The organism is Shinella sedimenti, from assembly GCF_022601905.1.
GTDB classification, from domain to species: domain Bacteria; phylum Pseudomonadota; class Alphaproteobacteria; order Rhizobiales; family Rhizobiaceae; genus Shinella; species Shinella sedimenti.
This window is the reverse complement of the sequence record NZ_JAKVIN010000005.1, coordinates 1-57,671: the sequence shown is the minus strand read 5'-3', so window position 1 is coordinate 57,671 and position 57,671 is coordinate 1. Positions and strand designations below refer to the sequence as shown.

General features: G+C 62.0%; 47 protein-coding genes and 1 pseudogene (1 of these 48 running past the window's edge). 25 read left to right on the top strand and 23 right to left on the bottom strand.

Annotated features, from left to right (window positions below; translation table 11 throughout):
- From minE to MKI86_RS12590, 6 genes are all read right to left on the bottom strand, one after another.
- Nucleotides 1–31, bottom strand: partial view of a cell division topological specificity factor MinE gene (minE, locus tag MKI86_RS12615; RefSeq protein ID WP_241601261.1) — the 5' end (the start) only. Its footprint begins 233 nt before the window's first position; 31 of the gene's 264 nt are visible here — the first part of the coding sequence; its start codon is at nt 29–31; the stop codon falls past the left edge of the window.
- Nucleotides 28–843 (bottom strand): septum site-determining protein MinD, encoded by an 816-nt coding sequence (gene minD, locus MKI86_RS12610; RefSeq protein WP_241601260.1) that lies wholly within the window; start codon nt 841–843, stop codon nt 28–30. Before minD ends, minE begins: the two co-directional genes overlap by 4 nt.
- Before the next feature lie 29 nt (nt 844–872).
- Nucleotides 873–1,622: a septum site-determining protein MinC gene (gene minC, locus MKI86_RS12605; RefSeq protein ID WP_241601259.1), complete on the bottom strand. Its 750-nt coding sequence runs from the start codon at nt 1,620–1,622 to the stop codon at nt 873–875.
- Nucleotides 1,623–2,036: 414 nt separating this feature from the next.
- The gene (locus MKI86_RS12600) at nt 2,037–3,038 is read right to left on the bottom strand and encodes an ABC transporter substrate-binding protein (protein WP_241601258.1); all 1,002 of its coding nucleotides are present in this window, start codon (nt 3,036–3,038) and stop codon (nt 2,037–2,039) included.
- A gap of 64 nt (nt 3,039–3,102) precedes the next feature.
- A complete protein-coding gene (locus MKI86_RS12595; protein WP_241601257.1) occupies nt 3,103–3,930 on the bottom strand; it encodes a pyrroline-5-carboxylate reductase family protein in 828 nt (275 codons plus the stop codon).
- Nucleotides 3,911–4,540 (bottom strand): TetR/AcrR family transcriptional regulator, encoded by a 630-nt coding sequence (locus tag MKI86_RS12590; protein WP_241601256.1) that lies wholly within the window; start codon nt 4,538–4,540, stop codon nt 3,911–3,913. Before MKI86_RS12590 ends, MKI86_RS12595 begins: the two co-directional genes overlap by 20 nt.
- Nucleotides 4,541–4,689: 149 nt before the next feature.
- On the opposite strand from MKI86_RS12590, the gene MKI86_RS12585 reads away from it, so the two are divergent.
- The gene (locus tag MKI86_RS12585; protein ID WP_241601255.1) at nt 4,690–6,726 is read left to right on the top strand and encodes an NADH:flavin oxidoreductase; all 2,037 of its coding nucleotides are present in this window, start codon (nt 4,690–4,692) and stop codon (nt 6,724–6,726) included.
- On the top strand, nt 6,726–7,319 hold the full coding sequence (locus MKI86_RS12580; RefSeq protein WP_241601574.1) for a dimethylsulfonioproprionate lyase family protein: 594 nt from the start codon (nt 6,726–6,728) through the stop codon (nt 7,317–7,319). Before MKI86_RS12585 ends, MKI86_RS12580 begins: the two co-directional genes overlap by 1 nt.
- A 17-nt stretch (nt 7,320–7,336) precedes the next feature.
- Here MKI86_RS12580 and MKI86_RS12575 read toward each other — a convergent pair whose 3' ends face one another.
- Together MKI86_RS12575 and MKI86_RS12570 are read right to left on the bottom strand one after the other, a co-directional pair.
- Nucleotides 7,337–8,422, bottom strand: coding sequence for an FAD-binding oxidoreductase (locus tag MKI86_RS12575; protein ID WP_241601254.1), 1,086 nt, complete (start codon nt 8,420–8,422; stop codon nt 7,337–7,339).
- Entirely contained in the window at nt 8,412–9,665 is a 1,254-nt protein-coding gene (locus MKI86_RS12570; protein ID WP_241601253.1) for an aromatic ring-hydroxylating oxygenase subunit alpha, read from the bottom strand. Before MKI86_RS12570 ends, MKI86_RS12575 begins: the two co-directional genes overlap by 11 nt.
- A gap of 136 nt (nt 9,666–9,801) precedes the next feature.
- Here MKI86_RS12570 and gcvA point away from each other — a divergent pair, with 136 nt between their 5' ends.
- Nucleotides 9,802–10,731, top strand: a complete 930-nt coding sequence (gene gcvA, locus MKI86_RS12565; RefSeq protein ID WP_241601252.1) for a transcriptional regulator GcvA — start codon at nt 9,802–9,804, stop codon at nt 10,729–10,731.
- Nucleotides 10,732–10,742: 11 nt separating this feature from the next.
- On the opposite strand, the gene MKI86_RS12560 is transcribed toward gcvA, so the two are convergent.
- Entirely contained in the window at nt 10,743–11,531 is a 789-nt protein-coding gene (locus tag MKI86_RS12560) for an IclR family transcriptional regulator (protein WP_241601251.1), read from the bottom strand.
- 347 nt (nt 11,532–11,878) lie between these two features.
- On the opposite strand from MKI86_RS12560, the gene MKI86_RS12555 reads away from it, so the two are divergent.
- The 7 genes from MKI86_RS12555 (at nt 11,879) to MKI86_RS12525 (ending at nt 22,157) form a co-directional block, all read left to right on the top strand.
- Nucleotides 11,879–12,613 carry an SDR family oxidoreductase gene (locus MKI86_RS12555; RefSeq protein WP_241601250.1) on the top strand — a complete coding sequence of 245 codons (735 nt, stop codon included), beginning with the start codon at nt 11,879–11,881 and terminating at the stop codon, nt 12,611–12,613.
- 62 nt (nt 12,614–12,675) lie between these two features.
- On the top strand, nt 12,676–13,953 hold the full coding sequence (locus MKI86_RS12550; protein ID WP_241601249.1) for an L-fuconate dehydratase: 1,278 nt from the start codon (nt 12,676–12,678) through the stop codon (nt 13,951–13,953).
- 66 nt (nt 13,954–14,019) lie between these two features.
- On the top strand, nt 14,020–15,195 hold the full coding sequence (locus MKI86_RS12545) for a fumarylacetoacetate hydrolase family protein (protein WP_241601248.1): 1,176 nt from the start codon (nt 14,020–14,022) through the stop codon (nt 15,193–15,195).
- Nucleotides 15,196–15,283: 88 nt separating this feature from the next.
- Entirely contained in the window at nt 15,284–16,804 is a 1,521-nt protein-coding gene (locus MKI86_RS12540; protein ID WP_241601247.1) for an MFS transporter, read from the top strand.
- A gap of 281 nt (nt 16,805–17,085) precedes the next feature.
- A complete protein-coding gene (locus MKI86_RS12535) occupies nt 17,086–20,052 on the top strand; it encodes an autotransporter family protein (RefSeq protein WP_241601246.1) in 2,967 nt (988 codons plus the stop codon).
- 120 nt (nt 20,053–20,172) lie between these two features.
- A complete protein-coding gene (locus MKI86_RS12530) occupies nt 20,173–20,526 on the top strand; it encodes a hypothetical protein (protein WP_241601245.1) in 354 nt (117 codons plus the stop codon).
- 218 nt (nt 20,527–20,744) lie between these two features.
- Nucleotides 20,745–22,157 carry a PepSY-associated TM helix domain-containing protein gene (locus MKI86_RS12525; protein ID WP_241601244.1) on the top strand — a complete coding sequence of 471 codons (1,413 nt, stop codon included), beginning with the start codon at nt 20,745–20,747 and terminating at the stop codon, nt 22,155–22,157.
- Between the two features lie 58 nt (nt 22,158–22,215).
- Here MKI86_RS12525 and MKI86_RS12520 read toward each other — a convergent pair whose 3' ends face one another.
- The 3 genes from MKI86_RS12520 to MKI86_RS12510 all read right to left on the bottom strand — a co-directional run bounded on the left by MKI86_RS12520 (nt 22,216) and on the right by MKI86_RS12510 (nt 25,608).
- A complete protein-coding gene (locus MKI86_RS12520) occupies nt 22,216–23,715 on the bottom strand; it encodes a DegQ family serine endoprotease (RefSeq protein WP_241601243.1) in 1,500 nt (499 codons plus the stop codon).
- 219 nt (nt 23,716–23,934) lie between these two features.
- Nucleotides 23,935–24,390 (bottom strand): hypothetical protein, encoded by a 456-nt coding sequence (locus MKI86_RS12515; RefSeq protein WP_241601242.1) that lies wholly within the window; start codon nt 24,388–24,390, stop codon nt 23,935–23,937.
- A 318-nt stretch (nt 24,391–24,708) separates the two neighbouring features.
- Complete coding sequence (locus MKI86_RS12510; RefSeq protein WP_241601241.1) at nt 24,709–25,608, bottom strand: DMT family transporter; 900 nt, start codon at nt 25,606–25,608, stop codon at nt 24,709–24,711.
- A gap of 378 nt (nt 25,609–25,986) precedes the next feature.
- Between MKI86_RS12510 and MKI86_RS12505 the strand changes: the two genes are divergently transcribed.
- Complete coding sequence (locus tag MKI86_RS12505; protein WP_241601240.1) at nt 25,987–26,187, top strand: cold-shock protein; 201 nt, start codon at nt 25,987–25,989, stop codon at nt 26,185–26,187.
- A gap of 283 nt (nt 26,188–26,470) precedes the next feature.
- On the opposite strand, the gene MKI86_RS12500 is transcribed toward MKI86_RS12505, so the two are convergent.
- The 8 genes from MKI86_RS12500 to MKI86_RS12465 all read right to left on the bottom strand — a co-directional run bounded on the left by MKI86_RS12500 (nt 26,471) and on the right by MKI86_RS12465 (nt 37,230).
- Nucleotides 26,471–27,571 carry a hypothetical protein gene (locus MKI86_RS12500; protein ID WP_241601239.1) on the bottom strand — a complete coding sequence of 367 codons (1,101 nt, stop codon included), beginning with the start codon at nt 27,569–27,571 and terminating at the stop codon, nt 26,471–26,473.
- A gap of 112 nt (nt 27,572–27,683) precedes the next feature.
- Entirely contained in the window at nt 27,684–28,994 is a 1,311-nt protein-coding gene (locus tag MKI86_RS12495) for an HlyD family type I secretion periplasmic adaptor subunit (protein WP_241601238.1), read from the bottom strand.
- The gene (locus tag MKI86_RS12490) at nt 28,981–30,798 is read right to left on the bottom strand and encodes a type I secretion system permease/ATPase (protein ID WP_370879962.1); all 1,818 of its coding nucleotides are present in this window, start codon (nt 30,796–30,798) and stop codon (nt 28,981–28,983) included. Before MKI86_RS12490 ends, MKI86_RS12495 begins: the two co-directional genes overlap by 14 nt.
- A gap of 13 nt (nt 30,799–30,811) precedes the next feature.
- Nucleotides 30,812–31,594 (bottom strand): heme acquisition protein HasA, encoded by a 783-nt coding sequence (locus MKI86_RS12485; protein WP_241601236.1) that lies wholly within the window; start codon nt 31,592–31,594, stop codon nt 30,812–30,814.
- Between the two features lie 90 nt (nt 31,595–31,684).
- Complete coding sequence (locus tag MKI86_RS12480; protein ID WP_241601235.1) at nt 31,685–34,120, bottom strand: TonB-dependent receptor; 2,436 nt, start codon at nt 34,118–34,120, stop codon at nt 31,685–31,687.
- 332 nt (nt 34,121–34,452) lie between these two features.
- Nucleotides 34,453–35,448, bottom strand: a complete 996-nt coding sequence (locus MKI86_RS12475) for a FecR family protein (RefSeq protein ID WP_241601234.1) — start codon at nt 35,446–35,448, stop codon at nt 34,453–34,455.
- A 115-nt stretch (nt 35,449–35,563) separates the two neighbouring features.
- Entirely contained in the window at nt 35,564–36,064 is a 501-nt protein-coding gene (locus tag MKI86_RS12470; RefSeq protein WP_241601233.1) for an RNA polymerase sigma factor, read from the bottom strand.
- Nucleotides 36,065–36,285: 221 nt separating this feature from the next.
- Nucleotides 36,286–37,230 (bottom strand): sugar-binding transcriptional regulator, encoded by a 945-nt coding sequence (locus MKI86_RS12465; protein ID WP_241601232.1) that lies wholly within the window; start codon nt 37,228–37,230, stop codon nt 36,286–36,288.
- A gap of 223 nt (nt 37,231–37,453) precedes the next feature.
- Between MKI86_RS12465 and MKI86_RS12460 the strand changes: the two genes are divergently transcribed.
- From MKI86_RS12460 to MKI86_RS12420, 9 genes are all read left to right on the top strand, one after another.
- Complete coding sequence (locus MKI86_RS12460) at nt 37,454–38,800, top strand: sn-glycerol-1-phosphate dehydrogenase (protein WP_241601231.1); 1,347 nt, start codon at nt 37,454–37,456, stop codon at nt 38,798–38,800.
- Nucleotides 38,800–39,624 carry an HAD-IIB family hydrolase gene (locus MKI86_RS12455; RefSeq protein ID WP_241601230.1) on the top strand — a complete coding sequence of 275 codons (825 nt, stop codon included), beginning with the start codon at nt 38,800–38,802 and terminating at the stop codon, nt 39,622–39,624. The genes MKI86_RS12460 and MKI86_RS12455 overlap by 1 nt, the downstream gene beginning before the upstream one ends.
- Complete coding sequence (gene glpD, locus MKI86_RS12450) at nt 39,617–41,140, top strand: glycerol-3-phosphate dehydrogenase (protein ID WP_241601229.1); 1,524 nt, start codon at nt 39,617–39,619, stop codon at nt 41,138–41,140. Before MKI86_RS12455 ends, glpD begins: the two co-directional genes overlap by 8 nt.
- A gap of 83 nt (nt 41,141–41,223) precedes the next feature.
- Nucleotides 41,224–42,702 carry a xylulokinase gene (gene xylB / locus MKI86_RS12445; protein WP_241601228.1) on the top strand — a complete coding sequence of 493 codons (1,479 nt, stop codon included), beginning with the start codon at nt 41,224–41,226 and terminating at the stop codon, nt 42,700–42,702.
- 82 nt (nt 42,703–42,784) lie between these two features.
- Complete coding sequence (locus tag MKI86_RS12440; RefSeq protein ID WP_241601227.1) at nt 42,785–43,816, top strand: sugar ABC transporter substrate-binding protein; 1,032 nt, start codon at nt 42,785–42,787, stop codon at nt 43,814–43,816.
- A 67-nt stretch (nt 43,817–43,883) separates the two neighbouring features.
- Nucleotides 43,884–45,404: a sugar ABC transporter ATP-binding protein gene (locus MKI86_RS12435; protein WP_241601226.1), complete on the top strand. Its 1,521-nt coding sequence runs from the start codon at nt 43,884–43,886 to the stop codon at nt 45,402–45,404.
- A complete protein-coding gene (locus MKI86_RS12430) occupies nt 45,397–46,401 on the top strand; it encodes an ABC transporter permease (protein WP_241601225.1) in 1,005 nt (334 codons plus the stop codon). Before MKI86_RS12435 ends, MKI86_RS12430 begins: the two co-directional genes overlap by 8 nt.
- Complete coding sequence (locus MKI86_RS12425) at nt 46,398–47,405, top strand: ABC transporter permease (protein WP_241601224.1); 1,008 nt, start codon at nt 46,398–46,400, stop codon at nt 47,403–47,405. The genes MKI86_RS12430 and MKI86_RS12425 overlap by 4 nt, the downstream gene beginning before the upstream one ends.
- The gene (locus MKI86_RS12420) at nt 47,402–49,015 is read left to right on the top strand and encodes an FGGY-family carbohydrate kinase (protein WP_241601223.1); all 1,614 of its coding nucleotides are present in this window, start codon (nt 47,402–47,404) and stop codon (nt 49,013–49,015) included. Before MKI86_RS12425 ends, MKI86_RS12420 begins: the two co-directional genes overlap by 4 nt.
- A gap of 38 nt (nt 49,016–49,053) precedes the next feature.
- Here the strand turns inward: MKI86_RS12420 and lipA are convergent, their stop codons facing one another.
- Genes lipA through MKI86_RS12405 form a run of 3 tightly spaced genes read right to left on the bottom strand, consistent with a single transcriptional unit; the run spans nt 49,054 to nt 52,538 of the window.
- A complete protein-coding gene (gene lipA / locus MKI86_RS12415; protein WP_241601222.1) occupies nt 49,054–50,022 on the bottom strand; it encodes a lipoyl synthase in 969 nt (322 codons plus the stop codon).
- Between the two features lies 1 nt (nt 50,023).
- The gene (gene tpiA, locus MKI86_RS12410) at nt 50,024–50,794 is read right to left on the bottom strand and encodes a triose-phosphate isomerase (RefSeq protein WP_241601221.1); all 771 of its coding nucleotides are present in this window, start codon (nt 50,792–50,794) and stop codon (nt 50,024–50,026) included.
- Between the two features lie 10 nt (nt 50,795–50,804).
- Complete coding sequence (locus MKI86_RS12405; RefSeq protein ID WP_241601220.1) at nt 50,805–52,538, bottom strand: glycerol-3-phosphate dehydrogenase/oxidase; 1,734 nt, start codon at nt 52,536–52,538, stop codon at nt 50,805–50,807.
- Between the two features lie 266 nt (nt 52,539–52,804).
- Here MKI86_RS12405 and MKI86_RS12400 point away from each other — a divergent pair, with 266 nt between their 5' ends.
- The 5 genes and pseudogenes from MKI86_RS12400 to MKI86_RS12380 all read left to right on the top strand — a co-directional run.
- Nucleotides 52,805–54,346, top strand: a complete 1,542-nt coding sequence (locus MKI86_RS12400) for an FGGY-family carbohydrate kinase (RefSeq protein ID WP_241601219.1) — start codon at nt 52,805–52,807, stop codon at nt 54,344–54,346.
- Nucleotides 54,347–54,381: 35 nt separating this feature from the next.
- Nucleotides 54,382–55,464, top strand: a complete 1,083-nt coding sequence (locus MKI86_RS12395; protein WP_241601218.1) for an ABC transporter ATP-binding protein — start codon at nt 54,382–54,384, stop codon at nt 55,462–55,464.
- Nucleotides 55,465–55,475: 11 nt separating this feature from the next.
- Nucleotides 55,476–56,546 carry an ABC transporter ATP-binding protein gene (locus MKI86_RS12390; protein ID WP_241601217.1) on the top strand — a complete coding sequence of 357 codons (1,071 nt, stop codon included), beginning with the start codon at nt 55,476–55,478 and terminating at the stop codon, nt 56,544–56,546.
- 3 nt (nt 56,547–56,549) lie between these two features.
- A complete protein-coding gene (locus tag MKI86_RS12385; RefSeq protein ID WP_134653061.1) occupies nt 56,550–57,413 on the top strand; it encodes a carbohydrate ABC transporter permease in 864 nt (287 codons plus the stop codon).
- 70 nt (nt 57,414–57,483) lie between these two features.
- Nucleotides 57,484–57,671 (top strand): annotated as a pseudogene (locus MKI86_RS12380) (carbohydrate ABC transporter permease); the annotation flags it as partial.

Sequence of the window (57,671 nt, the reverse complement as noted above, 5' to 3'; positions counted from 1 at the left end):
GGCCGCGGGAGAAGAAACCGAAAAGCTTCATGCCGCTTTCCTTCCGAAGATCTTGCCCAGGAAGCTGCGCTTCTCGCCAGGAATGGTGACCGGTAAATCCTCGCCCTTCAGGCGGCGCGTGGCTTCAAAATAGGCAAGCGCAGGCGCGCTGCGGCCGTCGGCCAGCGTCACGGGAGCGCCAACGTTCGACGCGCGCAGCACGTCCATGCTTTCCGGGATGATGCCGAGCAGCGGGATGGAGAGGATCTCCAGCACGTCGTCCACCTTCAGCATGTCGCCGCGCTCGGCGCGATTGGCGTCGTAACGGGTCAAAAGCAGGTGCTTTTCGATGCGCTCGCCGTTCTCCGCCTTCAGCGTCTTCGAATCGAGAAGGCCAATAATGCGGTCCGAGTCGCGGACCGAAGAGACTTCCGGGTTGGTCACGACGATAGCAATGTCCGCATGGCGCATGGCGAGCGTTGCACCGCGCTCGATGCCGGCGGGGCTATCGCAGATCACCCAGTCGAACGCGCTTTTCAGCGCGGCGATGACCTTCTCGACGCCCTCAGGCGTCAGGTTGTCCTTGTCGCGGGTCTGCGAGGCCGGCAGCAGATAGAGCGTCTCGACGCGCTTGTCGCGGATGAGCGCCTGCGTGAGCTTGGCTTCGCCCTGGATGACGTTGACGAGGTCGTATACGACGCGGCGTTCCGCCCCCATGACGAGATCGAGATTGCGCAGGCCGACGTCGAAATCGACGACCACGACCTTCTCGCCGTTCTGCGCCAGTGCGGCACCCAATGCGGCCGACGACGTCGTCTTGCCGACGCCGCCCTTACCCGATGTGACAACGATTACCTTGCCCATATACCTCTCCAGTCCATAGGAATTCGTGTTCAGCCGAGTATCGCGGCCTTGATTGTTTCGCCTTCGAGCCAGATCTGCCCGGCCTTGCCGCGCAATTCGGGTTCCATGTCTTCGGCGGTCTTGTAGAAGCCGTCGATTGCGATGAGTTCCGCTTCCAGCTTGCGGCAGAAGATGCGTGCCTCGGCATTGCCTGTGGAGCCCGCCATCGCCCGGCCGCGCAGTGCGCCGTAGACGTGGATCGAGCCGCCCGCCACGACTTCGGCGCCGGAACCGACCGAACCGACGATGGTCACGTCGCCCTCGGGAAAGAAGATCGACTGGCCGGATCGGACCGTGCGGGACACGATCAGGGATGGCGCCGCAGTAACCGGCTGTTGAGGAGCGGGGACCGGTGCCGCGCTCTCGACCGAATCGATCGCGTCCTTGTCCGCCGTCTCCGATTCGGCAGGCGCTTCGAAATCGGCAGCCGGGCGGCCGTCGGTCATCGCCGGCGGCATGTCGGGGCCAAGCTGGGAGGTACGCGCGCCTTCGATGCCCATCACCCGCACATTGCGGGACGACAATTGCTCGACGAGTTCGCGCAGTTCCTGACGGTCGATATCGAGGCCATCGATATCCAGAACGACCGGACGACGAAGGAAGAAGCCGGCCGAACGGGCCGCCAGATCGTCAAGGCGCACCAGCCAGTCCGCAACGGGCAGCTCCGGGGTCAGCGCAAGCGCAAGAAAGGACCGCCCCTTGAGGCGGATCGGCCGGGGTTGAGTTAACACGTCAGTCATCTTGGTTAATTTTCGGTAGCTTTGTGTAGCGGTGAAATGGTTAACAAATGGTTAATTTCAGGTCTGGCTGGCGCGAAGCATGACGCGCCACAATTCACCGGCGCGCGCAGCGCTAATGCCGCGCGAAAACGTCTGTAGCGGGTAGTTTGGCAGGGCGAGCCAGGGGATGAGTAAGCCATCGCCGCCAGGGCCTGACGCCACATTCAGCCGCCAGCCACCCACTTCTGCGTAATGAAAATAATCTGTCTGCCTTCAGGCTGGCAACGAGTCTGCTGCCTTTGGCGGTAAACGCACCGACTCATATGTCAGGGTATGTTCGGCGGTAACGTCGACGCAGCGGTAAACGCCATCTCGTGGGTTCCGGAAAACGTGCGATGCGCAGTGCGCATCGCACGTTTCATTGACGAGGTGCCGTCAGAGCGACGCTTCGATCTTTTCGGCGGCTTCCGGCGTGACCCAGGCTTTCCAGGTATCCTTGTTTTCGGAGAGGAAGTGCTTGGCGCCGTCCTCGCCGCTCGCCTGATTGTCGGTCATCCAGGCCATCAGCTTGTTGATGGTGTCGTTGCTCCAGGAGCGCTTGTTGAGATAGTCCATGACCTCAGGGCCGACACGCTCGGAGAACGGCTTGGCGACCAGCGTGACGATCGTGTCCACCGGCCAGCCATTCGGCTTCGGGTCCGGGCAGGCTTCGACGGTGTTACAGCGCTTCCACTCGGTCGCGTCGTTGTCGACGCCTTCCGCGAGGCGGACCATCTGGTATTTGCCGAGAAGCGCAGTCGGCGCCCAATAGTAGGCGACGAAATTCTCCTTGCGCTCGTAGGCCTTGGCCATCGAGCCGTCGAGACCGGCTGCCGAGCCCGTGTCGACAAGCTTCCAGCCGAGCTTTTCGCCGTCGAAAGCCTTGAAGAGCTGCGAAGTGACGACCGTGCCGCCCCAGCCCTGCGGACCGTTGAGGATGGCGCCCTTGCTCTTGTCTTCGTTGTCCGGGAACAGATCGGGATGCTTCAGGAGATCCGGGATCGTCTTGATGTCAGGGTGGGCTTCCGCGACATATTGCGGGATCCACCAGCCTTGTACGCCGCCATCCGGTAGCGGCGAGCCGACCTGCACGATGCGGCCCTCATCCGTGCCCTTCTTGACGACGTCGGGCAAAAGATCGATCCAGGCTTCGGGGGCGATGTCCGGCTGGCCCTTTTCGGCCATCGACGTGATCGTCGGTACGGTGTCGCCGATCGTGATATCGGCATTGCAGCCATAGCCGGCGTTCAAAATAATCTTGTCGAGGTTGGAAATCACCTCGGCACTTTGCCAGTTCATGCTGGCGATGGTGACATCGCCGCATTCCGCGGCACTGGCGCCGGAGGCCCCGGCGAAAACACCGAGTGTCAAACAAGTTGATGCGAGCAGTTTCTTCATTGTGGTTCCCTTTGTTTGCGGCATCTTCTATGCAGGCCGCCGCTTTGGCCCGTATCCTGCGTTGCTAGGAGGCATCTCCCAGATGCAGTGATTTCTCATAGGCCGCAGCCAGGCCCTGCGCGACGGCGGCTCGAAACCCCGCGCTTGTCATCGTCTCGATGGCGGCAGCGGTGGTGCCGCGATAACCGAGAAAGGTCTTTACTGTTTCGGTTGGACAGTCGTCGCGCTGCTCCAGCATCCGGCCGGCACCGACCAGAAGCATGTTGACCGCGCGGCGTGCGACGCGCGGGTCGAGACCCCTTGAAATGGCGTCGGCCATCATGGCGTCGGCGAGAAGCGCGGGAAACGCCGGGCCGGAGCCTGTGAGGCCTGTGAGATAGTCGATCTCCGCTTCGCTGCGCACCTCGTCCTGCACACCGCAGGCGTCGAAGATTGCTCTGACGATAGCGCGATCGGCATCATCAATCCCGTCGGCCGCGAGCCATGGCGTATAGGATTTGCGGGCTTCTGCGGCGGCATTCGGCAAGGCGCGGACGGCTCTGTGTGTGCGGTGGCGGTTGCCAAGTGCTGCGAGGCGGATGCCGGCCATCACGGAAATCACGAGTTTGCCCTCTGCCGTCATGGTCAGGTCCTGCCAGTCGGCCGGGCGGATGGAGAGGATGATGATGTCGGAGTGGTCGGCGAGGGCCTGGTTGTCTTTTGTCCAGAAGGCGCGGGAGAAACGGTCCGGCCGCATGGTGCGGTAGGAGAGGGTAAGGTTCTCCGGGGCGACGACACCCGCGTCCAGCATAGCGGCGGCCATAGCGCCGCCCAGCCAGCCGGCCCCGCCGATAATACCGATTCTCAGGTCCTTGCCCTGTTCCACCCTGCTTTCACTCCGGTTTGTATCCATGGCGCGCGAAGAAGCGGTCGAGTTCCCGCTGTTGCGGAACCTCGCCGGTATAGATCGCGATATATTCGGGGATGCGCTTCATGCGCAGCGCGATATCCTCACGTGATTGCATTGAGATGTAGCCGATCTGGACCAGATAGGTGGTGCGCGCGCGAACGTCGGCGGGGCCTTCCTCGTGGCCGAAGCGCACGAACATTCGGCGGAGCGCTTCCATTCGTGTCTGGTCGGCGGCGTGCACCTCCGCAAGGATATCGGGCGATTGCAAAGCCCAGCTGCGAACGGCGAATTCGAACTGGGAATCGAACAGATCCTTGCTCAGCCAGCAATCGAAGACATTGAGCATCGCTTCGGCGAGCGTCTCCGCATAAGCCTCGGACTGTTTTACAAGATTGCCGGTGTTCTTGTCCCTCCAGCGCGCGATCAGCGCGTCGAGCAATTCTTCCCGGTCCTTGAAGAACCAGTAGAAGCTGGTGCGGGAGAGGCTGAGTCGCTTGGCAAGTGGCAGGATCTTGACCGATTCAACGCCGGACTCGAGCAGCGCTTCATAGGCGGCCTCCAGCCATCCCTCCTGGGAGCCACGCCAGCCGCTGTCAGTGGTCGCCTGTTCCATGAAATTCCCCTAGCAAATTCGCGTCTTCGGAGCAAGAAAAATGTACATCTATGTCAATTACCCGAACCTGACTGTCTGATAATATTGACGCTTGTGTACATTTCTGTTTAGCTTCCAGCGTAATCCCCCACCAGACCGGAGCCCGGCGCATGTCGAACGATCCTCTGCTCCAGCCGTATCAGCTGAAGCATCTGACTCTCCGCAATCGCATAATCGTCACCTCGCACGAGCCAGCCTATCCCGAGGATGGCATGCCGAAGGGCCGCTACCGTGCCTATACGGTCGAACGCGCGAAGGGCGGCGTCGCGATGACGATGACGGCCGGTTCCGCCGCGGTGTCGAAGGATAGTCCGCCGGTCTTCAACAACCTGCTGGCGTACAAGGACGAGATCGTTCCGTGGATCCGCGAGATGACTGATGCCGTGCATGAAGAGGGTGCGGCGATCATGATCCAGCTTACCCATCTTGGCCGCCGCACGCGCTGGGACAAGGGCGACTGGCTGCCTGTCGTGGCGCCGTCGCATCATCGTGAAGCAGCGCACCGTGCGTTTCCGAAGAAGCTGGAAGACTGGGACATCGCCCGCATCATCAAAGACTTCGCCGATGCGGCCGAGCGCATGAAGGCCGGCGGCATGGACGGGGTGGAACTGGAGGCCTACGGCCACCTGATCGACCAGTTCAATTCGCCGCTGACCAATGAGCTGGACGGCCCCTATGGCGGGTCGCTCGACAACCGTCTGCGTTTCTGTCTCGACGTGTTCAAGGCGATGCGCGAGCGGGTCGGCGACGATTTCATTCTCGGCGTGCGCTACACCGCCGACGAATGTCTTCCCGGCGGGACCGGAAAGGCCGAGGGCCTCGAAATCTCCCGCCGCCTCAAGGAAAGCGGCCTGATCGACTACCTCAACGTCATCCGCGGTCATATCGATACCGATCCGGGCCTGACGGACGTTATCCCGATCCAGGGCATGGCAAGTGCGCCGCATCTGGATTTCGCCGGCGATGTGCGCGCCGCTACGAAGTTCCCGACCTTCCATGCGGCCAAGATCCAGGATGTGGCCACCGCACGCCATGCCATCGCGACAGGCAAGGTCGACATGATCGGCATGACGCGTGCGCACATGACCGACCCGCATATCCTGCGCAAGATCATCGAGAAGCGCGAGGACGACATCCGCCCCTGCGTCGGCGCAAACTACTGTCTCGACCGCATCTACCAGGGCGGCCTCGCCTTCTGCATCCACAATGCTGCGACCGGCCGCGAAGAGACGATGCCGCATGTCATTCCGAAGGCGGAGGTGCGCAGGAAGGTCGTCATCGTCGGCGCCGGCCCGGCCGGGCTGGAGGCGGCGCGTGTCTCGGCCGAACGCGGCCATGACGTCGTTATCTTCGAAGCTGCGAACAATGCCGGCGGCCAGATCCGGCTGACGGCGCAGAGCGAGCGTCGCCGCGAGATGATCGGCATCATCGACTGGCGCATGAGCCAGTGCGAGAAGCTGGGTGTCACCTTCCACTTCAACACCTGGGCGGATGCCGAGACCATCACGGCGGAGAAGCCGGATGTCGTGATCATCGCTACGGGTGGCCTGCCGCATACGGATGTGCTGTCGAAAGGCAACGAACTGGTCGTTTCCTCCTGGGATATCATTTCCGGCGATGTTAAGCCGGGCACCAATGTGCTCGTCTATGACGATGCCGGCGACCATGCGGGTTTGCAGGCCGCCGAGTTCATCGCCAAGGCCGGTGGCAAGGTCGAGATCATGACGCCCGACCGCTCCTTCGCGCCCGAAGTGATGGCCATGAACCTCGTGCCCTATATGCGCTCGTTGCAGACGCTCGATACGACCTTCACCGTCACGTATAGGCTCGAGGCGGCCGAAAAGAGCGGCAACCAGATCATCGCCCATGTCGGCAGCGATTACGGCGGCGTCTCGCGGCAGCGCACGGTGGACCAGATCGTCGTCAACCACGGCACCATTCCGCTTGATGACCTCTATTTCGAGCTGAAGCCCGGTTCGAGCAATCTCGGCGAAGTTTCCTATAACGACCTCGTCGCAGGAGCGCCTCAGACCGTACAGCGCAACCCTGACGGCACCTACCAGCTCTTCCGGATCGGCGATGCGGTTGCTGCACGCAACACCCATGCCGCGATCTACGACGCCCTGCGTCTGGCAAAGGATCTCTGATCATGGCGCGCAGCGATGTCCTGCAAGGCTTCCTCGATGCCATCTTCGAAGCCTTCGATGACCGGGTGACGGACGCGCTGGGGCGCGCGTCGATCAAGCGGATCGTCGCGGCATCGAAGGTGCCTCATCCAGAGCGGCAGGACATCGGCCGGCGGCTGCCGGTCTGCGAGCCTTATCTGGAGGATGCCCTTTCGGCAGGATGCGATCGACCGCCGTTTGCTCGTTTGCTGGAACGGTTCAGAGCGCTGGAGCCGTTGCTGGAATGGAAGAGCCGCCCGCAATTTGATGAAACTGCGAGCGATAATTTCCCATCGGGGCATGCCAATACGATGATAGTCGGCCCCGGTGGGCTTGAGGACCGGGCGGATATCTGGCTGGGCGTAAGCCTGCTGGCGCCGCATGTGCGCTATCCCGATCACGATCACGCGCCGGAAGAAACCTATCTCGTCATGTCGGACGGTGAATTCCGGCATGGCGATTCCGGCTGGTTTTCGCCGGGTGTGGGCGGGACCTTCTACAATCCGCCCGGCATTCGCCACGCCATGCGCTCGGGCGAAAAGCCACTCTTCGCCTTCTGGGCATTGTTGCCCTAACCGTCCGACCGCTGTCCCTATCTGTCGATGACGAGATCGCTGAGGGGTTTCGAGCAGCAGGGCAGGAAGAGGCCGGCATCGATCTCTCGCTGTCGGATGCCGCCATTGTGGTTCATGTCCACGCTACCGGAGATCAGCTTGGACTTGCAGGTTCCGCACACGCCGTTGGAGCAGGACGACGGCAGTTTCACGCCCGCCTTCTTGGCGCAGGAGAGTATTGTCTGGTCGCCTGATACCGCAATCTCCCGCGACTGCTTGGCGAAGGAGACCTGAAAGCTGCGCGTCGCCGCTTCGGTCACGACCGGAAGGTCGATGTCATCGATGACCGCAGCGTCGAAACTCTCCTCGAGATAGTTGGCCGAGGGAACTCCAAGCTCCGCTGCGATCGCGCGCGCAGCCGCCATGAACGGTGCAGGGCCACAGCACAGCACGATGCGTTCGGCAAGGTCGGGAACGGCAAGCTTCATGTAGTCCGGGGAGATGCGCCCTGTCAGGCCGGGCCAATGTGCCTCGCCCATCAACGTTTCCGGCAGGAAGTGGAGGCGCAAACCCTTCACGCGTTCCGCCAGCCATGTCAGCTCTTCGCGGAAGATCAGATCCTTCGGGCTGCGCGAGGCATGCAGGAAGACAATATCGGCGGGCTCGCAAGTATCGGCGATGTCGCGCAGCATCGACATGACGGGAGTGATGCCCGAACCGCCGGAGAGGAAGAGATATTTGCGCGCATTGGGCCGGATGAAATGACCGAGCGGCCCATTCGCCTTCACCTTCGAGTGGACCATGAGGTTGTCGTGCAGCCAATTGGATATCCTCCCGCCGGCAACGCGTTTCACCGTAATCGAGAACGCATGGCTCCGCGCTGGGGAGGAGGAAATGCTGTAGCATCGGCTTTCCATTTCGCCCGCCACGTCAAGGTCGAACAGGAAATACTGTCCGGCCTCGAAGGCGAAGCGTTTTCCCTCTGGCGACGCAAAGGTGAAGGTCTTCACGTCGTGCGTTTCCTGATGGATGTCGATGCAGACGAGTTCCTCGTCCGTTTCCCGCCTCCAGAGGGGGGCGTGGTGCGCGCGCTCGGCCGGCAGAATATCGCTCCTAGTATCCATGGGCACGCATCCGTTCGATGTACCAAGTTGCGAACTTGTCGAGGTTCGTCTCGGAGAAGGGCGAGTAGGGCCCCGGGATGTAGGCGGGATCTTCGACGCCGGCCTGCGAGCGGGCGACGAGCTCGGCATCCTGGTCCGTCGTGGCGATCCAGACGTTGGTCAGCTTGTCGAGATCGTAATCGACGCCTTCGGTTGCATCCTTGTGGACGAGCCACTTGGTGCGCACCAATGTCGTGTCCGGTGAAAGCGGAATGACGATAGAAACCACGGCGTGATCGCCCATGAAATGGTTCCAGCTGTTGTGGCCCCACAGATGGACATCGCCGAGGTCTTTACGGGTCATCGTGCCGAGCAGCTTGGCGGATGCAGCGGTCGCATCCGGCGTCTGGGATTCACCCGCGCCGGAGATGATCAAGCGCTGCGTGCGGAAATTCGTGGCGCAATCGACCAGTTGCTCCACGGCGGCGGAGGGAAAGCCGTCCGCCTCCCACTGGCTGGTTCGTGCCTCATACAAGGCAAAATGCTCTTCCGCCTGCGCCTTGTCCTCGGGGCTGAGCGCGTCCGGATCGAAGCCGAAATCGAGATCGACGAAGGAAACGCACAGTTCCGGATGGTTGGCGGAACAGTGGTAGCATTCCCGGTTGTTTTCGATCGTCAGCTTCCAGTTGCCTTTTTCGATCACATCGGTCTCATGGGCGACCTTGGCATTGCGGATATCGTAGGGTGCAAGACGCGTCGTCATCACCTCTTCGAGACGGTCGATGTCCTCGGGCGGATTGTCTGAAAGACAGGCATAGACAAGACCGCCGATCGACTTGAAGGCGACTTGCTTGAGGCTGCGGCATTCCTTGTCGAAACCCTTGCCCATATGCGGGGCGTAGCTGAGTTCGCCCGTCAGTTCGTAGGTCCATGTGTGATAGGGACAGACGAGCTTGGAAACGATGGATTTGCCGGTATCCAGCAGGCGGGACCCGCGATGACGACAGACATTGTGCAGTACCCGGATCTGGTTGTCGTCGTCACGCAGCAGGATGAGGCTGGTCTTGCCGATGTCGACCACCGTCGCGTCGCCGGCTTCCGGCACGTCGCAATCGAGACCGATGCAGACCCAGTGGTTGCGGAAGAAGACCTCCAGATCGGCCTCGAAGACATCCTGTCGGGTATAAAGGCCAGCCGGCAAGGAGTGCCCTTCGGCTCTCTCATCAAGCAGGGAAGAGATCGGTGTCGCGAACGTCTGAAGCATAATGCCACCTTATGTCGAGGCTGGAGTTCCCGTGACAGGATCGCCCAAGTTTATCGGTTGCTCAACGGCAAAAATGTGCGACAGTGGCATTACTGGATGTAATGCGTAATGCGTTGTTTTGGGAAGGCGGGCCGCTTTGGCAAATCTGCGGAAGAAACTCCCGCCGCTGACCGCGCTCACGGCGTTTGAAGCGGCCGCGCGGCATGCGAGCTTCACGCGTGCTGCCACAGAATTGGGGGTGACGCAGGCCGCTGTCAGTCGCCAGATCCATCTTCTCGAGGAGGATTTCGGGTTTCCGCTGTTTCACCGGCTTCATCGCAGGATCGAGCTGACGGAGAAGGGGCGGCTGCTTTTCTCCGCGGCAGGAGATGCTTTCAGCCTGATCGCCGATGCGGTGGCGGACCTGCGCGCAGATGGGCCGGATGACGAGCTGGCGATATCCGCAACCATATCCTTCGCTCATTTCTGGCTGATGCCGCGCATCGCCGCTTTCTCGCGCGCGCATCCCGAAATCAAATTGCGCATCATAACCCAGGATGCACGCATCGGAACGGAAGGCGGCGATATAGACCTCTCGCTGCGCTATGGCATGGGAACATGGCCGGATGGACAGGCAGTGTTCCTGTTCGAAGACGAGGTGTTTCCTATCTGCAGTCCCGACTACATGCAGACGAGAGGCCCAATCCTTTCGCCGGCGGATCTCGTTGACCAACCGCTGATATCCAGCGACGCCGACGATCCGACCTGGACCGGATGGGAGGAATGGCTGGCGGCATTTTCCGTGAAGGCACCGAAGAAAAGCCGAGGGCTGCGATGCAGCTTTTATACAGAGGTTATCTACGCTGCGATGAATGGCCAAGGCATCGCGCTTGGCTGGAGCCGTCTCGTATCCGATCTCATCCAGCAGGGCCGTCTGGTGCGCCTGACCGATGCGTCGATCCGCACCCGCGCCGCTTACTTTGTCGTCATACCGGCGCGAAGGCCTGTCAAGGAAAGCGCGCGGCTGTTCATCGAGTGGCTGGGCTCGGAGCACGCCTCCGGTGAGCCGTTTGTGCGCAATGCGTGAAGGGCAGTTGCTCAGCTTTCAGCCGAGAATCCGGCGCCCGCCATATCCGAAAGCGTCCTCGTCGCATCCATCAGGAGCTGGATCGTGGTGGAGATGTCGGGTGCGGCCGGCGCATTGATGAGTGTAATGTAAGGCACGGTCAGCGCGGCGATCGCCGTGCCGTCGGCACCAAGCACAGGAGCCGACAGGTTGATGACCCCGGCCGTCTGGGCGCTCGGCATCATCTCGTGTCCACGGGCGCGGATGAGATCGAGGCGCGCCAGGAATTCGGGCGTCACGCGCGCATCGCCTCCGCCACCGCCGACATGCTCGGCGATCATGCGCGCGCGCTCTTCCGGTGAGCGGAAGGCGAGCAGAGCATGACCCGAACCCGTATCGAACAAGCTGATGCGCGAGCCGACGCGGATGGAGATGCCCCAATATCCCGGCGCCTCCTGTTGCGCTATGACGATAGGATTGCCCCGATCGAAAACGACGAGCTGGTTGGCCTGCCGCGATGTCTCCGCAAGCTCGCGCATCAGCGGAACCGCAAAGGAGACCAGCCGTCTGACGGGAGCGTGGAGCTGGGCGAGGCCGAAGAGCTTGAGGGTCAGGGAAAAGCGGTCGCCGTCGATGCGCGTGACATAGCCTCGCTTCACGAGTCGGTCGAGCATGCGGTAGAACTCGTTGGGGCTGCGATCGAGCCGCTTGGCGATCTCTGCTTGCGTCAATCCTCCATCTACCGCGGCGAGCAGTTCAAGGATGTCGAGGCCCTTGTCCAGGGCCGGCGCCCGGTAACGGTCGTTTTCGTCGTCAGTCACCGGTCATCTCCTGTAAATGCAAAAATTTATATACGCATGAAGCAAGGCAGGCAATGATTGCACGCCACATATTGCTTGACTGTAAATGAATAAATGATTTGTATTTGAATTATTGCGAGCCGATGGAGACTGGTAAGCCGCGAGGGAGGAGCTTATGTCAAGATTTTTCGCCCTGGATCGAGGGCTGCTTGCCACGATACCATAATCGCGAGCGGGCCAGATCTTGCCGGGAAGTCGGGCGTGTCCGAATGCAGCTAAAGCCTCCGTTCAGGCGAAACCGTTCTCGTCGCACATCATATCTATATCGTCGAGCGCAGTCCGGCGCCTGATGCAGTCAAGGAGCAGCCATGAGCCTTTCACTCCAAAACAAGCGTGTCCTCCTGACCGCCGCCGGCCAGGGTATCGGCCGGGCGAGCGCGCTCGCGTTTGCGCGTGCCGGTGCGACGGTCGTCGCGACCGATATCAACGCCGAGGCGCTGAAGAGCCTTGCCGGCGAAGCCCAAATCGAAACGTGTCTTCTCGACGTGTTGAGCGAGGAGGCGGTCAACCGCGTCGTTTCGACCAATGGTCCGTTCGATGTTCTCTTCAACTGCGCCGGCTTCGTGCATGCCGGCACGATCCTGGAAATGCCCGATAAAGACCTGGACTTCGCCTTCGACCTGAATGTTCGCGCCATGGTGCGAACCATCCGTGCGGTGCTGCCGGCGATGCTGGAAAGGAAGGACGGGGCAATAATCAACATGGCGTCGGTTGCCTCCAGCGTGAAGGGCGTGCCGAACCGGGCCGCCTACACCATCACCAAGGCGGCCGTCGTCGGTCTCACCAAATCGGTCGCGGCCGACTACGTCGGCCAGGGTATTCGCTGCAACTGCATCTGCCCCGGCACGGTGGAGAGCCCCTCTCTGCAGGATCGCCTGCGCGCACAGGGCGATTTCGAAGCCGCACGCGCTGCCTTCATCGCGCGCCAGCCGATCGGGCGCATCGGCACGCCTGAAGAAATCGCCGATCTCGCCGTCTATCTTGCCGGCGCGACCTATACGACGGGCCAGGCCTACGCCATCGACGGCGGCTGGACCATCTGATGCATTGACGGCCATCGGGGTTGCTCCGATAGCCACCCGACCATTTCCAAGGGCCGCTTCCAATGACAAAGATCACCAGCCTGCAATCGATCGACCTTCGCTTCCCCACCTCGTTGAGCCTTGACGGCTCGGATGCGATGAACCCCGATCCGGATTATTCCGCCGCCTATGTCGTTCTCGGCACGGATGCGGCGGGGCTGGAAGGCCACGGCCTGACCTTTACCATCGGCCGGGGCAACGAGATTTGCTGCGCGGCAATCGATGCAATGAAGCATCTTGTCGTGGGCCTCGATCTCGACTGGGTGCGGGAAAATCCCGGCCGCTTCTGGCGGCATGTCACTGGTGACAGCCAGTTGCGCTGGATCGGCCCGGACAAGGGCGCGATGCATCTGGCGACGGGTGCTGTGGTCAATGCCGTCTGGGACCTGCTTGCCAAACGGGCCGGCAAGCCTGTCTGGCGCCTGATCGCCGAGATGAGCGCGGAGGAAATTCTCGATATCATCGACTTTCGCTACCTGACGGACGCGCTGACGCCGCAGGAGGCACTGGCCATTCTGAAGAAGGCGGAAGCCGGCAGGGCGGAGCGTGTCGCAACGCTCGAGGACGAAGGCTACGCCTGCTACACGACCTCTGCCGGCTGGCTTGGTTATGACGACGAAAAACTGCGACGCCTCTGCCAGGAGGCTGTCGATCACGGGTTCACCCATATCAAGATGAAGGTCGGTCGCGACCTCGAAGATGACAAGCGGCGTCTGCGCATCGCCCGCGACGTGATCGGCGAAGAGCGTACCATGATGATCGACGCCAACCAGATCTGGGAGGTGGGGCAGGCGATCGACTGGGTGAAGGAATTGCAGCCCTATAAGCCGTTCTTCATCGAGGAGCCGACGAGCCCCGACGACGTGGCCGGTCACAAGGCGATCCGCAATGCGGTTCACCCGGTAAAGGTGGCGACCGGAGAAATGTGCCAGAACCGCATCATCTTCAAGCAGATGATCGCCGGCGGCGCGATCGACATCGTGCAGATCGACGCGTGCCGTATGGGCGGGCTGAACGAGGTGCTCGCCGTTCTCCTGATGGCTGCCAAGTATGACCTGCCGGTGTGGCCGCATGCCGGCGGCGTCGGCCTCTGCGAATATGTGCAGCATCTCTCGATGATCGACTATATCGCCATATCCGGCACCAAGCAGGGCCGGGTGATCGAATATGTCGACCACCTGCACGAGCACTTCCTCGATCCCTGCCGCATCGAAAACGCCGCCTATATGCCCCCGTCGCTGCCGGGCTTTTCCATCCAGATGAAACCGGAATCGATTGCGACCTACACATTCAGGCCGTGAATTCGTTCGAGGTCAACAAATTCAAGCCTTTGCGCCCAGGCGGAATTCGGCGAAGGTCGTGCTGGCATGAGAATACAGGGAGTATCGACCACCGTGACCCATATCCCGTCGACCTTCGCCACCGGATGCTTCGTCGGCCGGGCCTGGCTCCCCGAAGTTGCAGGGCCATCCCTTGTGACGGTCCGTGACGGCCGCGTCTTCGACATCACGGCGAGGGATTGCGCCACGATGCGCGACCTGCTGGAGCACGAGACGCCCGCAGATGTCGTGCGCAATGCGCCGGGCCGGGACATCGCGCCGCTGGAAAACCTGCTTTCCCTCGGTGAGCCCGATCCATCGCGGCTCCACCTGCTCGCCCCCGTGGATTTTCAGGCGGTGAAGGCTTGCGGCGTCACCTTTGCCCGCTCGATGATCGAACGCGTCATCGAGGAACGTGCGGCCGGCAATCCCGCACGGGCGGCGAGCATTCGCGAGAAGGTGTCGCAGATCATCGGCGCCAGCCTGCGCGACCTGAAGGCCGGATCGGACGATGCTCAGAGGGTCAAGGCGGCCCTGATCGAGGAAGGCCTGTGGTCGCAGTATCTGGAGGTCGGCATCGGGCCCGATGCGGAAGTCTTCACGAAGGCGCAGGCCATGTCCTCCGTCGGCACCGGATCGGCCGTCGGCCTGCATCCCATTTCGAAGTGGAACAACCCCGAACCGGAAATCGTGCTTGCCGTTGATAGCCGGGGCCGTGTGAAGGGCGCCACGCTCGGCAACGACGTCAACCTGCGCGACGTCGAGGGGCGCTCGGCATTGCTGCTGGGCAAGGCCAAGGACAACAACGCATCCTGCGCCATAGGACCGTTCATCCGCCTGTTCGATGACACCTACACTATCGACGACGTGCGCAATGCCGAGCTGGACCTGCGCGTCGAAGGCAAGGATGGTTTCGTGCTGCGCGGCAAAAGCTCCATGCGGGAGATCAGCCGGGATCCGCTGGATCTCGTCGCCCAGACCTGTGGGGCGCATCATCAATATCCCGACGGCTTCGTGCTGTTCCTCGGCACGCTTTTCGCACCCGTCGAGGACCGCGATGCACCGGGCGAGGGGTTCACGCACAAGATCGGCGATGTCGTGACGATCTCCAACGACCGGCTCGGTGCGCTTGTCAATACGGTGAGGTTGTCGACGGACTGCCCGCCCTGGACCTTCGGCGCGTCCCATCTCATGCGCAATCTTGCGGCGCGCGGGCTGCTGTAGGGCGGGCCGGTTGTCCGACGGCCGACATTCAAATTGAAATCGGCATTCATCCCTTATACCCCTGGGCGTACTACATTACGGGTGAATGATGTCCTCTGCTCCTCCCCATGCCGGACGCTGGCTGGTCCTTGTCGCCGTCATGCTCGCCTTCCTGCCCGTCGTGCTCGACATGACCATCCTGCACGTCGCCGTTCCGACATTGACGCAGGCGCTCGGTGCCTCCAGCACGCAGGTTCTCTGGATCATCGACATCTATCCTCTGCTGATGGCCGGCCTGCTGGTGCCGATGGGCACGCTGGCCGACCGCGTCGGCAACCGGCGTATCCTTCTTGTCGGCCTCACCCTGTTCGGCATCGCCTCGGCGCTCGCGGCATTCGCGCCGAACGCGCCCCTGCTGATCGGTGCCCGCATGCTGCTCGCGCTCGGCGGATCGATGATCATGCCCTGCGTGCTCGGCATCATCCGCCGCACCTTCGAGGATGACGCCGAACGCGCGATGGCGCTTGGCCTCTGGGGCACGGTCGGGGCGGCTGGCGCCGCCATTGGCCCCTTGATCGGCGGCGCGCTGCTGGAGCATTTCTGGTGGGGCTCGGTCTTCCTCATCAATGTGCCGGTGATGCTGATCGTCGCACCGGCCTGCTATCTGCTCCTGCCGCGCGCCGAAGTGACCAGCCCCGGAAAGTGGGCGATCGGGCAGGCGCTCCTGCTCATCGCCGGCATGATTTCGCTCGTCTATGCCATCAAGGCCGGCTTCGGCGGCAAGCACACGCTGCCGGTCGTCCTCGTGGTGCTGCTGTTCGGCATGGCGATGCTCGGCCTGTTTGCCCGTAAGCAGCTGAATTCCAGCGAACCGATGCTGGATCTCTCCCTTTTCTCCCGTCCGGCGATCGTGGCCGGCATGATCATGGCGGTCGTCGCGACGGGCGCGCTGGCCGGTGTCGAACTGACGCTTGCGCAGGAACTGCAATACGTTCTGGGCAAGTCGCCGCTGCAAGCCGGCATCTTCATGATACCCATCATGGCGGCGGCCGCTGTCGGCGGCCCGGTCGCGGGCTATCTCTCCAATCTTCTCGGCCTTCGCATCGTGGCAAGCGCGTCCATGTTCGCCTCCTCGCTTGCGCTCGCCTATCTCGCCCTGAGCGACTTTCACCATCCAGGCATCATGGTGCCTTTGATGCTCGCCGTACTGGGCCTGATGCTGAGCATCGGACTGACCGCGTCATCCATTGCGATCATGGGGGCGGTCGAGGCCGAAAGGGGCGGGGCCGCGGGCTCGCTCGAAGCGACCGGCTATGAACTCGGCACGGGAATCGGCATCACGGTGTTCGGCGTCTTCATGTCCGCCGTCTTCGGCCGCACGGTCGTGGTTCCCGCCGGATTGTCACCCGAACAGGCTGCGCAGGCGGCCGAATCGATCGGCGATACCTATCTCGTTGCCCAGCAGCTTTCCCCCGAACAGGCGGAGGCTTTGATTTCGGCCGGAAAGGCGGCGTTCACGGCAACGCATTCCGTGCTTCTATCGACCTCCGCCGGCCTGATCGGTGCGCTTGCGTTTCTAGTCCTGATCATGCTCGCGGGTTACCGCGAAAAGGACGGTGCGCATCATTAGGCGCCGGGCGTCGTTTTGGAATGGGCTAAATTGCTTCGATGCGAGAGCGGCAATTTAGAAGAAATTAACGATATAATGCTCTGATTAATTTGGATTTTTCTTATCATTTTTGATTCTCTTTCTTAGAGAGGGCGATGCCCGTGGGCCGATTTTGCGTGAAGAAGCCAGATGGAATTTCCTCCGCATCGCTCTCTGAGGATGTCTGTCCTTCCCTACCGGTCCTGACGCTTTGGGGACGTCGTGCTGCGGCGGGGCGTAGAGGTCTTGGGCGGGGATTGGAATTGGCGGAGCCGCGCCTGTCGCGCGCCACCGTGCTAGGCATCCTGATCGCCGGAGTTGCCTTTCCGGCATTCGCGCAGAACTGGACCGGTGGCTCAGGAAACTGGTCAGTAGACGGCAACTGGGACAGCAACACGCAGCCGAATTCTGCCAGCAATGTCGTGGTCGGCACAGGTAACGCCACCATTTCGGGTGCCGCCGCGGCAGACAACGTCGAAATACAGTCCGGCGGCGTGGTTACAGTCGATGGATCCGGGGCGTCGTTGACCGCAACGGAAACGCGCATATCCGGCGGCGCAATCACCATCCGCGACGGCGGTTCGGTTACCAACGACAGCGGGATCGTTGCCGGCATGACCACTGTTTCCGGCACTGACGGGAGCGGCAACGCGTCAACGTGGACCAACAACAATTATTTCACGGTCGGCGAAGGTGGAGCAGGCACACTCAATATCCTCAATGGTGGCAAGCTTATCGTCGGTAGTGATACCTCGCTCGGTTATGATTATTTTGGCGAGGCACGTGTTTCCGGAACGGGGTCATCGTGGGAAAACACGGGGCGCGTGACAATCGACAATGGGATTCTGCGCGTTGACGATGGCGGTCATGTCTCCAACGGCCTCGGTACAGTTGGAGCGAGCGGACATGGCGATGTTGAGGTGAGCGGCGCGGGTTCGACATGGGTCAACTCGGACCAGCTTACAGTGGGCAGCTACGGCAGCGGCACCATGCTAATCGAGGCCGCCGCCGCCGTCACCAGCAAACAGGGTTACGTGGGCGCCGGCCCCGGCGTGGTAGGCGAAGTCACCGTTACGGGGCCCGGCTCGCGCTGGGATATTACGGACTCAAGCCTCACCCTTGGGAACTACGGATCCGGTTCGATCATAATCAAAGACGGAGCGCTGGTTTCTGTAAAAGACGGTGTATGGCTCGGCAGTTGGGCGTCGTCGAGCGGTACATTGACCGTGAACGGTTTGCCGGGTGCGCGCGGCATTCTGGAGACCAATTTCCTGCGAGGCGGTGTTGGAACGGCTGATGTCACCCTCGATGGCGGTATCCTCCGCGCCACGGAGAATAGAACGTCTTACTTCGTTAATTTCGGCAACCGGACGGTTACGCTCGACGCCGGGGGCGGTATCGTCGATACGAACGGGTACAATATCGGTATCTCGCCGGAGTTGACGGGCATTGGCGCTCTGACCAAGGATGGCCTGGGCACGCTGACATTGACGGGTGCAAACACTTATCTGGGCGATACGACCATCAGCCTGGGCACACTGCAACTGGGTGACGGCGGTACGACCGGTTCCATTCTGGGAGACGTGAGCAATAACGGTATCCTGGCCTTCAACCGCTCCGACGACGTGATCTTCGGTGGAACGATTGCGGGAACCGGCGGCGTTCACCAGATCGGCTCCGGAATGACGCGGCTGACCGCCGACAGTTCGGCTCTCACGGGCGTTTCGCAGGTCCAAAATGGCATCCTCTCGGTCAACGGATCGCTGGGCGGCACGATGGAAGTCATAGGCGGGCGCCTTCAGGGCATCGGTCAGGTGGGCGGCACGACCAACTTCGCCGGCGGTACGATCGCGCCCGGCAATTCCATCGGCACGCTGACCATTGCGGGGGACTATACCGGCAGCGGCGGCACCCTGGAGATCGAGAGCGTGCTGGGTGACGACGCTTCGGCAACGGACAAGCTGGTTGTTACCGGAAACACATCGGGCAGCACCAATGTCCGGGTGATCAACCTCGGCGGCGCCGGTGCGCAGACCACCGAAGGTATCAGAATCATCGAGGTCGGAGGCGTTTCCGCCGGCAGTTTCACGCTTCTCGGCAGCTATACGTTCGAAGGTGCGCCGGCGATCGTCGCAGGCGCTTACGCTTATCGTCTCTATCAGGGTGGTGTCAGCACACCGGCCGATGGCGACTGGTATCTGCGCTCGGCTCTGCTGAATCCCAGCGGCCCGACCACGCCGCTCTATCAGGCTGGCGCGCCGCTCTACGAGGCTTATGCCGGCGTCCTGCAGAATTTCAATGCGCTCGACACGCTGCAACAGCGGCTTGGCAACCGATCGTGGTCGGACACCGCAGCCGACGCCGATATATCCCGTCGTTCCGTCGGCGCCGAAAGCGGCACGTGGGGGCGGATCATGGCGCGTCGCAGCGGAACCGATCCGAAATACTCGACGACGGGCGCCGACACTGATTCTGGCATCTGGCAGTTGCAGGCCGGGGCCGACGGCACGCTCTATTCCGGCGACGCCGGCAGCCTCATCGGCGGCATCTCGATGCGCTATGGCACGATTTCCGCCGATGTCTCTTCGGTTTACGGTTCCGGCTCGATCGACAGCACGGGCTATGGGCTGGGCGGCTCGCTGACGTGGTATGGCGATACCGGGTTCTACGTCGATGCCCAGGCGAATGCGACATGGTATGACAGCGATCTGTTTTCCTCTACCTCCGGCCGCAATCTGGTCACAGGCAATGATGGTATTGGCTATGCGTTCGGCCTGGAAGCCGGGCAACAGATAGCGCTCGGCGGAAACTGGTCGCTTACCCCGCAGGCGCAACTCGCCTACTCGTCGGTGGACTACGACGACTTCAAGGATGTCTTCGGCAGCGACGTCGCGCTCAGGGGATCGCGTGACGTCAAGGGACGGCTGGGCATTTCCGCCGATTATGAGGACAGCTGGAAGGATGCCGCGAACCAGACGAGCCGCCTCCATGCCTACGGTATCGCCAACCTATATTACAATTTTCAGGCCGAAGCGCACACGAGGCTCTCGGGCGTCAGCCTATCGAGCGAACCGGAAGCCCTGTGGGGCGGCGTTGGTCTCGGCGGCACCTATAGCTGGGGCAGTGACCGATACGCGGTTTACGGCGAAGCCATCATCGATACGAGTCTCAGAAGCCTCGGTGACAGCTACGCCCTGACGGGAAGAGCAGGCTTTAATATGCGGTTCTAGCACCTGGACCTGCGGCAATCTTGATGTTGCGACGGGGCCATGTTGCTGCTATCGGCTGTCTCGCTATGCCGAGGGGATGATATGGCGCGGCGGGATTTGAGCAGGAGCCTTCAATGGGCGGTGTGCACTCTCTGCACCATCGCTCTGATGGCGATTGGCTTTGGCCACCGCACGCCGGCGCTGGCCGTCCCAGTCTACACCCCCGCTGAAATCGCGCTCTACACGCTTCCTGACGGAACACTACCCGACCTATGCCTCACGGGCCATGACGACGGTGGCAAGGACCATAGCCAGCCACCGACCTGCGAAGCGTGCCGTATTGCCGGCAATACCGTTGTGCCGGAACCGGCCGATATCACCGGCGCCCGTATCGCGTTCACGACCGTCTTCTATCTGCCCGTTTCGGTCGAAGGCACCTATCGCAAGCTCTTTCCGCCGAACGCGACCCCGCGCGGACCACCTGCCGTCGCCTGATCGCTGGACCGAAAGCCACCCTATGGGGCGGCTGACCTGTGCAGCCTCGCTGCTTCTTCCACCAGAAGCGGCTTACCGGGCTGTTCGTTGGTATCGACTGCATGCGTGAATTAGGGGCAAGACCCCTTATACCTCAGAGCGCTTCCGCAGCATCGTTCCCGAACGGCCTCTCATGACGATTTTTCTTGTCGATACAAGATTTTCGAGAGGTTCTCTCCATGTCTACCGTAACGGGGCTGTCAAAGCCCTCAAATGAAACGTCCGGCCTTACGCGCCGTTTCTATCTGACCGCCTGGCGCTGGCATTTTTATGCCGGACTCTATGTCGCGCCCTTCCTCATCATGCTTGCGATCACCGGGCTCATCATGCTGTGGGCTGGCGCCCTCGTCGGCCGCGACGGCGAGAATGCACTCAAGGTCGCGCCCGGCCAGTCGGTGGCCGCTGTGTCGAAGCAGGCGAGCGCCGCCTTCATCGCCGTACCCGGGCAGGTAATCCAGTATATCGCGCCGCGCACCGCAGACGGGGTCTCGGTCTTCCGTATCGATCACGACGGCGCTGCCTCGATGGTCGCGGTCAATCCTTACACCGCTGATGTTGTCGCCCAGTGGAGCCGGCGGGATGCGCTCTACGATCTCGCCAACGTCATCCATGGCAGCTTGCTCATCGGCACACTTGGCGACAGGCTGATCGAGATCGCCGCAGGCTTCGGTATCGTGCTGGTCATCACGGGGCTCTATCTCTGGTGGCCGCGTGACGGAAAGCGATTGGGCGCAGTGCTTGTGCCTGACCTGTCGGCTAGGGGCCGACAATTGTGGAAGTCGTTGCACCTCAGCATCGGCTTCTATGTATCTTTCATTCTTGTGCTTTTCCTGCTTTCGGGTCTCACCTGGGCGGGCGTGTGGGGTGAACGCATGACGCAGGCCTGGAGCACCTTTCCAGCCGAGAAATGGGACAATGTGCCGCTTTCCGATTTCACGCATGCCAGCATGAACCATGGCGGCATCAAGCAGGTGCCATGGACGCTGGAGCAGACGCCGATGCCCGCCTCGGGCTCGGATGCGGGCATTGCGGGAACGCCCGAAGGCGAGCCGGTGACGATCGATGCCGTTGTGGCGCTGGCTCGCAAGGTCGGCTTCGATCAGCGCTTCCAGCTCACTTTCCCGAATGGCGAAACCGGTGTGTGGACGATTGCCCGGGACACGATGAGCAATGACAGCTCCGACCCGTTGTCCGACCGCACGGTTCATGTCGATCAATACACCGGCAAGGTTCTCGCCGATGTCGGCTTTGCGGATTATGGCCTTCCCGGCAAGGCCATGGCCGTCGGCATCGCGTTTCACGAGGGCGATATGGGCCTCTGGAACCTCGCGCTCAACACGCTCTTCTGCCTGTCGATCGTTTTCCTGTCGGTGAGCGGTTTCGTCATGTGGTGGAAGCGCCGTCCCAAGGGGGCGGTCCGCCTTTTCGCGCCGAACATCAGTGAGCCGGGCCCGCTGTGGAAAACCGGTGCCTTTGTCATGCTGGCGGTGTCGCTGCTGTTTCCGCTGACTGGGGCTGTGCTTGTCAGCGTGCTCGTGCTGGATCTTCTGGTCATCCGCAACATACGGCCGCTGAAGAGGGCGTTAAGCTGAGGGTTGCGAGAAAAAGGACAACCGCCGCCCGGCTTGTGCCGGGCGGCGGTTCAGGCCGTCAACCTGCGGCGAAGGGTACGGTTACGAAGGTCTGTTCGTCTTGTCGCTGCACGAGGAGCAGAACGGCTTTGCGGCCCGCCTTGCCGGCATCGGCAACGGCGGTCTTGGCCTCGCTGGCCGAACCGACCGGCTTCTGGTTCACCGATAGAATGATGTCGCCGGGCTGGAGGCCCGCATCGGCTGCCGGCTTATCGGGGTTGACGCCCTCCACGACGGCACCCTTTTCCTCCTTCGGCAGGCCGAGGGATTGGCGCATGTCCGCCGTGAGGTCACCGAGCTGAACGCCGATGGTGGGCACTCGCTGTTCCGCCTTGCCTGATTTGCCGCCGGCGTTAGCCACGACCTGCCCCCCATCGTCATTGTTGCCGATGACCACGGCGAGGTCCTTTGCCGCACCGTCGCGCCAGACCGTCATGGTCTCCTTTTCGCCAGGGGTCAGGTCGGCCACCATGCGGGAGAGCTCGCGCGGGGAGCCCACAGGCTTGCCGCCAAGCGCGGTGATGACATCGCCGGAGTGGATGTCGCCCGCAGCAGCAGGCGTGCCGTCATCGACGCGTGCCACCAGTGCACCGGCCGGCTTGGCCAGGCCGATGGCATCGGCGATGTCAGAGGTCACCGGCTGGATTTGCACGCCGATGAAGCCGTGCTCGATGGATCCGTTCTTCATAAGCTTGTCGACGACGGTTTGCGCCTGGTCGGACGGGATGGCGAAGCCGACGCCGACGCTGCCGCCGTTCGGCGAATAGATCGCCGTGTTTATGCCGACCACCTTGCCGTCGAGCCCGACCAGCGGGCCGCCCGAATTGCCGTGGTTGATCGGCGCATCGATCTGGATGAAGTCGTCATACGGCCCGCTGTGAAGGTCGCGGCCACGTGCCGACACGATGCCCGCCGTGACAGTCGTGCCGATGCCGAACGGATTGCCGATGGCAAGGATCGGATCGCCCGCCCGCAACTTGTCGGACTGGCCCCAGCCGATCGTCGCCAGCGGCTTGTCGCTTTCGATTTTCACCACGGCGAGGTCCGATTTCGGATCGGCGCCGATCAGCTTTGCGGGAAGTTCGCTGCCGTCGTCCAGCGTCACCTTTATCGTGCTCGCCTTGTCGATGACGTGGTTGTTGGTGACGATATAGCCGTCGCTGGTCAGCACGAAGCCGGAGCCGAGGGCCTGCGCCTTCTCGCTGCGCTGCTGTGGCATCTGGCGTTCACCGAAGAAGTCGCGGAACTGCTGGTCGAACGGGGAGTCTCCGCTAAACGGCATGGCGCCGTCGGCCGAGGCGTTCTCGGCCTTCAAAACCGTCGTGATGGTGACGACGGCCGGTTTATCATTCGAAACGATGGAGGCGAAGGAGCCGTCCGCAAGGGGAGAATTGACGCTCGCAGGTGCTGCTGCCTGCGCGTTTCGTGCGCCGACGAGGCTGGACGTTGCGATCGGCACCGCAAGCAATGCGACACCGAGAAGCGCTGCGGCGCGATGTCTTTGAAGAATCTTGATCATGGTCGTTTCCTTTGTTCTGCTCGGTGTTGCGCTGCCTGCCCTTCGGGCGAGAGCGAGCGCTCCGGCCACGCGATTTGCTGGCCGGTCCTGTTGTTTCTTTGAGGTGGAAGGGGTGGCGCGTAAGGCATCAGGGTGAAGCCTGAATGCGACACCGGCCGCCGCCAAGCGCGGCGGCGGCTTGATTTCAGCGGATCAAGGATGATCCACCTGCGGCATGTTTCAGCTCAAACGGACGATATCCCGGTCGAGCTTGCGGACGGAGGCTTCCAGACGCTGGAAGTTCGCCTTCGGAAGCGTGCCGTGATTGGCGTCGGCAACCGCCATCGCGCGCTGCCGGATGCCTTGGGCCTCGGCTTCGAGACGGCCTGCGGCGCCGGCCGAAAGCTTGTGCATGGCTTCTTCCCTGCGGATGCTCTTCTCCGCCGAGCGGACACCGGCAAGAACCTGGTGCAGGCGCGGCTTATAGGTCATGGCAGGCGTCATGCGTACGGGGGTGGGCTGTGCCGGCATCATGAAATCGTCAGCGGAGTCGTGATCCCCTGAGGAGCGGTCATAGCGGTGGTGCTCTTGCAACGCCGGATTTGGATTTGCTGGCCGGCTGGCAGCAAAGGTGCCGCCGGCGGCGAGCGAAACAGCAGTAGCGGCAAGAGCGATGGTTTTGAGTGTCGAGCGCATGGTGCGTGTCCTCGAAAAGGGGAGACCTCTCCCCGGCAGGCTGTCCGGTGCCGTCGCGTCACGGTTTCCAACCGCCGGCGGCATCCAGCCTGACATCATTTATAGGTCCGCCCGGCTCGCGGGGTCATGTTACAATTAAATAAAGTTCCGAAGGGGGGATTTGCCAAAATATTGCCGATTTCGCGGAGCGCTGCATCGGTTTTGGCGAAAAATGTCGTTTGGATTCAACGGACTGGTCCGGCAGCCGTATTTCAGATTCGACCGCCGGCACATGACATGCCTGTAATGTTTCCCGCGCGCTGAGTGCGCGCGGACGTATCATGACATGAGCCGCTTCTTCGCGATCAGGTCGCTGCGCCGTTCCCAATAGACCAGCACCAGGCTGGCGGTCACGATGAAGATGGCGCCGATGAAGACGTTCAGGGCAGGAATCTCCGCCCAGATCGCATAGCCGTAGATGAAAGCCCAGATCAGCCCGGTATATTCGACCGGTGCAAGTGCCGAGGCCGGGGCATAGCGGAAACCCTCGTAAAGCAGGTATTGCCCAATCGTCGCTATAAGACCGAGCGCCAGCATCAGCGCCCAGCCTTCCATGTCTGGTGTTCGCCAGATCCAGGGAAACGACACCGCGCAGGCCAGCCCGAACAGCAGGCTCGTCGCAAACATCTGCGTCAGCGTACTTTCGCTACGGCTGACCAGCCGGATGAGAATCGTGCTCCAGGCCCAGCAGAAGCCGGCGACTAGGCACATGACCGCAGGGATGAGATTGGGGGAGTGCGATGGGTTTGCCGCAATCACCACGCCGGCGAAACCCACCACGCAAGCAATCCACCGACCAGCCCCAACTGCCTCCTTGAGGACGAGGATGGACAGGAACACGGTGATAATCGGCGCGGAGAAATAAAGCGTCGTCAGTTCCGCAAGCCCGAGATAACGCGCGGCATTATAATAGAGGAGCCATGCGATCAGCATCAGGGCTGCACGCAGGACGACGGTTCCTCGATAGGGGCTCTTCAGAATCGACGGATGACGGTAGAAGCGTACCAACACCCCGGAGATGAGCACAATCACCAGACTGCGCATGAAGAGGATTTGCGGCACCTCATACATTGCCACGAGCCACTTCACGAGGGCGTCCTGCAAGGCGAAGCAGGCGTAGCCGCCTGAGGCAAGCGCTATCCCGGCCAGCGGCCGCGAGTCGATCAGGCCCACGCTCATGGAGATTTCCTGCCCGAAGTGGCGGAAAACGGCGCCAGGTCGGCGAAATAGTGGGGCGTGCGCATTCGGAAAGATCCAGTAAGGCCTCTGCGATACATGGCTGTGAATGCCGTATCCAGACGAGGAAGACGTGCTTGTTTGCCCATATTCGAGGGTTTTGCCAAGGGGGAGGCCGTTTTCACCTCCGCCGATCCTCCGAATTTGCCCCGAATCCGGCAGGTTGCGGCCGCGCGCGTCATGATAATGCGAGGTACTCACCAGCAAAACGAGAGAAAATGACGGTTTGCTTGCTTCAAAGCAAATGAGGGTATTGCGGCTGCCGCCGTGCACCTGTAGGTTTGCGCCCCATCGTCCATCGCTGAATTCTGGAGATAAATCATGGCGAACGGCACAGTCAAATTCTTTAACACCGACAAAGGGTTTGGCTTCATCACACCCGAAAACGGCGGAACCGACGTTTTCGTCCATATCTCCGCAGTTCAGGGCGGCGCATTGAGCGACGGACAGCGCGTGAGCTACGACATGGGACAGGACCGCAAGACCGGTAAGTCCAAGGCTGAGAACGTCCGCGTTATCTAATTGATATTACGGGCGCCGGATCAAGTCCGGCGCCCGTATCCCGACCTCGGTTGAGGCCGAGTGCGTACTGCTGCCGCTTGCCTTTTGGCGCCAGAGAGCAGTTTCGTTTTCCCTGAATGAACTTCTAGACGCAGCTTCAGCGCATCCGTTCGAAACGACGGCTGTATGTGTTTGCGCGCGCCATGTGGTCGGCACGAGAAAGGCGCCGCCATATTCAGCTGCGCCCTGCTTCTGCGACTTGGCAATGTACCGCGCTTGAATGGTCACCGCGCCGGTAGGGAGCTTACTTCCAGCTGATATGATCTGCGGCTGTGCAGCCAAATGGGGCGTTGCCGTTGCCAAAGCGGCTTTTCAGCTGGTCACAGCCCCACCGGTTGAGGGCCTCCGGCATCATGTTGTTGATGTCCATTCCCGGTGAATTGTACTGCGAAGGCGCGCTCGTCACGTACCAGAGCCAATAGCCGAAAATACCGCCAACGAGCAGCAGGAGGACGAGCACGAAAACGCCCGCCCTGCGTGCCAGGGACATGCCTTTCTTCGACGGCTCGGCGTGGCTGGCGGCGGACGCATGGTCAGTCGATTGCGCCAGTTCTTGAAGCGGAGCGAGCGCTGCGGCGCGTTCCTGCTCCGTCATCTCGATCCGCTCCAAGCGGTCATCCAGCAAGACGGGAAGCGATGTGTCGCCGTGCCAGACGGCAAGCGCAACGACGTTGCTGCCGGCATCGCCGACGATGATCGGCTCCTGTCCGCGCTCGAAGCGGGTGAAGGCGACGCGCTTGGTCTTCCGTTCGCTGACCCGGTCGGCATAGGTGACGTTCAGACGATTGCGTTTCGTGTCCATGGCCGTGATCTCGACAGGGACCACGGTGAGCGGGGCCGGATTGCGCAGTTGGCCGCTGACCCGCCAGAATCGCAGCAGGAGGAAGATCATGGCAAGACCGCCGCCGCCGAGCAGCAGGGTGAAGATCGACAACGTGATGACCCGGTTCCAGAGCATGTCCAGACCGAGCGTAATGGTCGCGAGTTCGGGGTGATCACCCGAGACGACAAGGCCGGCCTCGTAATCGCCGCTGTGGATGTCGACGAACATGATCTCGACATCCTTCTCGTAGCGTTGGCCGCCCTGCTCGTAGGAAAGATCGACCTCGCAGGTGGTGAAGATGGCCTTCCGCGTCTTGCAGCTGCCGTCGATCCTGCCGTCGACGAAAACCGGATTCTGGCTGATCGTGTAATCGCGCAGAATGCCCGGCGCCTCCGACACCATCATGAAGACGGCGATCGCCAGCAGGACGGGGATGGAGAAGTAGTAGACGAACGGGGTGGAGATCGTCCCGCGCTTGATGGCAAGGGGACGGGCGGGAAGCTTGATTGTCGGAAAAGTCATAATCTGCCTGAAGTGATGCTGTTATTGTGCTGCCAGAGACAAGACGGCGCAGCGGTATTATTCATTCGCTGAAATTTTGCATTCCGGCACGGGGCGAACCCAAGGAAGGCTTTCACTCTTCCCGGAAGGCGCGATTGAGTTGATCCGCAAGCGGTTTGACGAGATAGGAGAGGGCGGTTCGTTCCCCGGTCTGGATCATCGCCTCGGCCGGCATGCCGGGAAGCAGTGTGAGACCGCCGAGTTTCTGCAACGCTTCATGCGGCACGGCGATGCGCACGACGTAGAACGAGAGGCCAGTCCTTTCATCGACTGTGAGGTCAGCCGCGATGCGCGAGACATGACCTGAAAGTTCGGGTGTTGTGCGCTGGTTGAACGCCGATAGCCTGAGGACTGCGCGCTGGCCGGGCCGGATCTGGTCGATATCACGCGGCGCCATGCGAACTTCCAAAGCAAGATCATCTCCCTCCGGAATGACGAGCATGATCGTTTCGGCCGGATTGATCACACCACCGACCGTATGCGCGGCGAGTTGGTGAACGATGCCCGATTGCGGGGCGAGGATATCGATGCGCTTCAATTCGTCTTCCGCGGCCACCTTACGCTCGACATACTCGCCGATCTGCCCCTGGATTTCGCGCAGTTCTCGCCCGACTTCCGTCTTCATGTCCTGATCGATGGAGAGAATCTGGAGCCGTGTCTCGGTAATCTTGCCCTGCGTTTGTGCCTGATAGGCGATCTTCTCGCCGCGCTCGCCATCATAGGTTGCTGCCTGGGTCTTCAGGCTGTTGAGCCGCTGGACCGAAACGACGCCCTTGTCGTGAAGCGATTCCTGCGAGGCAATTTCCGTGCGCAGCACGGTGAGCCCGCCGGCATAGGCAATCTCCTGTGCTTTCAGTCCCTCGATCTCATGCTCATACTGGGCGATGCGTTCGGCAAGCTGCGCCTTGCGCGCATTACGGGCGTCGCGCCGAAATTCGAAGAGGCGGGTCTCGCTCCTGACCGCAGAGACGATGTTGGGGTCACTGCTATCCGCACTCAGACCAGGCGGAAAGTCGATCGCTTCATTGTCATCGCGCTCGGCTTCGAGGCGGGCGAGGCGGGCATGAAGCTCGTTCAAACGCTTCGTGACGATGGCGAGGTTGGCCTGCGTTTGCGTGGCATCAAGCCGCACAACGACCGCGCCTGCCTTCACGGCTTCGCCTTCCTGTACGCGTATTTCTCCAACGATGCCGCCTTTGGCGTGCTGCACCTTCTTGGGGTAGGAATCGACGACGAAATGGCCCGATGCCACCACCGCGCCGGCGAGTTTCGTCGTGGCCGCCCACCCGCCGACACCCCCGGTCAGCAGGGCGACAAGTGCAAGGCCAGCCGCAAGGTGAATGCGGATGGAGCGGGTCACGGTCGTCACATCAGGTGTTACCATCTGTCTTTTCAGGCTCGCTGCGATCTTCGGATTTCGCGGGGTTTGCGACGACGCGCAGCGGCATGATCCCATGGCCGGTTGCGGTGAAGCCGGTTCTGCTCGCGGGAGCAGGCTTCAGCACCTGTCCGAGGACAGCGTCGCGCGGACCGAATGCCTTCTGGCGTCCGCCCTCCATCATCAAGACCTGATCGACCACGCCGATGGCGCTCGGGCGGTGGGCGACCACCACGGCGATGCCGTTGCGTTCCCGCACCGAGGCGATGGCGCGCACGACCGCTGCCTCGCCTTCGGCGTCGAGATTGGCATTGGGCTCGTCCAGCACAACGAGGAAAGGATCGCGATAAAGTGCACGCGCCAGCCCGATACGTTGGCGCTGACCGGCTGAAAGCGAAGAGCCACCTTCACCGATGCGCGTCTTGTATCCATCCTCGAAGCGCAGGATCAGGTCGTGGGCGCCAGCGGTCCGGGCGGCCGCTACGATATTCTCGGCGTCGGCGTCCTCTTCAAAGCGAGCGATGTTCTCCGCGATAGTGCCGCCGAAAAGCTCTACGCCCTGCGGCAGATAGCCGATGTGTCGCCCAAGTGCCGCACGGTCCCACTGATCGAGACTGGCGCCGTCCAGACGCACCTTGCCACCAGCCGCCGCCCATGCGCCGACGAGTGCGCGCGAAAGTGTCGATTTGCCCGATCCGGAGGGACCGATGATGCCGAGCGCGCTCCCAGCCTGGATATGGAAGCAGATACCGGCCACCGTCGGCCGCTTCTCGCCGGGCGGCAGAATGGTGACGTTCTCAACACGCAGGTCCCGGCACGGCGCTGGAAGGGCCATTGTCTCCGGCACGGGCGGGATTCTGCCGAGCAGATCCTGAAGGCGCTTCCAGCTTTGCCGGGCCATAAGGAAGGGTTTCCAGCTGGCAATCGCCAGATCGACGGGGGCCAGCGCCCGCCCCACCATGATGGAGCTCGCGATCATGATGCCGCCGGTGGCCTGTTGTTCGATCACCAGCCAGGCGCCAACGCCGAGCACCGCCGATTGCAGCATCAAGCGCAAGGTTCTCGACAGGCTGCCAAGGCCACCCGCGATATCGCCGGCGCGGCGGTTGGCGGCGAGGTAGTCCGCGTTCGCCTGCTGCCAACGCGCTTCCAGTCGCCCGGCAAGTCCGAGCGATTGCACGATTTCGGCATTGCGACGCGTCGCCTCGAGGAGGCTGTTGCGCATCATGTTGTGGGCGATGCTCTCCCGAACGGGATTCTGCGAAAGCGCATTGGCGAGAATGGTCAGGGCGACGAGCACGAGGGCACCCGCGAGCGCCGTCACGCCGATCCAGAAATGAAAGAGGAAGCAGATGCCGAGATAGAGCGGCATCCAGGGCAGGTCGAAAAACGCGGTCGGGCCCTGTCCCGAAAGGAAACCGCGGACATTGTCCAAATCACGCAACGGCTGAAGCCCATCGCCCGGCATACTGGCGACAAGAGGCAGGCGCACGACAGCATCGTGCACAGGGCCGCACATCACGCCGTCCACGTGCTCGCCTATGCGCAGCAGGATGCGCGCCCGAACGATATCGAGCCCTGCCTGGAAGAGGTATAGCCCTGCCGCCAGGACGGCCAGACCCACGAGTGTAGGCACGCTGCCGCTTGCCAGAACACGGTCGTAGACCTGAAGCATGAAGAGCGGCGAGGTCAGCGCCAGAACGTTGACCACGCCGCTGATGAGCGCTATCCCCAAGGATGCTCGTCTGAGAGGTGAGGCGACCGCCGCAGTCAGAGACTGCGACGGGGCCTGCTGTGGGGCTACCAACACTACAGCAAACTTCTCAGACGAACAGGTTTAAGCCGCTGACGAGCGAATTGTTCGCAATGTCCTGGACGGAAATGCTGCCGTTCACGCCATCCGTGATGGTGGCATCGTAGAGGCCGCTGACGGTATCATAGGCGTAGGTTACGGAAAGTGCGCTGCCGGCCGCCCATGCGGAGATATCGATGATGTCTTCTGCAGCGTTGAAGTCTGTGATGACGTCGTTGCCGTCCGTACCGCTGAAGACAAACCGGTCATATCCATCGCCGCCAGTCAGCGTGTCGTTTCCGTCGAAGCTATAGATCACGTCGTCGCCAGAGCTACCGTTGAACGTATTGTTCTGGCTGTTCAGCACGCTGATCAGGTTCGCCGGATTGCCCTGCATGATGCCGTAGACGAAGTTGTGAACCGGGTTTGCGGCACCCGTGCCCGTCAGCCCAAGCCCGCTGATGTCGATATCCCACGATGATTGAGAGAACGTGTCCGTGCCGGCATTGTAGCTAAGCCCCTGGCCGAAGGTAGCGCCATCAACGGCACCGGCAAGAACATGGGACGTCATGTCATAGTAGAGGTCGCCCGCGCTGCCGGAATCGATCACGACAGTATCGGCACCGCCGACGCCACCGACCGTCGCACTGTTGCTGTCGGCGACGGCGAACTGATTACCTGAGAAGTCAACCGGATTTGTGGAGAAGAAGCCGTAGTAGCCGGGCGTGAAGGTGGTGTCCCAGGTGTTCAGATAGGCGAGAAAGTCGATGCCTTCGCCATCGTTGTTGGCGTCGTTGAAATCGATCGTTGCCATTGTGCTTTCCTTTCTAGGATGCGCCGCATCCGGACCTCGGATGCAGCTGGTCTCACGCCGGTTCGGGTTTGAACCGGCGCGATCGCGTGATCAGAACCGAACCTTGAGCGACAGGGTCGCCGTGCGGCCGGGTGCTGGGAAATCGGATGAGTTCATCGGGTCGACATAGGCGACGTCCGTCAGGTTGTTGACGGCGAAGCGCAGCGAGGCGTTCTCGTTGAACTCCCAGGAGCCGTAGATGTCGAAGGTGGTGAAGGGCTTGGCCTTGTAGACGGTCGAGAAGAGGCCAAGCTGTTCAGAGGGAACGACACGGTTTGCGCGAGCGCCAACATTGAGTTTGTCGTCGAAGAACCGCATGCCCACATCGGCCGTGAAGCGATACTTCGGAGCGACGGAAACATACAGGACAGTGCCATTTCCTGTGGACGTGGCATTGTCCCAGGGATTGTCGTTATAGACTTTTGAGAAATCGCCCTTCGTGTAGGTGAAGGTGCCGCCGAAATAATAAGGCCCGGCATCGTAGTTGCCCTCAATCTCGACACCGCGCAAACGCGATTCGCCCAAGAGGTTTGTATAAGCATAGAAGCTGTCGATCTGGCCGCCAGTGACTGGACTGCCCGTGACACTCCCGAGCGCAATATAGTTGTCGATCGTCTTGTCGAAATAGGCTGCCTTGAAACGAACGCTGTCTCCGGCTGCCAGCAAATCGTCGCCGCTGAGGTTAACGCCCACTTCCCACGTCTTCGACGTTTCCGGCTGTAGGTTCGCATTCGGTGCGTTGCTGATCGGTATGCCGCCTACATGGACGCCGCCAAGCAGCATCTCTCCGAGCGTACCCGGTCGAAAGCCCTCGCTGTACTTTCCGAAAACCTGGATGCCGTCCTGCGGCTTCAGCGCAACGAGAGCCTCCGGCGAGAAGCGACCAGCAGATTTGTCGATGGATATATTATGAATGATATCGCGCTGGGCATAGACCGCGGGGATACGCCTGATGCATCGGGTCGGATTTAGAGGATGGTACTGCGCGCAATATGCCTCTTGGACGATGACGAGCTCGCTTCCTCCGTTGACGAGAGAAGAGCCGGTAATTTTATAGTAGTCATATCGTCCGCCGATCGATGCCTCAAGCCATTCCTGATGCTCATATTTCGCGGTGGCAAATGTGCTGGACAACCAACGGTCGCCGGTGGGATTCGGGCCTGTGAACCACCAGGTGTTCGTAGCATCAGTCGGGTTGCGTGCCGCAGCTTCCGTTTCGGCGCGATCGAGGAAGAGCTCCGTTCCGTAGTGCAACGAGAGATCCCCCGTGGCCAGTGCGAAGGTGCTGGTATTCTCGATGTTGAAGCCGTACGTGCTCAGGCCGTAGTCGAGATCGAACGCGCCGCTTCCGTTGCGCGCCGAGCGCCACTGATGGTTTTCCGTCCGGTTCCACCACAGCTGGCCTTTCAGGTCGAAGAGGGGATCGTCGGGCTTGTAGGTGTACGTCAGCGTGCCCGTCAGATTGCGCACATGGTTGGTGTTCTCGTTCGTGGCGAGCGCCGTGCTGGTCGTGAAGCGCGCATCGTAGCCGACGAAACCGAACTCGATGTGCTGGTCGTTCTCCAGGTCGAGGCCGGCCTTGATGAGGCCGGACGTGGTGTCCGAGCCGGTGAAGACGGGCTTGTCGCCGCCCGGATTGCTTTCCAGCGTTCCATTCTTGCCGATTTCATATGCATCGAGGTTCTTGCGGCTGAGCGCCGCCACGATGTCGATGCCGTCATCGGTACGGGCTGCGAGGGCTGCAGAGCCGTAGAATTCATAGGCGTTGGTACCCTTGGTCGCATCGATCCAGCCGCCGGCATTGCGGCCTTCAAGAAGCACATCGTCGGCCGTCAGCGTGCGAAAACCGACGACGCCACCATGGGAGCCACCGCTGCCGACGCCAGCGCCGGCATTCTTGTCAACCTCCACGGCTCTGACCAGAGCGGGGTCGACATAAACATTCGACGTGTAGCCGTGACCCGCCTGCTGGAAGTTCTGACGTGCGCCGTCGATCGTCGTCGTCACACGGGTCTGGTCCTGCAGGCCTCGCACATTGATGGCGACACCGGGATTCTGTGCCGCGCCGGCGACGGAGACACCGGAAACCCCGGAAAACAGATCATAGGCGTTGCGCGGCTGCTTCTTCTCGATAGCCGTGCGCGATATGACGCTGACACTTGCCGGAGTTTCGTAGACCCAGTCAGGCGTGCCCTGGAAGCCGGCACCGCTGGCCGCGCTGCGCGGACCTTTTCCCACATTGATCGTTTCCAGCACCGTGGAGCCGTCGGTCGCCCCGAGGTCCGAGGTCTGGTCGTCGCTGCTCAGGATGGCTGAATTGCCGCTGACACGACCGTGTATGCCGGTGCCTGCAAGCATGCGGGACAGGGCCTGAGACGGTGTGAAGCGGCCGATAACCGCATTTGTGCGGATGTTTCCTGCCTGCGTCGAGGAAAGGGTAACCTGAAGCCCGGATTGCCGACCAAAGGCGCCCACGGCATTGGCCAATGTTTGCGCCGGGAGATTGAAGGCAATGCGTGCCGTTTCCGTCGAACTAGTCTCGGATTCGCTTTCCTTTGGCTGTATGTCTTGTCCCAGTGCCGGTGCACATGTGCACATCAGGGCGAGCGCCGTCGTTGTGACAAATATTGTGCGGGCGAGGCCTGTTCCGTTGCCTTTCGCAATTAGTGTCACCGGGTACTTGGTATGCATGTCTTCGTCTCTTCGTTGCAGCGCCGCTTCATGCGGCACTCAACGGAAAGACGGACAGCTGCGGATTATTTCCCAGTTTTTTTCGTAGTTTACGCTAAACCTTGATTATTCCAGTCATATTTTTATTATCAGAAGCGGCTGATGAGACGCGCGACCGGCGAAACACGACGCACCTTTCCGCCATAGGGAGCCACAAGGGCCTGCAGTGCCTGATCGGGATTGCGAAGGTCGTAGAAGCCTGTCACCCGCCGGCTGGCCAGTGTGCCGTCGGGCAGCGAGATCCAAGCGGGGTGGTAGCGGCGGATCTGCTCCACAACGGAGCCGATTGTGGCATCGACCACGAATATCTTCCCATCGCGCCATGTGGCGATGTCGGAAACCGGAATGATCGTGCGCGACACTTCGCCGGTGGCGCTGTTTGCGGTCAGTTGATCGCCTGGCACGAGGAACTCCTCCGCCGCATCGTTGGTGACAGACGCCTTGACGGAGCCTTCCGTCAGGGCAACGACCGTGAGCTCGCCGTCTGTCTGCACATCGAACTTTGTACCGAGCACGGTGACCGTGACCCCGTTGGCATCGACGGTGAAGGGGCGGCTTTTATCCGGCGTCACCTCGAAAAAGGCCTCGCCTGCCAGGAGACGCACGGAACGACGCCCGTTCTTGAAATCCGTGGCGATGGCGCTGGCGCCGGAGAGGTGAACGAGGCTGCCGTCCTCCAACGTCACCGTACGGCTTTCCGCGGTCTGTGTCCTATAGTCGGCTTCCATACGAAGCATGACGGTTGGTCCGACAATGAACGCGAGACAGAGCATGGCGGCAGCAGCGGCCCCGAACATCCCTGCGCGACGTGCCAAGGCTGCGCGGCGCGGGCGGTAGGATTTCGGGGAGGCCGAGGCGTGTGCGGCGTCCTTCCAGCTTTCCTTGAAGACAGGAGCGGTTGCGCCGAGGGCCTGCCAAGCGACCTGCAGGCGCGCCCATGCCTGCCGATGTTGTTCGGCTTGGTCGAGCCAATTTTCGAAACGATCCCGGCAGAGGCGATCACCTGGCTCTTCCTGCAACGCAATCATCCACCCGGCCGCCTCGTCGGCAATCTTCTGGGGTATGTCCGTTCCTGTATTGCGCATGCCGGTCATCGCTTTCGTCTCGTCCGTACCCGCAGAAGCCCTCGCGAATGTACTCGTCACCTATAAGACGAATAGCTTCGGGGATTTTCTCAGGATCCGGTGCGATTTCTCTTTCCTAGAGTATTTTTTTCAGCAGTTCCGCCAGGCCGGACTGGATCAGCCGATGGGCGCTCGATGTCGAAACGCCAAGATGACGCGCGATCTCCTCGATGCGGTAGCCGCCGAAACGATGCATTTCGAGCGCTATGCGCTTTTCTGTCGGCATCGTCTCCATGATGGCCTCAACCTGGCGGACCCGATCACAGAGAAGGACCTGGTCTTCCGGTGTGTCATGGTTTTGTGGAAGGCCCCACCAGGGTGTATCGTCGGGATGTCCGCGCGCTTCAAGCCGGCGCCGCCGCCTCGTGTCGAAGGCGAGATTGCGCACGATACGATACAGATAGGACTTGAGGCGCGAGGGCGATTCCGCCGCTTCCGGCACGAAGCGCACGAAGGCCTCCTGCACGATATCTTCGGCATCCTCCCGGGAGCCGAGAATCGGCGTGGCATACCGCACCAGTTCGGCGCGATAGGCCACATAGGCTTCGTTGCGCGTATCTCGTCCCTGACTGCCCATATGCCCGCCAAGCGCCTTCCGTCACGGTCCAGCATTACCTTTCGCAGGACTCCAGCACCCCCGATTGCCGTTGGTGACTGTGATAGCCATAATAAGATGAGTTTTGCAATCATGTTATTGCGGGCGACGACATACCGCGAATACGCTGTTTTAAAACAGCGGGACGGATACAACTCCCGCAATGCGGTGCTCACCTGGTCCAGTCGACAAATCGCGCCGGTCTACGCCGCGCTGAGGTTGGCGCAGACGGCCTTTGCCGTTTCCTGATCGGTGATCAGGATGGTCGCGATGCGGGCCTTCAGCATCCCGTGGATCGCATCAACCTTTTCCGGCCCGCCACCTATACATAGGCGGTCCGGTACGTTCAGGAAATCGTCGATCGGCATGACGAGATGGCGGTCGTCGAAACCTGTGCGGATGATCGTGCCATCGATGTCGAAGAAATAGCCTGAGGCGAAGCCGACTGCGCCTTTATCCTGATACTGCCGCAGAAGCTCTTCCGTCATGACGCCGGTATCTTCCAGCAGGGTGGGGCCGGTGATGTGAGTAACGCCGAAGAGCGATTTCGTGCAGTGTCGCAGGAGTTCGAAATGCTGGCCGACGATCGGCTCCTGCATGAGGAGCGACTTCATGTTCGCGTTGGACACGACGCCCGGCGCGTGCAGGTTAACGCAGCGCGCATTCAGGCGCGCGGCGATGTTGGAGGTGCACAGTTCGGGGGAGAAGTCGTATGTCGCTATCGAGCTGCCGGTAACCTGGGCCACTGTGACGCCGGGCATGCTGGTCGGTGAAAGCGCCTTCGACAGCGCCATGACCGTGCGTCCCCATGCGACGCCGACGACGTCGTCCTTTTCCAGCTTCTGTTCGAAAATCCGCGCCCCGAGCCGCCCGATCTGTTCGGAAAGCGCGGCCCCACCCGATGACGAGGGCAGGACATAACACTCGGCGAGCTGCCCCTTCTCCTTCAGTTCGACAGACAGGTCGGCGCGCTCAAGGCGTGTCGGGTCGATGGTGATTGTGACGATGCCTTCATCGCGCGCCTTCTGAAGCAAGTTGAATACTGAGGAGCGGGATATGCCGAGCCGCGTGGCGATCTCGTCCTGCTTCAGTCCCTCCTCGTAGTAAAGCCAGGCCACCCACAAGGGCAAATCCGCGCCGAATTGCATGGGTGGTGCTTTTTTTCGGCCATTACGGTCCTGAGGGTGTTCGGATTGCATCAGCGTCGTTGGCCTCCTTTCTCCTCATTTGGCAGCTTTTTATTCGCAAGTCCAGTTTCGCAGGAGCGCCTGCCCGCAGTGGTCCTGGCAAATTTCATGCGACAATGAAAAATGTTATTGACATTTTGCATTGGTAGGTGAAAATTGCCATCAGCAAGTCTGGGAGGACATGATGTTGCATGCGGCACCCGCCGCCCGACGGCCTGTCGGGTGGCAAGACTGGAACACGCTTATCCGCGACGTGAGTGCCGGACGGTGGATCGACCCCGATACCGGCGTCGCCGCCGAAGTTCCCTTCAAGGCCATCTTCATCGAGGAAAGCGTGCGTGGCGGCGAGGCCGACTATGTCGCAAGCGTGATGCCGGCCTCGACCTATGCGGTCGTCGCGGACGCCGATACCTATGACGCGCTCGGCTATGCCGTTGCCCGAAGCCTCGGTGGGCGAGCAACGACCGTGGTGCTCGATCACCCCCACGCCGACGAAGCCGCGATCCGCGAGCTTCGGGAGAAAACCCGCAACGCCGACGCCGTCATTGCTGTCGGATCGGGCACAATCAACGATCTGTGCAAATACACGACGTTTCTGGATGGCAAGGACTACAGCGTTTTCGGCACCGCGCCGTCCATGAACGGCTACACGTCGACGACGGCATCCATCACGCTCGACAACGGGTTGAAGACGACGCTGAACGCACATGCCGCCAAGGGCGTCTTCCTCGATATAGAGATCAGCGCGAATGCACCTCAGTACCTGATCGCCGCCGGTTTCGGCGACAGCCTCTGCCGCTCGACTGCGCAGGTGGACTGGTATTTTTCCCATGTCATGCTCAGGACGGCCTATGCCACGTCTCCCTACATCTTACAGGAAGCGGATGAGAGGGAGATGCTGGCAAGGTCCGCTGGACTGGGCCGTCGTGAGCATGACGCCGTAGGCTATCTGCACCGCATCCTGACCCTTGGCGGAATCGGAATCAGCGTGACCGGCATGAGCCATCCGGGCTCGATGGGCGAACACCAGATTTCCCACTGGATCGACAGCTTTGCCGGCGCGCGTCATCCCGGCACGGTGCACGGCCAGCAGGTCGGCGTGTCATCCGTGACGATGGCGCGGCTTCAGGAGATCATCCTGGCGAGCGAAAAGGCGCCCCAGATCAGGCCGACCCGTTTTGACGAAGCGGACATCCGGGCGCGCTATCCTGCGGCGGCGGTCGACCATTGCCTCGAGGCGTCACGCGCCAAGGTCCTCGATGCCGCCTCCGCAGACAGGTTCAACGCACAACTGGAGGCGCTCTGGCCGCAGTTGCGTCGAACCCTCCAGCAGATGGCGATCCCCTCGGCCAACCTTGCCGCGCATATCCGTGCCGCCGGCGGCGGCGCGACCCCGCAAGAGATCGGCATCGACCGCGATCTCTATCGCGATGCCGTGCGCTACTCGAAGGAGATGCGCAACCGCTATTCCATGCTCGACCTCGCGGCCGATATGGGCGTGCTCGAGCAGTTCATCGAGGAGGAGTGCTGATGCGCCCGCTCGACGAGCTTTCCGATGGCTTGCTGTCACAGGTGCAGGTCGTCCTCACCGATATCGACGACACGCTTACCTCCGAAGGCCAGCTTCGCGCCGAACCTTACGCCGCCCTGCAGGCGCTGGCGCGCGCAGGCTTCGCCGTGGTGCCCATCACTGGCCGGCCGGCCGGGTGGTGCGACATGATCGCCCGCTTCTGGCCTGTCGCAGGCGTGGTCGGCGAAAACGGCGCCTTCTATTTTTCCTATGATCGCGAGGCGCGAAAGATGCGCCAGGCCTTCTTCGCCACTGAACAGGAACGTCGCGAAAATCGGCGGAAGCTCGATGCTTTGCGGGACCGCATCCTGCAAGAAGTGCCCGGCACAGGCATCGCCTCCGACCAACTCTACCGCGAGGCCGACCTTGCCATCGATGTCTGCGAGGATGTCGAACCGCTGCCTCAGGGCGAGGTGGAACGCGTGCTGGCTCTCTTCAAGGAAGCAGGCGCCGTCGCGAAGCTGTCTTCGATCCACGTCAACGGATGGTTCGGCAGCTATGACAAGCTTTCGATGACCCGGCGTTTCGCCGCCGATGTGCTCGGAATGGATCTCGACGCCGATAAGGCACGGTTCATCTTCACCGGCGATAGCCCGAATGACGGCCCGATGTTCTCGTTCTTTCCGAACTCCTGCGGCGTGGCGAACGTGACCGACTTTGCCGGCGGCGAGACCGCGCTGCCGGCATTCGTCGCCTCCGAGCGTGGCGGCGAGGGGTTCGTCCAGATCGCGTCCCGTTTGCTGGCTGCCCGGCGCTCCGAGATTCGCGAGCGCGCCCATGCCTGAGATCTACGACATCGCGATCATTGGCGGCGGCATCAATGGGTGCGGTATCGCCCGCGACGCTGCGGGACGCGGGCTCGATGTCTATCTCTGCGAAAAAGGTGATCTCGGCGGTGCGACGTCGTGCGCGTCCACAAAGCTGCTGCATGGCGGGTTGCGCTATCTTGAGCATTACGAGTTCAAGCTGGTGCGTGAGGCCTTGCAGGAACGCGAACGGCTTTGGGCGATCGCACCGCATTTCGTTCGTCCGCTGCGCTTCGTGCTGCCCTACATGCCCGGCATGCGGGCGAAATGGCAGCTTCGCCTCGGTCTCTTCATCTATGACCATATCGGCGGGCGCGTGCGCCTCCCCGGGACGACGAGCGTTCGGCTGGCCGGGCAGGCGCTCGGTAAAGGACTGGTATCGTCGCTGAAGTCGGGCTTCGAATATTCCGACTGCTGGGTGGAGGACAACCGTCTCGTTGTCATGAATGCCAAGGCCGCAAGCGAACTGGGCGCGGTGGTCGAAACGCAGACAGCCATGACGGCGGCGAAACGCGATGGGGACGGGTGGTCCGTGACGGTCTCGCGCGGCGGACACCAACGCACGATCCGGGCGCGCACGCTCATCAACGCCGCCGGTCCCTGGGCCAACGACATCGTCTCGCGCACCGCAGGTCGGCCGGCGCGCGGCAAGGTCAGGCTTGTACAGGGATCGCATATCGTCGTGCCGAAACTCTATGCGCACGACCGCTGCTTCATCTTCCAGAACAGCGACGGCCGCATCTTCTTCACCATTCCATATGAGGGCGAGTACACGCTGGTCGGAACCACGGATCGTGATTTCGATGGCGATATCGACCAGTTCTCCGCGACGGAGCAGGAGAAGGCTTATCTCTGCAATGCGGTCAGCCGCTGCTTCGATAAACCGTTGACGACAGCTGATATCGTCTGGAGCTATTCCGGCGTGCGCCCACTTTATGACGATGGCGCGAGTGCAGCCCAGAAAGCGACGCGAGACTATGTGATCGAGGTGGACGAGGAGGCCGGTATCGGCCTGATCTCGATCTTCGGCGGCAAGATCACGACCTATCGCCGGCTGGCCGAGGCTGTGATGGACAGGCTTGAGCCGCTGCTTGCACGGGAGAAGGCGAAGCTCGTTGCGGCTCGAGCCGGCTGGACAGGCAGGACCGCGCTGCCGGGTGGAGACTTCGCAATCGATGCCTTCGAGGAACAGCTTGCCGCGCTACGCGCCCGATATGCTTTCCTGCCTGAAGACCTTCTGAGGCGGCTTTTCACCTATTACGGAAGCCGGCTTCCCCTCGTGCTGGGCCATGCGAAGAGCCTCTCCGATCTCGGCAGGACCTTCGGCGCAGGCCTGACGGAAGCGGAAGTGGATTATCTCATGCGGGAGGAGTGGGCGCAGAGCGCCGAGGACATCGTCTTCCGCCGCAGCAAGCTCGGTTTGAAAATGCGTTCGGAAGATATCGCGGCACTCGACCGCTTTCTGGAGGGAAAGCGGCAGTCGCTGGCGGGTTGAGGAGCCCGCCGCGGCCGGGAGAGACGCGCGGAGGAATAAGTGGGAAAGCGGGTGCCCGAAAGGCCCGCATGGGAGGAGGAACCATGTATCTCGGTATCGATCTGGGAACGTCGGGCGTGAAGTCCATGCTGATGGATGAGAACCAGGCGCTGGTTGCGGAATCATCGTCGCGTCCTATAGGCGTGTCGCGGCCTTATCGGGGTTGGTCGGAGCAGCATCCTGAACAATGGTGGGATGCCGTCTGTGAAAGCCTCGACGCGCTTGCCACAAGCCATCCGAAGGCGATGGGTGCCGTCAGAGGCATCGGCCTTTCCGGACAGATGTATGGCGCCACGGTTCTTGATGAACGCGATACGCCCATCCGCGCTGCCATCCTGTGGAATGACACGCGCACCGAAAAGGAATGCGCCGATCTGGAAGCGCGAGCGCCAGATATCCGTCGCATCGCGGGTCGCAGGCCGACGCCCGGCGTCACCGCACCCAAGCTTGCCTGGCTGCGCGACCATGAGCCGGACGCCTTCCGCCGCATCCGCACTGTGCTGTTGCCGAAGGACTATCTGCGGCTGAAGCTCTCCGGCGAAAAGGCATCCGACATGGCGGATTCCAGTGGCACGATGTGGCTCGACCTTGCGGCGCGCGACTGGTCCGACACCCTCCTGGCTGCAACCGATCTTGATCGCAGGCAGATGCCTAAGCTGTACGAAGGTATTGATCCGACAGGGCATCTACGCGCTGAACTTGCGGAACGCTGGGGAATCTCGTCTCGCCCCGTCATCGCCGGCGGGGGTGGCGACAATGCCTGCGGCGCCTGCGGCACAGGCGTCTTCCGTGACGGGGAGGGCACCGTCTCCCTCGGTACATCGGGCGTGCTGTTCGTGGCCACCGGCGAGGTGCGCACGAGCTACGATCACGCGATCGAAACGCTCTGCCACTCCATGCCCGGTGTCTGGCACCAGATGTCGGTGATCCTGTCGGCGACGTCCTGCATCAACTGGCTATCCAAGGTCGTGAAGCGGCCGGCATCCGAGCTTGTCGCTGAACTCGGCACATCGCTGGGCGCGCCCAGTCCAGTTCTCTTCGTGCCCTTTCTGGACGGGTGCTGGTCGCCGCGGGCGGATGTGGAAATCCGCGGTGCGCTGCTTGGCCTGCAGCATTCCTGCGACGACGAGGTCCTCACGCGCGCCGTTCTGCAAGGCGTTGCCTTTGCGCTGCGTGAATGCGCCGACGCGTTCCGTGCTGCCGGCTCTACCATCGGCAGCCTGCTGGCGATCGGCGGCGGATCTCGGTCGGAGCTTTGGCTGTCGATGATCGCGACGTCGCTCGGTGTGGACCTGCGCGTGCCCGAGGCGAGTGAACTGGGGGCAGCCTTCGGCGCGGCGCGGCTCGCGCTGATCGCCGAAAGTGGCGAAAGCCCGGAGAGCGTTCTCACGTCACCGCGCATCAAGCGCGTGATTTCCCCGGTGCAGAACCTCGCACCGGCCTATGCGGATGCATACGACACCTGGCTTTCGGTGATGCCGGAGGTTCGCCGGGCTTCGGTCGCTCTGGGAAAGGCGGCCTGAAATACCGCGTTGCGCCCCGAGGAGGTCGGGTCATGCGCGGGTTGTTCCCGAGCCCAGCAGGGCGCGGGTCTGGAGGATGACAATGTCTATCTGGGAGGAGACCAAGGACATGAACAAGTTCAATTTCGATATCTCACGGCGTGCCTTGCTCGGGGGCAGTGCCGCGCTCTTTGCGGCACAATATCTCGCGGCATCGGGTGCCCGTGCCGAGGCGGCCGACCGCAAGTTCGCCGCGGCACTTGGCTGGACGACCTACGATTCCGGGCGTCACCTTCAGGACGGCTTCACCGCCGCCGTCAAGGAACTTGGCGGCACGCTTACCACGACCGATGCCGGCTTCGACGCCAAAACCCAGACCGATCAGATCGACTCGCTGATATCGAGCAAGCCGGAGGCGCTGTTCATCACGCCGGCCGATGCCGTCGCCATTGCACCGGCCGTGCAGCGCGCCATCGCCGCCGGCATTCCGGTGTTCTGCGCCGACAGCGCCGTTCCCGGGGTCGCTGTCAACACGACGTCCATGTCCAACAATTTCGGTATGGGTGCCTATTCCTGCGATTTCATTGCGCGCAAGCTGAACGGCAAGGGCAATATCGCCCGCGTCCTGCTGCCGCAGAACGAAAGCTGGGATCAGCGCACGCTCGGGATGGAGTGGACGCTGCGCCGCTATCCCGACATCAAGATCGTCGCCGACTGGGCCTTCGCACTGGCGGGCAATGTCACGCCGCGCCAGGCGGTCGACAACATTCTGACGGCCAATCCGGATATCGACGCGATCTGGTGCGCTTGGGATGGGGCCGCGGTCGAAGGCACGCTTGCGGCACGCGCCGCCGACAAGCCCGATCTCATCATTACCGGCATCGACGGCGGCTCGCAGGCCTTCAACTACATTGCCGGTCCCTCGCAGCTGAAGCTTTCCATGGCGCAGAGCTTTTACGAGATGGCCTATCTGTCGGTGTTCTACGCCCACCAGCATCTGGCCGGCCAGAAGACCCCGCGCCTTGTCGTCACGCCGACCTATGCCGTCGAGGAGGCCATGCTGAAGGATGGTATTCCTGACGACTTCGACGTTCCGGGCCGCGCCGACCAGCTCGGCTGGGTCCGCGCCGTCTGACCTGAGCGTCGGGCGGTTCGCTACGGCGGGCCGCCCATCCGACCAAGACAAAGCGAAGGAGTGGGACATGACGGCTCCAGCCTTGCGCGCACGGGCAATTTCCAAACGTTTCGGCCCCGTGAATGCGCTCAGCGATGTCGATTTCGTTCTCGAGACCGGAGAGGTTCACGCCTTGCTCGGGGTCAACGGCGCGGGAAAATCGACCTTCATCAAGATTCTCTCCGGCGTCTACCGCAAGGATGAGGGCTCCATAGAAGTTGGCGGGGAAGCGATTGACTGCCGCGATCCGAAGGAAGCGATCCGGCACGGCATCGCGACCGTCCAGCAGCATCCCGAACTTGTCGCCGATTTCACAGGCTACGAGAATATTTTCCTCGGACGCGAGGCGGCTCGTTCCGGCCTGTTCTCGCGCATCGAGCGCAGCGATCTCTCGCGCCGCGCCAACGCGCTTTTGAAACGTTTTCCCGTCGATATCGATCTCTCTAAGACGGTGGCGGAGATGTCTGCTGTCGAACGCGAGATCGTCGCGATCCTGCAGGCACTCGCCGGCGATCACATCCGTGTCCTCATTCTGGATGAGCCCACCTCCACGCTGACGGAAGTCGAGAAAACGGTGCTGTTCCGCCTGATCGACACGCTGCGCCACGGCGGCATTTCCGTTCTTTATATCACCCACCGCCTGGAAGAGGTGATGGAGATCGCCGACCGGCTCTCCGTGTTTCGCGGCGGGCGCATGGTGGCGAGCATGCCCGTCGCCGATGTGAAGGCGAAGAACCTTTCACTCGCCGAGCTGATGCTTGGCGAGGCGCTCGACCACGTCTTCCCACCCAAGGCCGAAACTGATGCCATTGGTGAGATGGTCCTGGCGGTGCGTGGCCTGACCGCGGCCGGTGCTTTTTCCAACATCGGCTTCGAGCTCAGGCGCGGAGAAATCCTCGGCATTTTCGGCCTTGTTGGTTCCGGCGCCGACGAACTTGCCAAGGCCTTGTTCGGCGCGATCCCCATCGAAGGCGGCAGCGTCGTCCTTAAAGGGCACACCATCGCGCCGCGCTCGCCGCGCGAAGCCCTGACGGCGGGGATTTTCCTCGTGCCGGGCGATCGACGCGTCGAGGGGCTGGCGCTCACGGAAACCTCGATTTTCAACATCACGCTTGCCAATCTCAAGCGCGCCTCAGGTGCCGCCGGTATCCTGAAACGAGCGGGCAATCGCACTGCCAGCGGTGAGTTCGCCGCTCGCCTCGCGCTTAGCCCGCCGAACCTTTCCATGCCGGTCAGCGGTTTCAGTGGCGGCAACCAGCAGAAGATCGTCGTCGCCAAGGGCCTCTTCGCGGAGGCGGACGTCTACATCTTCGTGGAGCCGACGGTCGGCGTCGATATCGGTGCGCGCGCAAAGCTTTACGGGCTGATGCGCGAGTTGAGCCGCACGGCCGGCGTCATCGTCTTGTCAAGCGATTGCGACGAAGCCCACGGCATCGCCGACCGTACCTTCGCGCTCTACAAGGGCCGCCAGATCGCATCGTCGGATGGTCTCCAGACCCGCAACCAGTTGCTTATGGCCGGCATCATGGGAGAATTGCATCGTGACTAGAACCTTCACGCTTCCAGCGGGAAGCGGGCGATTTCTTGCTTTCCTGCTTCTCGTCGTCCTCGTTGCGACGGCCTTCACGCTTGCCGAGCCACGCTTCCTCTCGACGCAGAATATGTCTGCCGTCACGCGCCATATGGCCGCGAACGGACTGGCGGCACTCGGCCTGACATTCGTCGTCATTGTCCGGAAATTCGATCTTTCCTTTGCCGGAACTGCCTGTTTCGCCGCCATGACCATCGGCTATCTCATAGCGCTCGGCCAACCACTTTGGATCGCGATTCCGGCCGGCATCGTCGTCGGTTCGGCCATCGGCGCGTTTAACGGTGTCGTCATCAGCTACTTCCGTTTTCCCGACATCGTGACGACCATCGCGACGGGGTCGATCGCCGCAGGCCTCGCCTTCGTCTATTCCAATGGCCGCACGATCTTCCAGAACTTCATGTCGTCGGGCATCCTCGATCTGAACGATGCGCGCGTCTTCGGCTACAGCCTGTCTTTCGTCTTCCTGCTCGGCCTCTACGCCGTCGCCTGGTTTTTCATGCACCGCACGCGTTATGGCGCGTCCTTCTACGCCACGGGCGAGAACCCGGTCGCGGCCTATTACTCCGGGGTGCCGACGAGGCTCTACACCATGCTCGCCTTCGTCGCCTGCGGCGTGACCTGCGTCTTCGCGGTACTGCTCATTCTCGCTGAATCCGGGACTGCCGATACCAATGAAGGCGCCAACCTGCTGATGCCCGCCTATGCCGGCGTCTTTCTGGGCACGGCGCTCTTGGGACGAACATCCGTCCTGGCGACGCTTGCCGGCACGTTCCTCATCACCATGTTGCTCGATGGCTTCTCGCTGCTCGGCATTCCGTTCTATTACAGCGATGGCGTCGTCAGCGCGATCCTGCTGGCCGGCGTGGTGTTCTTCGATGCCCGCCTTCGTGAGTTTCTGAGCGATATCGGCAGCTTTCTCCAGCCCGCATCCGTCAAGAAGGAGAAGCGTTCATGACCGACGCTATCGCCCACCCGTCCGTCGCCCGCCTTGATACGCAGAAGCCGAAGAACGGTCTCGTCAGCCGCTACTGGCTTCTCGCGACGCTCGTGTTCATGATCGCCGTCTTTGCCTTCCTCAGACCGCAACTCGTCGACAGCTCCAACATTGCGACGATCCTGCGTTCCTCGGCATTGACGGCGATCATGATCCTGGGGCTGACCTGGGTCATCGCGGCCGGCAAGATCGATGTCAGCTTCATGCATGTCGCCGCCCTCGGAAACATGACCACGGCCTATCTGCTTGCCAGCGGTCATGGCTGGCTGGTGGCCGGGCTTGCCGGGGTCTCCGTGGGCGCTATCGCGGGTGTGTTCAACGGCCTGCTCGTTGCGGTCATGCGGCTTCAGCCGCTGATCGTCACCATCGCGACGGGCGGCATCTGTGCCTCCATTGCCGCAGCGCTCGGCAAGGGCACGTCCATCCGCATCGCCGATCCAGGTCCGCTCGGCGACTTCATCTTCACCAATATCGGTCCCGTGCCGGTCATCGCGATCGCCGTTGCCGTTCTCTACGCCGTGTCCTGGTATGCCCAGGAGAAGCTGACCTTCGGCCACTATATCTTTGCGACGGCGCAGAGCGAGGCCGCGGTCGATCAGGCGGGGGTCTCGGTTCGCAACCTGCTCATGCTGCTATTCGTCTTTTCCGGGGTCATGTCGGCGCTGACGGGCGTGCTGCTGGCGGCGAGCCTTTCTTCCGGCCAGCCGATGATCGGGTCGTCCTATTTCATCGACGGCCTGACGGCGGTGCTGCTCGGCGGCATGATGCTCAGGATCGGCAAACCCAATGTGCTCGGCACGACCACCGCCATCCTTATCCTCGCCGTTCTCGTCAGCGGCAGCGCGCTGCTCGGCTGGGCCGATTACCAGCGCCAGATCATCAAAGGCATCCTGCTGCTGATCGGCGTTACCGTCGCCATGCGGGCCGTGATTGGCCGTCAGTCCCAACATCCGGAGGCATCATGACCATGAACGGCAAGGCCTACTTCGTCGGGCTCGACGGCGGCACGGGCGGCGCCCGGGCCATCGTGGTGGATCAGGACGGCAACGTCGTTTCGATGGCCACGCACGACTACGAGACCACATTTCCACGTCCGGGCTGGGCCGAGCAGACGCCCGCGGACTGGTGGCGTGCCGCGTGCCTGGCGGTTCGTCAGGCGGTGCGCGAAGCGGGTATACCCGTAGCCGCCGTAAAGGCCATCTCCGCCGACGGCACGTCCAGCACGCTTGTTGCGCTCGACGGCAATCTACAGCCGACCATGCCGGCGATCCTGTGGATGGACAGCCGTGCCGCCCAGCAGGCCCGCCGCATGACGCAGACCAACGACGCGGCGCTTCGCCGGTCGCGCCTTGGCGTCAGTTCCGAATGGATGCTGCCGAAAATCCTCTGGATCAAGGAATCGACGCCTGCGATCTACGAGCGCTCCCGCTGGTTCGTCGAGATGACGGACTATCTTGCACTGCGCCTCACGGGACGGCTGACACTCGGCCTCAACCACATCACCAACCGCTGGTTCTACGACGGTCGACGCGGTGGCTGGCCCGAGGACTTCTTCACCCGGATCGGCCTCGGCGACATCACGGCACGCTTCCCGGATGAGATTCTTCCGCTCGCCGAACCGATAGGGCCGCTGACCTCCGAGGCCGCTGACCAGTTGGGCCTTTTGCCGGGAACGCTCGTCGTGTGCGGCGGTACGGATGCCTATGTCGCGATGGTGGGCCTTGACGTCTGCCGCCCCGGTCGCACGGCCTTCATCACCGGTTCCTCGCATCTCGTCCTGCCGATGACGGACCGGGATGTGGAGGTGCCGGGCATCTTCGGGCCGCATCCCGATTGCGTGGTGCCTGGCCTGTTCGTCATGGAAGGCGGGCAGGTCTCTTCGGGGTCCATCGTGCGATGGTGGCATGATCATATAGGCCGGCTCGGCCAGGGGAGTGCGGACACTTACGGCGACATGCTTCGCCAGGCGGAAAGCATGCCGATCGGCGCCGACGGGCTTGTGGCGCTTGATTTCTGGCAGGGCAACCGCAATCCCTATACCGATTACGAACTTCAGGGCGCGCTATGGGGGCTGACACTGAAGCACACGCCCGCCCACATGCTGCGCGCGCTGATCGAAGCCGTCGCCTACGGCACGGAAAACATTCTGCGCACGCTGCGGGCGCATGCGGTTTCCATCGAAACGATGGTTATCTGCGGCGGTGCCACTCGAACGCCATTCCTCACCCAGATGCATGCCGATGTCTGCGGCATTCCGATTGCCGTTCCCAAAGTCTTGGATGCGACGGCCTTCGGCTCCGCGATCAATGCGGCGGTCGGCGCCGGGTTCTATGGCTCGCTGCCCGAGGCGTCGGGACACATGGTGAGAGAAAGCCATGTCGTGGAACCCGACATGCGCCGCAACGAGGCCTATGGCGCGGTGTTCGAGTTCTACCGGGAAACCCACGAGGCTCTGTCGCCACTCATGCACCGGATGGCGCGGCGTGGACACGACACGCTAAGGAGTGGCAGGGCGGTAGATCTTGCTTTGCCCGATACCACGCCGCGCATGGCCATGGCGCAACCTGCAGAATGAAAATGGCCCGTCTATGCAGGACGGGCTTTTTCATATCGTCAACCGAGCAGCTTCTTCTCCCGCGCGGCGCGCAGGCGGGCGAAATCGTCTCCGGCATGGTGCGAGGAGCGCGTCAGCGGGCTCGAGGAGACCATCAGGAAGCCCTTGGAATAGGCTACCGTCTCATAGGACTTGAACTCGTCGGGCGTCACGAAGCTCATAACGGCATGGTGCTTGCGGGTCGGCTGGAGATACTGGCCGATGGTCAGGAAGTCGACATCGGCCGTGCGCAGGTCGTCCATCAGCTGGAGCACTTCGTTGCGCTCCTCGCCGAGCCCCACCATGATGCCCGACTTGGTGAACATGGTCGGGTCCAGCTCCTTCACGCGCTGCAAAAGCCGCACGGAGTGGAAGTAGCGCGCGCCCGGACGAACCGTCAGGTAATTGCCCGGCACGGTCTCCATATTGTGGTTGAACACATCGGGCTTGGCGGCGACGACGCGCTCCAGCGCGCCCGGCTTCTTGAGAAAGTCGGGGGTGAGGATTTCGATGGTCGTTGCGGGCGACGCCGCGCGAATGGCCCAGATCACCTTCTCGAAATGCTCGGCGCCACCGTCATCCAGATCATCCCGGTCGACCGAGGTGATGACGACGTGGGAAAGCCCCATCTGCTTGACGGCGTTGGCGACATTCTCCGGCTCGGCCATGTCGAGCGCGTTCGGCTTGCCGGTCGCGACATTGCAGAAGGCGCAGGCGCGGGTGCAGATCTCGCCCATGATCATGAAGGTGGCGTGTTTCTTGTCCCAGCACTCGCCGATATTCGGGCAGCCGGCTTCCTCGCACACCGTCACCAGCTTGTGGGAGCGCACCAGCTCGCGCGTCTCCTGGTAGCCCTTGGAAACCGGCGCCTTGACGCGGATCCATTCCGGCTTGCGCAGCACTTCCGTATCCGGCTTGTGAGCCTTCTCCGGATGGCGCACGCGCGGCGCGTTCGGATCGAGATTGGTGCGGTCGAGAATGGTGACCATGTCAGGCCTTTGCCAGAGCAGGAAATGCGCGTGCAATCGCCAGGAAATCGTCCGCCTTCAGGCTGGCGCCGCCGACAAGCGCGCCATCCACATGATCGATCGCCATCAGCTCGTGCGCATTGGCGCCCTTTACGGATCCGCCATAGAGCAGACGCATCCCGGCACCCTCGGCGCCGAACCGCGCGGCCAGATGGTCGCGTATGAAGCGATGCACCGACGCGACATCCTCGACGGTGGGCGTGAGGCCGGTGCCGATCGCCCAGACCGGTTCATAGGCGATAACGACGTTTTGCGCTGTCGCGCTATCCGGCACGGATTTCAGGAGTTGCCGCTCGACGACTGCAAGCGTCTTGCCTTCGGCTTTCTCTCCGCCGGTCTCGCCGATGCAGATGATGGCGGTCAGGCCCGAGGCGATGGCCGCCTGCGCCTTGCGGCAAACGAGTCCATCCGTTTCCGCGTGATCCGCCCGCCGCTCGGAATGGCCGACGATGACGAAGTGCGCACCGCAATCGGCAAGCATATCAGCGGAGACATCGCCGGTATGCGCGCCGGCCTGGCCGGTATGGCAATCCTGACCGCCGATTTGGATCCGGCTTGCCTTTGCTGCGGAGGCGGCTCGGTGGACAAGCGTTGCCGGAGTGCAGAGTAAAGTGTCGAAGACGTCCGGCAGGCGCGTGATCCCCTCGGCGATTGCGTCGAGGGTCGCAAGTGCGCTGGCCGTGCCGTTCATTTTCCAGTTGCCGGCGAGGAGGGGTCTGAGAGCGGGTGTCATGTGAGTATCCCTAGGAAGCGTTGGAACGGAGGGCGGCTGGCACCGGCAGCAATTCCACGCGATACCGCTCGTCGAGCGTCGTTACCGTCGCGGCAATTTCCGCCTCGCGGCGCTGACTGTCCCAACCGAGCGCATCTGCGGCGATACGCGCGATGGCATCAAGACTCGCCCGCGTGACGGCGTTTTCAAACGGCATGAGCGTTCTGCGCAGCACGATATCGGAAAGTCTGGTGACGCGCTCCTCGGCCACGATCCAGCGGATTTCGCCTGCGCGATAGAGCGAGGCTTCACCCACCGTCTCGCCGCCATCGGCCGAAACATGACGCGCGACATCATCGGCCTGGCTGCCGTACCGCTCGACGAGTGCTGTGCAGACGGCCTCGTTGAGGCCGTGGCGGGCCATCAGCCCATGGATGAAGGGAAGGCGTTTTTGGGCGTCGTTGTCGAGCCCAGCGCTTCCGCCGATCGGCACATCCAGCGTGCTGCATCGGCGGCTCACGCCAAGGCGTGTCAGAACCGTATCGGCGATCTGTTCTGCGCAGGCGCGATAGGTGGTCCACTTGCCGCCGACCAGCGTTGACACGGGGAAGCGCCGATTGCCCTCCGGCTCGAAATCCCGAAGGAAGTGGTCGCGGCTGATCGCGCCGGTCGTTCCTTCACCGCTATAGGGAAGCGGACGAACCCCGGCATAGGTGAAGACGATTTCTTCGCGCCGTGCGGCCGCGCCGGGCATGATCTGTTCCAGCACATCGAAGAGATAGTCGATTTCCTCGTCCGAGCAGCGCACCGTATCAGGATCGCTTGCACGAATGTCGGTGGTGCCGAGCAGGATGTGCTCGGTGTCGAGTGCATAGACGAGGCAGGCGCGGAAATCCCGAGTTTCGAAGTAGAGCATGCCATCGCCCAGCTGGCGGGCGATGTCAGGCCGGTGCAGGACAATATGCGAACCGCGCGTGCCGCCGATCAGCCGCCCTTCGATGCCGAGTTTGCGATTTGCCTCGTCTGCCCAGGGGCCCGCACAGTTGATGACGAGACGTGGCCGCAGTGCAATCTCCTCCGCGCTGATCTCGTCGCGCAGGATGATCTGATCGCCATCTGAACCAGCCAGCGCCATATAGGGTACGGCGATGGATGCGGGGCAATCCCGTTCGGCGTCCTTGATGAGCTCCAGCGCGAGGCGTTCCGGGTGGGTCAACCGTGCGTCATAATATTCGGCCACTGCCTTGATCCGCTGCGAAAGGCCGGGCATCCGGGTCCGTAGTTCGCCGCGCGAAACGATGCGATGGCCGGGCATCGCGCTCGTGGCCCGCCCGAAGCGATCGAAAAACACCAGACCCAGCTTAACCACCGCAATTCCCTTGGCGCCCGGCGTTTTCTTCAGCTTGAGGAAGCGCAGGCCCGCGGAAAACAGCCCACCGAACCAGCTGAAGGCTGGAACCCAAACGGGCAGGGGTTTGACGAGGTGGTGGGCGTTTCGCACCAGGTGATTGCGTTCGATGACCGATTCGCGCACCAGCGCGAACTCGCCCGTCTCGAGATAACGAAGCCCGCCATGGATGAGGCGCGAGGGCGCCGCGCTGGTGCCGGAGGCGAAGTCGCTCTTGTCCACCAAGACGGCGGGCACGCCTTGCAGGGACAGGTCACGGAAGAGCCCGATCCCGTTGATGCCGCCGCCGACAATAAGGACCGGTTGTGCGGCTGTGGCAGCCCTTAACGCGGCGATTGCTTCTGTTCTGTTTCGCACGAAAGCCCCTCTTGACCGTCATCCTCAGAAGATGGGGCTGCTATAATGGCATTTTATTACTTTTGAAAGGCGTCATGTTTTGGTCGCAAACCGGGATATAAAAAAGATCATGTAATATCAGTTACTTATTTCTGTAAAAAATTTCCTTACGAATTCGATTGACAATTCAGGCCCGTCCAATAGCCTAGCTCACGAGGAACAAAGCCGATGAGACCGAATGGTCCATGTGCCGGGTGGAGACGGCGCGTCGGCGAGGAGGAGGAACCATGCGGGAACGCCTGATCGGCATCGACGCCGGTGGCACCATGACCAAGGTCGTGTTGTTCGACGTCAAGGGAAACGAGCTCGCCTGCGAGCGTCGCCCAAACATCATGCTTTTGCCCCGAGAGGGCTGGACCGAGCGGGACGCAGACGTCATGTGGCGCGCGACCTGTGAATCGCTTCACGCGCTGCTTGAAAAGACCGGAACCAACCCCGCCGACATCATTGCGGTCACGCCGTCAGGCTATGGTGGCGGTGCGTATTTCGTGGACGCGGAAGGCAATGCGGTCTCCAACGGGCTCGTTTCCACCGATACGCGCTCCATACCGCTTATCGAGCGTTGGAAGCGATCCGGACTTGCCGCCGAAGTCTCGCGGCATATCGAGCAGCAGGTCTGGCCGGGGCAGACTTTTCCCATCATGGCCTGGTTCCAGGAGAATGCGCCGGAGGTGATGCGGCGTGCCAGATACATGCTGCCCTGCAAGGATTTCCTGCGCATGCGGCTTTGCGGCGACATCTCGACGGACCCCACGGACGGGGGCTGTGCCGGCATCATCAACGTCACGAAATCCGATATTTCCCGGGAGGCCTTCGAGGCTGCCGGCATGCAGGCGTGGATCGAAAAGCTGCCGCCGGTTCGGCCTTCCGTCGAGGTGGTAGGCCATATTCCGGCAACCGTTGCAGCCCTGACCGGACTCCGCGAAGGAACGCCTGTCGTGCGCGGCGTGTATGATGTCGTTGGTTGTGCGCTGGCGTCCGGTGCCGTTAGTTCCCGGCAGCTTGCAGCGGTTGCCGGCACGTTCAGCATCCATTCGACGGTCCATCGCAAGCCCGCACTTAACCCGCTCCCGACGATCCAGACACCCTATCCCGTCGATGGGCAGGTGTTGGCAACGACGGCGACGCCGACCTCGGCCAGCAATCTCGAATGGCTGTGCAAGACCATGCTGTCGGCGGAAGCGCAGCGCGCGGTGCTGGAGGGGCGTAGCATCTATGATGTGTGCAACGAACTCGTCGCCGGCGCCATTGACCGAACCAACGGCATCCTGTTCTTCCCGTTCCTCTATGACGGCCCGCGCGGTGCGCCGGGCGGCTTCCTCGGGCTTCGCGCCGGCGTGCAGCTTCCCGATATTGTGCGCGCGGTCTATGAGGGCGTGGTCTTCGCCCATCGCTACGACATGACCTACCTGCTGACAGGACCTGATGCGGCCAACCCCGAGGTCATCAGGCTGGCTGGTGGTCCCACGCGCAGTCGTGTCTGGGCGCAGATGTTTGCCGACGGTCTCGGCCTACCTGTCGAAATCGCCAATGGCAGTGAATTCGGCGCCAAGGGCGGTGCGATCTGCGCGGCCGTGGCAACGGGCGTCTACCCGGATGTGGCAACCGCGATCTCCAACATGGTCCATGTCGAACAGCGGCTCGAGCCGGATGGCGCACGCGCGGCCGTGCTCAGCCAGAAATACAAGACCTATCTCACGGCCATCGACATGGTGGCGGATCTCTGGTCGGCCGGCAGCGGCGATCAGGCGCTTGCCTGCGCAAGCTGAGCGCATCGCCCAACCGCATTGAAGAGGACTGAACCGTGCTTGAATTGCGCCATGTGGAAAAAATCGTGGGCCGGGATACGCATGTCCATGCGACATCGCTCGCTTTGGAGCGCGGCTCGTTGAACGTACTGCTGGGCCCGACCTTGTCGGGCAAGACATCGCTGATGCGGCTGATGGCGGGTTTAGACACGCCGACGGCAGGGTCCGTCTGGTTCGACGGCAAGGATGTGACGGGCGTGCGCGTGCAGGATCGCGGTGTCGCCATGGTCTACCAGCAGTTCATCAACTATCCCGCCTTGACCGTCTATGAGAACATCGCCTCGCCCATGCGCATCAAGGGTGCCGACAAGGCGACCATCGACCGCGAGGTGCGCAAGGCGGCCGAACTGCTCAAGCTCACACCCTATCTCGATCGCACGCCGCTCAATCTGTCCGGCGGCCAGCAGCAGCGCACGGCTCTGGCGCGCGCCATCGTCAAGAATGCCAGCCTCGTGCTGCTCGACGAGCCGCTTGCCAATCTCGACTACAAGCTGCGCGAGGAGCTTCGCCTGGAACTGCCGAAGATCTTCGCCGCGTCGGGTGCGATCTTCGTCTATGCAACGACGGAGCCTTCGGAAGCGCTGCTTCTGGGTGGCAACACGGCAACGCTGTCTGCGGGCCGCATCACGCAGTTCGGCCGCACCATCGATGTCTATCGCCGGCCGAACGATCTGCTGACGGCCCGCACCTTCGCTGACCCGCCGCTGAACGCCATGGATGTCGTCAAGCGTAATGGTCAGTTCACCGCCGGCGATCGGCCGCTGCTGGCAGTGCCGCCGCACCTGTCCCAGTTGGCAGACGGTCCCTGCACCATCGCCTTTCACCCGCACCACCTCTCCCTTTCCAGCCAGGCGCCAGGTTCCGCGCCGCTTCAGGCGCGCACGGCCATCTCGGAAATCGCCGGCTCGGAAAGCTTCGTCCATATCGAATTCGAGGGTAGTCGCTGGGTCATGCTGTCGCCTGGCATTCACGACATCGAGCCCGATGCGCTGATCACCGTCCATGTCGATACCCGCCATCTGATGGCCTTCGGCATGGATGGCAGGGCGCTCGGCGCGCCGGTCGCGATGGCGGCATAGAGGGAAAGTTCATGGCACGCATCACGCTCGATCACATCCGTCATGCCTATGGGATCCGCCCCTCAGCACCGAATGACTACGCGCTGCGCGAGGTCAATCACGAGTGGAGCGACGGCGGGGCCTATGCGCTCCTCGGCCCCTCCGGTTGCGGCAAGACCACGCTGCTCAACATCATCTCCGGCCTATTGCAGCCTTCCGAGGGTCGCATCCTGTTCGATGGCGAGGATGTGACGGACCTTCCGACGGAAGCGCGCAACATCGCACAGGTCTTCCAGTTCCCGGTCATCTACGACACCATGACCGTTTACGATAATCTGGCCTTCCCGCTGCGTAACCGTGGCGTGGCCGAGAGTGCTGTGAAGCGCCGGGTCGAGGAGATTCTCGAGATGACGGGGCTCGCTGACCGGGCAAACCGCAAGGCGCGCGGGCTGACAGCGGACCAGAAACAGAAGATTTCGCTCGGCCGCGGCCTTGTGCGCAATGATGTGAACGCGATCCTGTTCGACGAGCCGCTCACCGTCATCGACCCGCACATGAAATGGCAGCTGCGCTCGCAGCTCAAGAAGCTGCACCGGCAGTTCGGCTTTACCATGGTCTATGTCACCCACGACCAGACGGAGGCGCTGACTTTTGCCGACAAGGTCGTCGTCATGTACGATGGCCAGATCGTGCAGATCGGCACGCCAGCCGAGCTCTTCGAGACACCACGCCACACCTTTGTCGGCTACTTTATTGGCTCGCCCGGCATGAATGTCCTGCCAATGCAGGTCGATGGCGCGACTGCCGTGATCGGCGGCGAGCGGATCGATCTCGGCTTCGCTCCGTCTCCGAAGGTCGCGGCTAAGCTGGAATTGGGCATTCGCCCCGAATTCGTCCGCATCGGCCGAGAGGGCCATCCCGTCCGCATCGACAAGGTCGAAGATATCGGCAGGCACAAGATCGTGCGCGCAACATTTGCCGGCCAGTCCGTTGCGGCGGTGATGCCGGAGGAGGACGAGGTGCCGGCGGACGCCCGCATCGCCTTCGATCCCAAAGCCATCAACATCTATGCCGACAGCTGGCGCGTCGAAAGGGGAGCCTGAGCCATGGATAAGACCTGGAACAATAAGGCCTGGTTCATGGTGCTACCGGTGCTGCTGCTGGTCGCCTTCTCAGCGGTTATCCCGTTGATGACGGTTGTGAACTATTCCGTTCAGGATACGTTCGGCAACAATCAGTTCTTCTGGGCGGGGACCGACTGGTTTACGCAGGTGCTGGATTCCGCCCGCTTCTGGGATTCGCTTGTTCGCAACCTTGCCTTCTCTGCGGTCATTCTGGCGATCCAGATCCCGCTGGGCATTTTCATCGCGCTCAACATGCCGCGTCACGGGCTTGGCGTGCCGGTCTGCCTGATCTTCATGGCGCTGCCGCTCCTCATTCCGTGGAATGTCGTAGGAACGATCTGGCAGTTGCTGTGCCGTGCCGATATCGGCCTTGTCGGATGGGGGCTGACCCAGCTCGGCTTTCCCTTCGCCTATGCCGCCGACCCGGTCGATGCCTGGGTGACGATCGTCGTCATGGATGTCTGGCACTGGACGAGCCTTGTTGTGCTTCTTTGTTATGCCGGCCTCGTGTCGATCCCGGAAGCCTATTACCAGGCAGCCAAGATCGATGGTGCGTCGCGCCTTGCTGTCTTCCGTTACATCCAGCTCCCGAAGATGAAGCGCGTCCTCCTCATCGCTATCCTGCTGCGCTTCATGGACAGCTTCATGATTTATACCGAGCCCTTTGTCGTGACCGGCGGTGGCCCGGGTTCATCGACGACCTTCCTGTCGATCGATCTCGTCAAGATGGCGGTCGGTCAGTTCGATCTGGGGCCGGCGGCCGCCATGTCGATCGTCTACTTCCTGATCGTGCTGCTGCTTTCCTGGATCTTCTACACGGTGATGACACAGGGGGATCAGGCGTGACCCCGATCTTATCGACCCCAGTTTTCAGCCTGAACAACGCCCGTTCCGCGAACTTCGAAAGGACGATGCGATGAGCCTCAACACCTCGACGGCGGCCCTCGATGCGGGGCATGCCCAAAGCCGCCCGGCAACGAGCCTCGTGCTCGGCCGCCGCAAGAGCAAAGCCGGCCTGTCGTGGCTCGTGCCGACGTTTTACATCGTGTTTTTGCTTTTGCCGATCTACTGGCTTGTGAACATGAGCTTCAAGACGAACACGGA

Coding starts and splice junctions, on each gene's coding strand:
- minD (WP_241601260.1), bottom strand. CDS start 843: ATGGGCAAGGTAATCGTTGTCACATCGGGTAAGGGCGGCGTCGGCAAG.
- minC (WP_241601259.1), bottom strand. CDS start 1,622: ATGACTGACGTGTTAACTCAACCCCGGCCGATCCGCCTCAAGGGGCGG.
- MKI86_RS12600 (WP_241601258.1), bottom strand. CDS start 3,038: ATGAAGAAACTGCTCGCATCAACTTGTTTGACACTCGGTGTTTTCGCC.
- MKI86_RS12595 (WP_241601257.1), bottom strand. CDS start 3,930: ATGGATACAAACCGGAGTGAAAGCAGGGTGGAACAGGGCAAGGACCTG.
- MKI86_RS12590 (WP_241601256.1), bottom strand. CDS start 4,540: ATGGAACAGGCGACCACTGACAGCGGCTGGCGTGGCTCCCAGGAGGGA.
- MKI86_RS12585 (WP_241601255.1), top strand. CDS start 4,690: ATGTCGAACGATCCTCTGCTCCAGCCGTATCAGCTGAAGCATCTGACT.
- MKI86_RS12575 (WP_241601254.1), bottom strand. CDS start 8,422: ATGGATACTAGGAGCGATATTCTGCCGGCCGAGCGCGCGCACCACGCC.
- MKI86_RS12570 (WP_241601253.1), bottom strand. CDS start 9,665: ATGCTTCAGACGTTCGCGACACCGATCTCTTCCCTGCTTGATGAGAGA.
- MKI86_RS12555 (WP_241601250.1), top strand. CDS start 11,879: ATGAGCCTTTCACTCCAAAACAAGCGTGTCCTCCTGACCGCCGCCGGC.
- MKI86_RS12550 (WP_241601249.1), top strand. CDS start 12,676: ATGACAAAGATCACCAGCCTGCAATCGATCGACCTTCGCTTCCCCACC.
- MKI86_RS12545 (WP_241601248.1), top strand. CDS start 14,020: ATGAGAATACAGGGAGTATCGACCACCGTGACCCATATCCCGTCGACC.
- MKI86_RS12540 (WP_241601247.1), top strand. CDS start 15,284: ATGTCCTCTGCTCCTCCCCATGCCGGACGCTGGCTGGTCCTTGTCGCC.
- MKI86_RS12525 (WP_241601244.1), top strand. CDS start 20,745: ATGTCTACCGTAACGGGGCTGTCAAAGCCCTCAAATGAAACGTCCGGC.
- MKI86_RS12520 (WP_241601243.1), bottom strand. CDS start 23,715: ATGATCAAGATTCTTCAAAGACATCGCGCCGCAGCGCTTCTCGGTGTC.
- MKI86_RS12515 (WP_241601242.1), bottom strand. CDS start 24,390: ATGCGCTCGACACTCAAAACCATCGCTCTTGCCGCTACTGCTGTTTCG.
- MKI86_RS12510 (WP_241601241.1), bottom strand. CDS start 25,608: ATGAGCGTGGGCCTGATCGACTCGCGGCCGCTGGCCGGGATAGCGCTT.
- MKI86_RS12505 (WP_241601240.1), top strand. CDS start 25,987: ATGGCGAACGGCACAGTCAAATTCTTTAACACCGACAAAGGGTTTGGC.
- MKI86_RS12500 (WP_241601239.1), bottom strand. CDS start 27,571: ATGACTTTTCCGACAATCAAGCTTCCCGCCCGTCCCCTTGCCATCAAG.
- MKI86_RS12495 (WP_241601238.1), bottom strand. CDS start 28,994: ATGGTAACACCTGATGTGACGACCGTGACCCGCTCCATCCGCATTCAC.
- MKI86_RS12485 (WP_241601236.1), bottom strand. CDS start 31,594: ATGGCAACGATCGATTTCAACGACGCCAACAACGATGGCGAAGGCATC.
- MKI86_RS12475 (WP_241601234.1), bottom strand. CDS start 35,448: ATGCGCAATACAGGAACGGACATACCCCAGAAGATTGCCGACGAGGCG.
- MKI86_RS12470 (WP_241601233.1), bottom strand. CDS start 36,064: ATGGGCAGTCAGGGACGAGATACGCGCAACGAAGCCTATGTGGCCTAT.
- MKI86_RS12465 (WP_241601232.1), bottom strand. CDS start 37,230: ATGCAATTCGGCGCGGATTTGCCCTTGTGGGTGGCCTGGCTTTACTAC.
- MKI86_RS12460 (WP_241601231.1), top strand. CDS start 37,454: ATGTTGCATGCGGCACCCGCCGCCCGACGGCCTGTCGGGTGGCAAGAC.
- MKI86_RS12455 (WP_241601230.1), top strand. CDS start 38,800: ATGCGCCCGCTCGACGAGCTTTCCGATGGCTTGCTGTCACAGGTGCAG.
- glpD (WP_241601229.1), top strand. CDS start 39,617: ATGCCTGAGATCTACGACATCGCGATCATTGGCGGCGGCATCAATGGG.
- xylB (WP_241601228.1), top strand. CDS start 41,224: ATGTATCTCGGTATCGATCTGGGAACGTCGGGCGTGAAGTCCATGCTG.
- MKI86_RS12440 (WP_241601227.1), top strand. CDS start 42,785: ATGTCTATCTGGGAGGAGACCAAGGACATGAACAAGTTCAATTTCGAT.
- MKI86_RS12435 (WP_241601226.1), top strand. CDS start 43,884: ATGACGGCTCCAGCCTTGCGCGCACGGGCAATTTCCAAACGTTTCGGC.
- MKI86_RS12425 (WP_241601224.1), top strand. CDS start 46,398: ATGACCGACGCTATCGCCCACCCGTCCGTCGCCCGCCTTGATACGCAG.
- MKI86_RS12420 (WP_241601223.1), top strand. CDS start 47,402: ATGACCATGAACGGCAAGGCCTACTTCGTCGGGCTCGACGGCGGCACG.
- lipA (WP_241601222.1), bottom strand. CDS start 50,022: ATGGTCACCATTCTCGACCGCACCAATCTCGATCCGAACGCGCCGCGC.
- tpiA (WP_241601221.1), bottom strand. CDS start 50,794: ATGACACCCGCTCTCAGACCCCTCCTCGCCGGCAACTGGAAAATGAAC.
- MKI86_RS12400 (WP_241601219.1), top strand. CDS start 52,805: ATGCGGGAACGCCTGATCGGCATCGACGCCGGTGGCACCATGACCAAG.
- MKI86_RS12390 (WP_241601217.1), top strand. CDS start 55,476: ATGGCACGCATCACGCTCGATCACATCCGTCATGCCTATGGGATCCGC.
- MKI86_RS12385 (WP_134653061.1), top strand. CDS start 56,550: ATGGATAAGACCTGGAACAATAAGGCCTGGTTCATGGTGCTACCGGTG.